Origin of the sequence: Breznakiella homolactica, assembly GCF_016616095.2 — a bacterium.
GTDB classification, from domain to species: Bacteria; Spirochaetota; Spirochaetia; order Treponematales; family Breznakiellaceae; genus Breznakiella; species Breznakiella homolactica.
Window position 1 is genome coordinate 57,672 of record NZ_CP067089.2, and the last position, 57,671, is coordinate 115,342.

General features: G+C 53.3%; 50 protein-coding genes and 2 tRNA genes (2 of these 52 cut by a window edge). 39 read left to right on the top strand and 13 right to left on the bottom strand.

Annotation, left to right across the window (positions count from 1 at the left end; genetic code table 11):
• From topA to fliJ, 12 genes are all read left to right on the top strand, one after another.
• Positions 1-1,409, top strand: partial view of a type I DNA topoisomerase gene (gene topA / locus JFL75_RS00290; protein WP_215624712.1) — the 3' portion only. It extends 709 nt beyond the left edge of the window; the window shows 1,409 of its 2,118 coding nt (coding positions 710-2,118); its start codon lies off the left edge, out of view; its stop codon occupies positions 1,407-1,409.
• A 1-nt stretch (position 1,410) separates the two neighbouring features.
• Positions 1,411-2,313, top strand: coding sequence for a tyrosine recombinase XerC (locus JFL75_RS00295; protein ID WP_215624713.1), 903 nt, complete (start codon positions 1,411-1,413; stop codon positions 2,311-2,313).
• A 19-nt stretch (positions 2,314-2,332) separates the two neighbouring features.
• Positions 2,333-2,884, top strand: a complete 552-nt coding sequence (hslV, locus tag JFL75_RS00300) for an ATP-dependent protease subunit HslV (protein ID WP_215624714.1) — start codon at positions 2,333-2,335, stop codon at positions 2,882-2,884.
• Positions 2,885-2,886: 2 nt separating this feature from the next.
• Entirely contained in the window at positions 2,887-4,416 is a 1,530-nt protein-coding gene (gene hslU / locus JFL75_RS00305; RefSeq protein WP_215624715.1) for an ATP-dependent protease ATPase subunit HslU, read from the top strand.
• Positions 4,417-4,493: 77 nt separating this feature from the next.
• The gene (gene flgB / locus JFL75_RS00310; protein WP_215624716.1) at positions 4,494-4,913 is read left to right on the top strand and encodes a flagellar basal body rod protein FlgB; all 420 of its coding nucleotides are present in this window, start codon (positions 4,494-4,496) and stop codon (positions 4,911-4,913) included.
• Between the two features lie 11 nt (positions 4,914-4,924).
• The gene (gene flgC / locus JFL75_RS00315) at positions 4,925-5,386 is read left to right on the top strand and encodes a flagellar basal body rod protein FlgC (RefSeq protein WP_215624717.1); all 462 of its coding nucleotides are present in this window, start codon (positions 4,925-4,927) and stop codon (positions 5,384-5,386) included.
• A gap of 3 nt (positions 5,387-5,389) precedes the next feature.
• Positions 5,390-5,767, top strand: coding sequence for a flagellar hook-basal body complex protein FliE (gene fliE / locus JFL75_RS00320; protein WP_215624718.1), 378 nt, complete (start codon positions 5,390-5,392; stop codon positions 5,765-5,767).
• A 65-nt stretch (positions 5,768-5,832) separates the two neighbouring features.
• The gene (gene fliF, locus JFL75_RS00325; protein WP_215624719.1) at positions 5,833-7,539 is read left to right on the top strand and encodes a flagellar basal-body MS-ring/collar protein FliF; all 1,707 of its coding nucleotides are present in this window, start codon (positions 5,833-5,835) and stop codon (positions 7,537-7,539) included.
• 3 nt (positions 7,540-7,542) lie between these two features.
• Positions 7,543-8,616 (top strand): flagellar motor switch protein FliG, encoded by a 1,074-nt coding sequence (gene fliG, locus JFL75_RS00330; protein ID WP_215624720.1) that lies wholly within the window; start codon positions 7,543-7,545, stop codon positions 8,614-8,616.
• Positions 8,617-8,712: 96 nt separating this feature from the next.
• Positions 8,713-9,666, top strand: a complete 954-nt coding sequence (fliH, locus tag JFL75_RS00335) for a flagellar assembly protein FliH (protein ID WP_215624721.1) — start codon at positions 8,713-8,715, stop codon at positions 9,664-9,666.
• A gap of 27 nt (positions 9,667-9,693) precedes the next feature.
• Positions 9,694-11,169, top strand: coding sequence for a FliI/YscN family ATPase (locus JFL75_RS00340; RefSeq protein ID WP_215624722.1), 1,476 nt, complete (start codon positions 9,694-9,696; stop codon positions 11,167-11,169).
• An 11-nt stretch (positions 11,170-11,180) separates the two neighbouring features.
• On the top strand, positions 11,181-11,630 hold the full coding sequence (gene fliJ / locus JFL75_RS00345; protein ID WP_215624723.1) for a flagellar export protein FliJ: 450 nt from the start codon (positions 11,181-11,183) through the stop codon (positions 11,628-11,630).
• Here fliJ and JFL75_RS00350 read toward each other — a convergent pair.
• Positions 11,627-15,316 (bottom strand): EAL domain-containing protein, encoded by a 3,690-nt coding sequence (locus JFL75_RS00350; RefSeq protein WP_215624724.1) that lies wholly within the window; start codon positions 15,314-15,316, stop codon positions 11,627-11,629. The genes fliJ and JFL75_RS00350 overlap by 4 nt on opposite strands.
• Before the next feature lie 428 nt (positions 15,317-15,744).
• Between JFL75_RS00350 and JFL75_RS00355 the strand changes: the two genes are divergently transcribed.
• Genes JFL75_RS00355 through thpR form a run of 3 tightly spaced genes read left to right on the top strand, consistent with a single transcriptional unit; the run spans position 15,745 to position 18,531 of the window.
• A complete protein-coding gene (locus JFL75_RS00355) occupies positions 15,745-16,488 on the top strand; it encodes a nicotinamidase (protein WP_215624725.1) in 744 nt (247 codons plus the stop codon).
• On the top strand, positions 16,485-17,930 hold the full coding sequence (locus JFL75_RS00360; RefSeq protein WP_215624726.1) for a nicotinate phosphoribosyltransferase: 1,446 nt from the start codon (positions 16,485-16,487) through the stop codon (positions 17,928-17,930). Before JFL75_RS00355 ends, JFL75_RS00360 begins: the two co-directional genes overlap by 4 nt.
• Positions 17,931-17,943: 13 nt before the next feature.
• Entirely contained in the window at positions 17,944-18,531 is a 588-nt protein-coding gene (gene thpR, locus JFL75_RS00365) for an RNA 2',3'-cyclic phosphodiesterase (protein WP_215624727.1), read from the top strand.
• On the opposite strand, the gene JFL75_RS00370 is transcribed toward thpR, so the two are convergent.
• Positions 18,503-19,231 (bottom strand): tRNA 2-thiocytidine biosynthesis TtcA family protein, encoded by a 729-nt coding sequence (locus JFL75_RS00370; protein ID WP_215624728.1) that lies wholly within the window; start codon positions 19,229-19,231, stop codon positions 18,503-18,505. The two genes, thpR and JFL75_RS00370, sit on opposite strands and share 29 nt — an antisense overlap.
• A gap of 529 nt (positions 19,232-19,760) precedes the next feature.
• On the opposite strand from JFL75_RS00370, the gene JFL75_RS00375 reads away from it, so the two are divergent.
• The 4 genes from JFL75_RS00375 to JFL75_RS00390 all read left to right on the top strand — a co-directional run bounded on the left by JFL75_RS00375 (position 19,761) and on the right by JFL75_RS00390 (position 25,068).
• Positions 19,761-20,615 (top strand): hypothetical protein, encoded by an 855-nt coding sequence (locus tag JFL75_RS00375; RefSeq protein ID WP_215624729.1) that lies wholly within the window; start codon positions 19,761-19,763, stop codon positions 20,613-20,615.
• Positions 20,616-20,624: 9 nt separating this feature from the next.
• Positions 20,625-20,843 carry a hypothetical protein gene (locus JFL75_RS00380; protein ID WP_215624730.1) on the top strand — a complete coding sequence of 73 codons (219 nt, stop codon included), beginning with the start codon at positions 20,625-20,627 and terminating at the stop codon, positions 20,841-20,843.
• Positions 20,844-20,962: 119 nt separating this feature from the next.
• On the top strand, positions 20,963-22,618 hold the full coding sequence (locus JFL75_RS00385; protein ID WP_215624731.1) for a nucleoside kinase: 1,656 nt from the start codon (positions 20,963-20,965) through the stop codon (positions 22,616-22,618).
• Between the two features lie 356 nt (positions 22,619-22,974).
• Positions 22,975-25,068, top strand: a complete 2,094-nt coding sequence (locus tag JFL75_RS00390) for a methyl-accepting chemotaxis protein (RefSeq protein ID WP_215624732.1) — start codon at positions 22,975-22,977, stop codon at positions 25,066-25,068.
• Positions 25,069-25,071: 3 nt separating this feature from the next.
• Here the strand turns inward: JFL75_RS00390 and JFL75_RS00395 are convergent, their stop codons facing one another.
• The 3 genes from JFL75_RS00395 to JFL75_RS00405 all read right to left on the bottom strand — a co-directional run bounded on the left by JFL75_RS00395 (position 25,072) and on the right by JFL75_RS00405 (position 29,579).
• A complete protein-coding gene (locus tag JFL75_RS00395) occupies positions 25,072-28,176 on the bottom strand; it encodes an AAA family ATPase (protein WP_215624733.1) in 3,105 nt (1,034 codons plus the stop codon).
• Positions 28,163-29,461 carry a metallophosphoesterase family protein gene (locus JFL75_RS00400; RefSeq protein WP_223292733.1) on the bottom strand — a complete coding sequence of 433 codons (1,299 nt, stop codon included), beginning with the start codon at positions 29,459-29,461 and terminating at the stop codon, positions 28,163-28,165. The genes JFL75_RS00395 and JFL75_RS00400 overlap by 14 nt, the downstream gene beginning before the upstream one ends.
• 44 nt (positions 29,462-29,505) lie before the next feature.
• Positions 29,506-29,579 (bottom strand) — tRNA-Arg (locus JFL75_RS00405).
• Positions 29,580-29,704: 125 nt separating this feature from the next.
• Here JFL75_RS00405 and JFL75_RS00410 point away from each other — a divergent pair.
• The 5 genes from JFL75_RS00410 (at position 29,705) to JFL75_RS00430 (ending at position 35,891) form a co-directional block, all read left to right on the top strand.
• Positions 29,705-31,303, top strand: coding sequence for a sigma-54 interaction domain-containing protein (locus tag JFL75_RS00410; RefSeq protein WP_215624734.1), 1,599 nt, complete (start codon positions 29,705-29,707; stop codon positions 31,301-31,303).
• Between the two features lie 211 nt (positions 31,304-31,514).
• A complete protein-coding gene (locus tag JFL75_RS00415; RefSeq protein WP_215624735.1) occupies positions 31,515-32,834 on the top strand; it encodes an ammonium transporter in 1,320 nt (439 codons plus the stop codon).
• Positions 32,835-32,848: 14 nt separating this feature from the next.
• Complete coding sequence (locus JFL75_RS00420) at positions 32,849-33,190, top strand: P-II family nitrogen regulator (RefSeq protein WP_215624736.1); 342 nt, start codon at positions 32,849-32,851, stop codon at positions 33,188-33,190.
• A gap of 249 nt (positions 33,191-33,439) precedes the next feature.
• Positions 33,440-35,563, top strand: a complete 2,124-nt coding sequence (locus tag JFL75_RS00425) for a glutamine synthetase III family protein (RefSeq protein ID WP_215624737.1) — start codon at positions 33,440-33,442, stop codon at positions 35,561-35,563.
• A 130-nt stretch (positions 35,564-35,693) separates the two neighbouring features.
• Positions 35,694-35,891, top strand: a complete 198-nt coding sequence (locus tag JFL75_RS00430) for a ferredoxin (protein ID WP_215624738.1) — start codon at positions 35,694-35,696, stop codon at positions 35,889-35,891.
• A gap of 12 nt (positions 35,892-35,903) precedes the next feature.
• Here JFL75_RS00430 and JFL75_RS00435 read toward each other — a convergent pair whose 3' ends face one another.
• On the bottom strand, positions 35,904-36,701 hold the full coding sequence (locus tag JFL75_RS00435; protein ID WP_215624739.1) for a TatD family hydrolase: 798 nt from the start codon (positions 36,699-36,701) through the stop codon (positions 35,904-35,906).
• A gap of 70 nt (positions 36,702-36,771) precedes the next feature.
• On the opposite strand from JFL75_RS00435, the gene JFL75_RS00440 reads away from it, so the two are divergent.
• A tRNA-Leu gene (locus JFL75_RS00440) sits at positions 36,772-36,854 on the top strand.
• Between the two features lie 74 nt (positions 36,855-36,928).
• Here JFL75_RS00440 and JFL75_RS00445 read toward each other — a convergent pair.
• Together JFL75_RS00445 and JFL75_RS00450 are read right to left on the bottom strand one after the other, a co-directional pair.
• Positions 36,929-37,213, bottom strand: a complete 285-nt coding sequence (locus tag JFL75_RS00445) for a rhodanese-like domain-containing protein (RefSeq protein WP_215624740.1) — start codon at positions 37,211-37,213, stop codon at positions 36,929-36,931.
• Complete coding sequence (locus JFL75_RS00450) at positions 37,194-38,018, bottom strand: acyl-[acyl-carrier-protein] thioesterase (protein ID WP_215624741.1); 825 nt, start codon at positions 38,016-38,018, stop codon at positions 37,194-37,196. The genes JFL75_RS00445 and JFL75_RS00450 overlap by 20 nt, the downstream gene beginning before the upstream one ends.
• 159 nt (positions 38,019-38,177) lie before the next feature.
• Here JFL75_RS00450 and JFL75_RS00455 point away from each other — a divergent pair, with 159 nt between their 5' ends.
• The 6 genes from JFL75_RS00455 to JFL75_RS00480 all read left to right on the top strand — a co-directional run bounded on the left by JFL75_RS00455 (position 38,178) and on the right by JFL75_RS00480 (position 45,514).
• Positions 38,178-39,170 (top strand): ABC transporter substrate-binding protein, encoded by a 993-nt coding sequence (locus tag JFL75_RS00455; protein WP_215624742.1) that lies wholly within the window; start codon positions 38,178-38,180, stop codon positions 39,168-39,170.
• 63 nt (positions 39,171-39,233) lie between these two features.
• The gene (locus JFL75_RS00460; RefSeq protein ID WP_215624743.1) at positions 39,234-40,151 is read left to right on the top strand and encodes an ABC transporter permease; all 918 of its coding nucleotides are present in this window, start codon (positions 39,234-39,236) and stop codon (positions 40,149-40,151) included.
• Complete coding sequence (locus JFL75_RS00465; RefSeq protein WP_215624744.1) at positions 40,148-40,957, top strand: ABC transporter ATP-binding protein; 810 nt, start codon at positions 40,148-40,150, stop codon at positions 40,955-40,957. The genes JFL75_RS00460 and JFL75_RS00465 overlap by 4 nt, the downstream gene beginning before the upstream one ends.
• Positions 40,958-41,097: 140 nt before the next feature.
• The gene (locus tag JFL75_RS00470) at positions 41,098-42,837 is read left to right on the top strand and encodes an ABC transporter ATP-binding protein (RefSeq protein ID WP_215624745.1); all 1,740 of its coding nucleotides are present in this window, start codon (positions 41,098-41,100) and stop codon (positions 42,835-42,837) included.
• A 10-nt stretch (positions 42,838-42,847) separates the two neighbouring features.
• Entirely contained in the window at positions 42,848-44,740 is a 1,893-nt protein-coding gene (locus JFL75_RS00475) for an ABC transporter ATP-binding protein (RefSeq protein WP_432756662.1), read from the top strand.
• A gap of 108 nt (positions 44,741-44,848) precedes the next feature.
• Complete coding sequence (locus JFL75_RS00480; protein WP_215624747.1) at positions 44,849-45,514, top strand: TVP38/TMEM64 family protein; 666 nt, start codon at positions 44,849-44,851, stop codon at positions 45,512-45,514.
• Here the strand turns inward: JFL75_RS00480 and JFL75_RS00485 are convergent.
• Positions 45,495-45,881, bottom strand: coding sequence for a YkvA family protein (locus tag JFL75_RS00485; protein ID WP_215624748.1), 387 nt, complete (start codon positions 45,879-45,881; stop codon positions 45,495-45,497). The genes JFL75_RS00480 and JFL75_RS00485 overlap by 20 nt on opposite strands.
• A 108-nt stretch (positions 45,882-45,989) precedes the next feature.
• Here JFL75_RS00485 and JFL75_RS00490 point away from each other — a divergent pair, with 108 nt between their 5' ends.
• On the top strand, positions 45,990-46,502 hold the full coding sequence (locus JFL75_RS00490) for a DUF6125 family protein (protein WP_215624749.1): 513 nt from the start codon (positions 45,990-45,992) through the stop codon (positions 46,500-46,502).
• 43 nt (positions 46,503-46,545) lie between these two features.
• On the opposite strand, the gene JFL75_RS00495 is transcribed toward JFL75_RS00490, so the two are convergent.
• Positions 46,546-46,728: a hypothetical protein gene (locus JFL75_RS00495; protein WP_215624750.1), complete on the bottom strand. Its 183-nt coding sequence runs from the start codon at positions 46,726-46,728 to the stop codon at positions 46,546-46,548.
• Positions 46,729-46,764: 36 nt separating this feature from the next.
• Positions 46,765-48,507 carry an ABC transporter ATP-binding protein gene (locus JFL75_RS00500; RefSeq protein WP_215624751.1) on the bottom strand — a complete coding sequence of 581 codons (1,743 nt, stop codon included), beginning with the start codon at positions 48,505-48,507 and terminating at the stop codon, positions 46,765-46,767.
• Positions 48,508-48,930: 423 nt separating this feature from the next.
• Between JFL75_RS00500 and JFL75_RS00505 the strand changes: the two genes are divergently transcribed.
• From JFL75_RS00505 to JFL75_RS00535, 7 genes are all read left to right on the top strand, one after another.
• Entirely contained in the window at positions 48,931-49,317 is a 387-nt protein-coding gene (locus JFL75_RS00505) for a GntR family transcriptional regulator (RefSeq protein WP_215624752.1), read from the top strand.
• Positions 49,318-50,418, top strand: coding sequence for an SPFH domain-containing protein (locus tag JFL75_RS00510; RefSeq protein WP_215624753.1), 1,101 nt, complete (start codon positions 49,318-49,320; stop codon positions 50,416-50,418). It abuts the gene before it with no gap.
• Between the two features lie 83 nt (positions 50,419-50,501).
• Positions 50,502-51,185, top strand: a complete 684-nt coding sequence (locus JFL75_RS00515; RefSeq protein WP_215624754.1) for an ABC transporter ATP-binding protein — start codon at positions 50,502-50,504, stop codon at positions 51,183-51,185.
• Positions 51,185-52,930, top strand: a complete 1,746-nt coding sequence (locus JFL75_RS00520; protein ID WP_215624755.1) for an ABC transporter permease — start codon at positions 51,185-51,187, stop codon at positions 52,928-52,930. Before JFL75_RS00515 ends, JFL75_RS00520 begins: the two co-directional genes overlap by 1 nt.
• Before the next feature lie 9 nt (positions 52,931-52,939).
• Entirely contained in the window at positions 52,940-54,214 is a 1,275-nt protein-coding gene (locus JFL75_RS00525) for an ABC transporter permease (RefSeq protein ID WP_223292734.1), read from the top strand.
• Positions 54,215-54,225: 11 nt separating this feature from the next.
• The gene (locus tag JFL75_RS00530) at positions 54,226-54,975 is read left to right on the top strand and encodes an outer membrane lipoprotein-sorting protein (protein WP_215624756.1); all 750 of its coding nucleotides are present in this window, start codon (positions 54,226-54,228) and stop codon (positions 54,973-54,975) included.
• On the top strand, positions 54,972-56,144 hold the full coding sequence (locus tag JFL75_RS00535; RefSeq protein ID WP_215624757.1) for a hypothetical protein: 1,173 nt from the start codon (positions 54,972-54,974) through the stop codon (positions 56,142-56,144). The genes JFL75_RS00530 and JFL75_RS00535 overlap by 4 nt, the downstream gene beginning before the upstream one ends.
• A gap of 71 nt (positions 56,145-56,215) precedes the next feature.
• On the opposite strand, the gene JFL75_RS00540 is transcribed toward JFL75_RS00535, so the two are convergent.
• Both JFL75_RS00540 and JFL75_RS00545 read right to left on the bottom strand, forming a co-directional pair.
• Positions 56,216-56,500 (bottom strand): PG0541 family transporter-associated protein, encoded by a 285-nt coding sequence (locus JFL75_RS00540; RefSeq protein ID WP_215624758.1) that lies wholly within the window; start codon positions 56,498-56,500, stop codon positions 56,216-56,218.
• Position 56,501: 1 nt separating this feature from the next.
• A protein-coding gene (locus tag JFL75_RS00545; protein ID WP_215624759.1) for an efflux RND transporter permease subunit crosses the window boundary here: on the bottom strand, positions 56,502-57,671 show its final stretch. Its footprint extends 1,992 nt past the window's final position; only the last 1,170 of its 3,162 coding nucleotides appear in the window; its start codon lies beyond the right edge, outside the window — the gene reads right to left on this strand; it ends in the stop codon at positions 56,502-56,504.

Here is a 57,671-nt window from a genome sequence, read left to right on the forward strand (position 1 = left end):
AGGCCATCATTGATCAGCTCACGGGACTGGAAGCCGCAGTAACGGATATCCGGGAAACTGAAAAAACCGTCCGGCCGAAACCGCCCTTTACCACAAGCCAGCTTCAGCAGACCGCCGCAAACCGTCTGGGCTTTACCAGCAAAAAAACCATGCAGATTGCCCAGCAGCTGTATGAAGGTGTCAATATCGGAAGTTCCCGGATCGGTCTCATTACCTATATGCGTACCGATTCGGTTCGTATTTCCCAGGCCGCCCTGGAAGAGGTCCGTACCTGGCTCGGAGAAAAGTATCCCAAGGAACTGCCGGAAAAAGCGGTGGAATATTCCGTGGGGAAAAAAGCCCAGGATGCCCACGAGGCCATCAGGCCGACCTATACAGCGTACATGCCGGATGACGTAAAGGAACATCTTACCAAAGATCAGTTCAAGCTGTATTCAATCATCTGGGAGCGGTTCGTATCGAGCCAGATGAACGCAGCAAAAACAAAAACCATCAGCATCGATATCACCGCCGGGGACGCTGTCTTCAGAATTTCCGGCTCGAAGATAATTGAGAAAGGTTTTTATAAGGTAATCAAACTGCTCAACACAAAAGAGGAAAAAGGCACGGTTCTCCCCAACCTCTCCAAGGGTGATTCCGTTACGGTGGACAAACTTCACCCGGAGCAGCATTTTACCCAGGGCCCGGCGCGGTACACCGACGCTTCCATCGTCAAGACGCTTGAGGAAAAAGGTATCGGCCGTCCGTCAACCTACGCGCCGATTATTTCCGTACTCCTCGACCGGTATTACGTAACCCGTTCCAACAAACAGCTTGTGCCTACCATGCTGGGGCGGATGATCTGCGATATGCTGGTGGAATATTTCCCCCATGTGGTGGATGCCGGTTTTACCGCTTCCATGGAAAACCAGCTCGATGAGGTTGAAGAAAACCGCATCGCCTGGCCGGAGATGATCCGTGATTTTTACTTTCCCTTCAAGGAACGGGTCGATGAAGTCACGAAAACCCTGGAATCCTTTAAAGGATCCCTGGATGAAGAAACTGATTATGTATGCGAGAAATGCGGCCGCAAGATGATTAAAAAACTCGGCCGTTTCGGGTTTTTTCTGGCCTGTTCGGGATTCCCGGAATGCCGGAACACCCGGTCCATTCCCCTGGCAAAATGCCCGAGGCCGGGATGCGGCGGGGACATTGTCGCCCGGAAAACAAAAGGCAGGGGCAAGGAATTCTACGGCTGCACCAATTATCCCGACTGTGATTTCATAAGTCATTTTAAACCCATTGCCCAGGACTGCCCGAAATGCGGCCAGTTTATGGTTGAAAAATACGACAAGAAAAACGGCTCCCATAAGGCCTGTATCAACCCCGACTGTGACTACCTGCACAGCCCGGACGAAGAGGAAACGTAATATGCCGGACAGGATCACCGATTACCTGGAGTATCTCCGGTCTGTCCGGGGCGTTTCCGAACGGACCCTTCAGGCATACGGAAAGGATTTAGCCCATTTTTCCTCCTACTGTGAAAACCGCGGAATTTACCCGGAAACCGCCACCCCCCACGAAGTGCGGGGATTTATCGCGGACCTGAGTTCCGAAGGCGCCGCCGCGGTCAGCGTCAACAGGGCTCTGTCATCCATCCGGGGATTCTACCGCTGGCTCGTCCGGTTCGGCGTCCGCGAGGATGATCCCACGGGGGCTCTTAAAAACCTTAAGACCCCCAAGACCCTGCCGGCCTTCCTCTGGGAAGGGGAAATGGCCCAGTTTTCTGAACTCCCCGATACGGCGGGTATCCTGTGGCCGCTCCGGGATAAGGCGCTGATACTGGCGATGTATTCCGCGGGGCTCCGTATATCGGAGCTCGCCTCCCTTAAACTGCCGGACCTTTCACCGGATCTGAGCGGGGGCCGGGTTATAGGAAAAGGTGACAAGGAACGGTACGTGTTTTTCTCCGACGAAGGCCGGGAAGCTTTAGCCGCGTACCTTCCCGCCCGGTCCGCCACGATCAAGGCGGAACAGCCTACGGACGCGCTGTTTATCAACCGCAAGGGCGGGGCGCTTTCGATTCCCGGTATACGGTGGATCATCGGCAAATACGCCGAACGGTCGGGGCTCCAGAAAAATGTGCATCCCCACGCGCTCCGGCACAGCTTCGCCACCCATCTCGTTAATTCCGGCTGTGATGTCCGGGTGGTGCAGGAACTTCTGGGGCACGCGAGCCTGTCCACAACCCAGCGCTACGCACATGTCGATATGGAACACCTTAAGCAGGTGTATGCAAAAGCCCATCCGCATGCCCTGCGGAAGAAAAACTGAGATAAAGGAATGGTAGAATATGGCTGCTGAAAAAAGCAATAAAATACGGAGCACCACGGTTATTGTGGTCAGAAAGGACGGAAAAGTCGCCATGGCCGGGGACGGACAGGTGACCATGGGCGAAACGGTGATGAAGAACAACGCCAGGAAAGTACGGCGGCTTCTGGACGGCAAAGTCCTCTGCGGATTTGCCGGGGCGACCGCCGACGCGTTTACCCTCTTTGACCGGTTCGAGGAAAAGCTCAAGGAATATTCCGGTGATCTGGCGCGGTCCGCCGTTGAGCTTGCCAAGGAATGGCGCACCGAACGCGCCCTCAGGCGGCTCGAAGCCCTCCTGCTGGTGGCGGACATACACAAAACGTTCCTTATTTCAGGAACCGGCGATGTGATAGAACCCGCTGAGGACGCTCTTGCCATCGGCTCCGGAGGCAACTACGCCTATTCCGCCGCACTGGCGTACCTTGACGGAAGCAGCCTTTCCGCGGCGGAAATAGCGGAACGGAGCCTCAAAATCGCCGGAAATATCTGTATCTATACAAACGGAGAAATAACTCTGGAGGAATTGCAATAACCATGGACAAGAAAAATCTGGACCGGCTTACCCCGAGAGAAATCGTCACGGAGCTGGACAAATATATTGTGGGCCAGAAAAAGGCAAAGCGGGCTGTCGCGGTGGCCCTCAGAAACCGCATCCGCAGGCTTAAACTCGATCCCGAAACCCGGGAAGATATCGCGCCGAAAAATATTCTCATGATCGGTCCCACGGGGGTCGGAAAAACCGAAATAGCCCGGCGGCTCGCGAAGCTGGCGGGATCGCCTTTTATCAAGGTTGAGGCTACCAAATATACCGAAGTAGGGTATGTGGGCCGGGATGTTGAATCCATGATCCGGGACCTCATGGCCGCGGGTGTCCAGATGGTTAAGCAGGAAATGCAGGAATCGGTTACAGCGGAAGCGGAGAAACAGGTGGAGGAAGCCCTCCTGGACCTGCTGCTTCCCGGAACCGGGAAAAAGCAGAAGGAAAACCGGCAGCCCTCCCAGCCTACCATACGCCCGGTGGGAACTTTTTCAATTAACCCCAATAACAACGGCGGCACCGGTCCGGCGTTTATGGGAGCGGCCATTCAGGTGGGTGTTCCCGCGGGCAGCCAGGGAGCACAGCAGGATACACCGGAAGAGCCCCCGCAGCTGACCCAGGACGGGCCATCCGAAAAACAGGAAGATACATCCACCAGGGAAAAATTCCGGACCATGCTCAGGGAAGGAAAACTTGAAGACCGGACCGTGGAAGTAACGGTCACCCAGAGCCCCCAGATTCCCGCCATGGATATGATGGGCGGCAATATGGAAGATCTGGAGTCCAGCCTTTCGGGTATTGCGGGCTTTTTCGGCGGCGGCAAAAAGAAGAAGGTCGTCACCGTCAAGCGCGCCCGGGAAATTCTGCTTAATGAAGAATCGGAAAAACTCATCGACCGGGACCGGGTCAGCGACGAAGCCCGCCAAAGGGTCGAGGAAACCGGTATTGTTTTCATTGATGAAATCGACAAAATCGCTGTCCGGGGGGAACGGGGCGGCGGCCACGACGTATCCCGGGAAGGGGTACAGCGTGATATTCTTCCTATTATAGAAGGCGCCACCGTAACTACCAAATGGGGGCCCGTGGATACGAGCCACATCCTTTTTATCGGGGCGGGAGCGTTTAATGTAAGCAAACCGTCGGACCTGATTCCCGAACTCCAGGGGCGGTTTCCCCTCAGGGTGGAACTGGAATCCCTGGGCAGGGAGGAATTTCTCCGCATCCTTACGGAACCGAAGAATGCCCTCACCAAACAGTACAAGGATCTTCTGGCTACGGAAAATGTGGAGATTGAATTTACCCAGGAGGCAATTGAACGCCTGGCAATACTGGCGGCGGATGTCAATTCCCGGCTGGAAAATATCGGCGCCCGGCGGCTCCATACCATAATGGAGGCGCTTCTGGAGGAACTTTCCTTTGAAGCGCCGGATATCGCTCCGACAAAGGTGCCGATTACCGAAGACTACGTTAACGAACGGCTCAATGATCTCGTGGTGGATCAGGATTTAGGCAGATATATTCTCTAAACCGGAGAAGATAATCTGCCGATTATTGAAAGGTAGGAAGGAGTTCCTTTCAATAAACAGCAATAGGAGGATGGGATTTGAACATTCAGAATAACTTCAGCAAAACCATAGACATTACACACCGCGCTATGGATGCGAGCCTCATCCGCCGAGATGTAATCGCCAATAACATGGCCAATGCGCAGGTCCCCAACTTCAAGCGGTCGGACCTCAATTTTGAAAGTGAACTCAAACGCGCTCTGGATTCGGAAAAACAGAAACCGGCTTTGGAGCTGACTCTGACGGATTCAAAGCATATCCCCAACTGGAGGGCCAGGAATTACCAGGATGTCCAACCCCGGCGGGTCCTGGATTATACGTCCACCTATAATAACAACGGCAACAATGTCGATCCGGAACAGGAAGTCATGCTGGCCCTGGAAAACCAGCTTATGTATACACTGCTGGCCCAGGCCCAGAGTTTTGAATTTAACCAGATCAGCATGGTCCTGCGGTAAGGGAATAAGGTATGGGTATTTTTAGTTCTATCAGCATAGCAGGATCGGGAATGAGCGCCGAACGGTTCCGTTCGGATGTGATTGCCGACAATATAGCCAATGCCAATACAACCAGGACCACCGAAGGCGGCCCTTTCCGGCGGAGCCGGGTTATCATGCGGCCCCGGGTGGAAGAACCCTACTGGCGGAGTCCCTTTCTTCCGGATGTGCTGGACAACGGAGTCGGCCAGGGCGTACGCGCCGTGGGGGTAGAGAAGGATAATACGCCGCCCCGGCTCATATACGATCCCACCCATCCGGATGCCATACAGAGCGGCCCCCGTGAGGGATACGTCGAAATGCCCAATGTGGATATCGTAACGGAAATGGTGGACCTCATCGCCGCATCCCGGGCGTATGAGGCAAACGCTTCCATCGTAGACGGGTCAAAGGCCATGTTCCAGCGGGCGCTGGAAATCGGTGCGGGGAGGTAATAGGTGACCATCTACAAGCCCGAACTGGTAAGTGGCGATAAGGTTCCCATGGCGGTCACCCATCCTAAGCATTTTGTTCCCGGCGACCGGCATTTTATTTCTACCGGCGCGGCGATATCCGAACTGGGAAACAAAATCGGGGCCGAATCGGTTGTCCGGGCGGGGTCCTTTGAGGATACCATGCTGAAGGCTTTGGATAAGGTGAGCGCCTACCAGCAGGCGCCGAGCAATATGATGCAGATGGCCATCACCGACCCCGGTTCGGTGGATGTTCATGATATAACAATCGCGCAGGCGAAGGCTAATCTTTCGCTTAATATAACCAGAACCGTTCTTGACAGAATAGTACGGGGATGGAAAGACCTGATAAATACCCGGTGACCGAGTAGGTCCGGGTAAGTCCGGACCTTTCCGATACCGTTGAACGTTCTTCTGGGGAGGGGAATATGAACGAGTGGATTAAAAAGTTTTTAGCTCAGATCAAAGCACTGTGGGGAAAATGGTCCCTGGCGCAGCGGCTGATTCTTATCGGCATTGCCCTGGCCGCCGTGGTCGGTGTGGCTGCGCTTGTCATGGTTTCTTCTGCTCCGAGCATGGTTCCCGTTATTGACGCTCCCATCCGGGACGAAGACGCCCGGGACCGCATCATCACCCGCATCAACCAGGAAGGGATAAAAACTTCCGTGTCATCCACCGGGACCATAATGGTTCCGGATGAAAAAACCGCCCGGCGTATGCGTTCCATCCTTATCCGCGAAGATCTTATTCCCACAGGCACGGACCCCTGGGCTATCTTTGACCGGGAACGCTGGAGCATCACCGACTTTGAGCGGAACGTTAACCTCCAGCGGGCCATTACCCAGATGGTTACCGACCACATCAAAGCCCTGGACGATGTGGATGACGCCAATGTTACCATTGTTATGCCCGAGCGGGAACTCTTTACCGCGGACCAGAATCCCGTGACCGCCAGCGTCATCATAATTCCCCGGCCGGGAAGTGATATAACCGAAAACCGCAAGAAAGTTGAGGGCATCCAGAAGATACTCAAATTCGCGGTGGAAGGCCTCCGGGATGATAATATCGTTATTACCGACCAGCGCGGTATGGTGCTCAATGACTTTACCGGTATGGCGGCCATGGACCGCCTCAACCTCATTGAGCGGGAACAGAAAATAACCCAGCAGCTCGAGGCCAAGTACCGGGCGATCATTCTTTCCTCCCTCCAGGGAACCTACACCAACGACCGCGTGCGGGACCTCAATATCAAGATCGATATGGATATGTCCAAAAAAGCGATCAGCACCAGTGAGTTCTACCCCATAACCATCAAGGAACGGACTCCCGGGCTGCCCTATGACGATTCGGAGCTGGTCCAATCCATCACCCGGTCCCGGTCGACATCCAGTACCGCCTGGGAAGGGACAGGCTTTATGCCCGAAGGCCCCGCCGGGGTGGAAGGCCAGACCCCGCCGGCTTTTAAGGATATGCAGAACCTCTTCGGCAGTGTTTCCCAGGAGACACTTACCCACAATGAGGAAATAAACAGCCGGTCCATCGAAGAAGAAAAGAGCCCCAGCATTGACCGGGTAACCATATCGGTAAACGTTGACGGCCAGTGGAAGTGGAAATACAACGAAAAGGGAGATCCCGTGGTTCTTCCCGACGGTTCCATTGAGCGGGAATACATACCGGTTCCCAATGACGACCTCCGGAAAATACAGGGACTCATCCAGGATGCCATCGGGTATGATCAGGCCCGGGGAGATTCGGTGACGGTCCACAATATCGCCTTTGACCGGACGGGCCAGTTCGCCGCGGAAGACGCCGCGTTCTTCAGGCAGAAGCAGGTACAGACCACGGTCATGTTCTTCCTGTCCGGTCTCGCCATACTTCTGGTAAGCTTCATCATTTTCAGGCTTATCTCCAGAGAACTGGAACGGCGGCGGCGGCTGAGGGAAGAAGAACTGTCCCGGCAGCACCAGATGATGCGGGAAAGCGCCCTCCGGCAGGCGGAAGAAGAAGGGGTGGAAGTTTCCATGTCCGTGGAAGAGCGGAAGCGTATGGAACTCCAGGAAAACGCGATCAACCTGGCCAAGGAACATCCCGAGGATGTGGCCCAGCTGATCCGAACCTGGCTTTTGGAGGAATAGGGTATGGCAAAAACTGCAAGCCCTGCCGCCTCATCTCCGGGTGCAGCTGCCGGGGGCGGCAAAAAAGTAAAAGGCTCAAAAGATTTTACCGGACGGCAGAAAGCCGCCATTTTCCTGGTCAGCATCGGTTCGGAAATTTCCGCGGAAATTTTCAAGTACCTCAGGGAAGATGAAATCGAGACCCTGACCTTTGAAATAGCCCGGCTCGAAACCATTGAGCCGGCTCAGAAGGATGCGGTCCTCATGGAGTTCCAGGAACTCATGATGGCCAACGAGTTCATCTCCACCGGCGGTATCGACTATGCCCGGGAACTGCTGGAAAAATCCCTGGGAAGCCAGAAAGCTATCGACATAATCAACCGCCTGACCTCCAGCCTCCAGGTCAGACCCTTTGATTTTATCCGGCGGACCGACCCGGCCCACCTGCTCAACTTTATTCAGCAGGAACATCCCCAGACCATTGCGCTTATTCTGGCTTACCTTGAGCCTAATAAGTCTTCGATCATTCTGCAGAGCCTTCCCCACGAAGTGCAGAGTGACGTCGCGCGGCGGATAGCCACCATGGACCGGACCAGTCCGGAAGTTCTCCGCGAGGTGGAACGGGTTCTGGAAAAGAAACTTTCCACCCTGTCCAGTGAGGACTATACCGCGGCCGGCGGCGTTGAGAGCATCGTTGAAATTCTCAACCTCGTTGACCGTTCTTCGGAGAAACAGATTATCGAAGCCCTGGAAGATGAGGACCCGGAACTTGCCGAGGAAATCAAGAAACGGATGTTCGTGTTCGAGGATATCGTTATGCTCGACGACCGGGCGATCCAGAAGGTCATGCGGGAAGTCGATTCCCAGGAACTGGCCAAGGCCCTCAAATCGGTGGATACCGAAGTTCAGGATAAAATCTTCCGGAATATGTCCAAACGCGCAGCGGGCATGCTCAAGGAAGATATGGAATACATGGGACCGATCCGGCTTAAGGACGTTGAGGAAGCTCAGCAGAAGATCGTATCCATCATCCGGCATCTTGAGGATACCGGTGAAATCGTTGTGGCCCGGTCCGGTGAGGATGAATTGGTCGTTTGATATAAAACCCGAAGGGTTTATGTCCCAGAGTTTATATTGCAAGGCAATATAAACTCCGCTGTTTTGAGATGAAGTGATGTTTAAAATGAGGTAGAGATGGCAAAGGCGGTATTCAGACCCGGCGAAGTCGTTATCAGCGACAAAAAAGTTTTCCTCGATCCCCCCCAGGCCTATCCCGACGCGGTTAATCTCGTTCATGTCCCTCAGGAAATTGAAGAACTGGAGGACGCCGAAGAGTATACGGGGCCTACGGCGGATGACCTCCGCCGCGAAGCTGAAGCTTTTAAGACCCAGTGGGACCAGGAACGGGAAGGGATGATCAGCGCCGCCAAAGCCGAAGCGGAGGCCATCAAGAAAGAAGCTGAGGAAGCCGCCTTCCAGGAGGTAAAACGCCGTACCGATCAGGCTCAGTCCATGCGCCGCGAAGCCGAGGATGAGGCGGAACGCATTATTGCCGAAGCAAAACAGAAAGCACAGGACATCGAAGCGGATGCCCGTTCCGCCTTTGACGAGGATAAACGGCTTGCCGAAAACGAAGGCCGTTCCGCGGGCCGGGAAGAAGGGTTTAACGAAGGCAAAGCCGAAGCGGAGCGCCTCATTGAACGGACCCAGACTATCCTCGAACGCGCCCAGGATAAGCGGGCGGAAATTCTCGCCGAGACGGAACAGCAGATTATCGATCTTGTACTTCTCATTTCACGGAAGGTCATTAAAGTAATTTCGGAGAACCAGCGGAATGTGGTAATTTCCAATGTCGTCCAGGCGCTCCGGAAGGTAAAGGGCCGGGGCAACATCATCATCCGGGTCAATATGACGGATGTAAAACTGACCACGGAACACATGAAGGATTTCGTAAAACTGGTGGAAGGCGCAAAGTCTATTCAAATAATAGAAGATTCCAAGGTTGACCGGGGCGGATGTATCATCGAAACCGAATTCGGGGAAATTGATGCCCGCATTGCCAGCCAGCTTTCCGAGCTGGAAACCAAAATTCTCGAACTGTCTCCCATAAAGGCAAAGGCAAGAACGGCCCCCATTGACGAAGGATGATTTCATTGCCGGGAGGGGCGGTGAACCATGGAAAACAAAACCATACTTGATAAGTATCTCGAAACTGCCGAACAGGTAGATCCGATCAAATGCACCGGAAGGATTATTAAAGTCCAGGGGCTGCTTATTGAAAGCCGCGGACCCCAGGCCATAATCGGGGAAGTCTGCCGCATCGATATTCCGAAGGAAAAAACAATTATCCAGGCCGAGGTAGTCGGCCTCCGGGACGATATTGTCCAGCTCATGGCCTTTGAGGACACCGCGGGCATCGAGGTGGGAAACCTGGTGGTCGCGTCCGGTGAACGGCTGTCGGTTCCTGTTTCAGGAAAACTGCTCGGCCGGGTTCTGGATTCCCTGGGACGGCCGACGGACGGGAAAGGCGATATTGAATCCTCCGTGTCCTATCCCGCGGTCGCCGACGCTCCGAACCCGCTGACCCGGAGAAGAATAACCCAGTGGATTTCCACGGGCGTCCGGGCAATCGACGGCCTTCTGTCCGCCGGACGCGGCCAGCGTCTCGGTATTTTCTCCGGGTCCGGGGTCGGCAAGTCAACTCTTCTGGGTATGATCGCCCGGAATACCAACGCCGATGTTAACGTGGTTGCCCTGATCGGCGAACGGGGCCGGGAAGTCAACGACTTTATCGAAAACGACCTCGGCCCGGAAGGTCTCGCCCGTTCGGTTCTTATTGTATCGCCCTCCAACGCGCCGCCTCTGGCGCGCCTGAGAGGCGCGTACGTCGCTACGGCGGTGGCGGAATATTTCCGTGACCAGGGACTCGATGTAATGCTGCTGTTTGATTCCGTCACCCGCTTCGCCAGAGCGCAGCGGGAGATAGGGCTTGCCACCGGTGAACCGCCGGCAACCCGCGGGTATACCCCCAGCGTTTTTGATTCCATGCCGAAACTGCTGGAACGCTGCGGTACTTCGGATAAGGGAACAATCACCGGCTTCTACACAATCCTTGTTGACGGCGATGATATGGATGAACCCATAGCCGATACTGTCCGGGGAATCCTCGACGGCCATATAATCCTTTCCCGCCGTATTGCCCAGCGCTACCATTATCCGGCCATAGATGTATTAGCCAGTATATCCCGGCTGGCATCGGTAATAACCGGTCCGGTAACGAAAAAAGTTGCGGGTTATATCCGGAGACTCATGGCGGTTTACGCCGAATCCGAAGACATGATAGATGTGGGTGCGTACCATCCCGGAAGCAACCCGGCTATTGACGAAGCCATAGCTAAGAAAAAACCCATCGATGATTTTCTTATCCAGGGAATTGATGAAAAATCGAGTATCCCGGAAACACTTGCCGCCATGGCGGCTATTGCGGAAATGGAAATTCCCCCTGAGGAACTGGGGATTTACCAGCCCTCAGAAAGCGCGGCGGAAAAGGGAAATCCGGAAGTAGAAAACGGTTCCTCCGGGGAACAGGATTTCCCGGGGCAAAACACAAGTACCGGCGGTTCCGGTATACCGGAATCCCATAGGGAATAGGAGAAACCACCGTGAAGAAATTCAGTTTCAGCCTGGAAAAGGTTCTGGAACTCAAAGCTTACCGGGAGCGGGAATCGGAAATCGAACTGGGCCGGGCCATTGGCGCCCTTACTGCGGTAGAGCAGGAGATTCAGGATGTCGCGAAAAAACGGGTGGAAGCGGCATCCCTGCGGTTCCTTCCCGGCCGGAAATCGGCGGAAATCTACAATACGGATCTCTATATAATAAGGCTCGACAAACTCAAGGATAAACTCTTCGAGGATGCCGCCAAGGCGGAACTGGTGGTGGCTGCGGCCCGGGAGAAATACATCGAAGCATCCCGGGAGCGCAAGGTCCTCGACAAGCTCAGGGAAAAACGGCTGCAGGAATACAAAAAGAACCTTATGAATGAGGAAATAAAGGAACTTGACGATATCTCCAACGGCCGCCAGGCACGGCAGAGTATCCTCGGCGGCTCCTAGGATAAAACATTTTTCCGGTTGTTTTTCTTTTCCCGTATTTTATTCAGCGCCAGTTCAATTATTTTTTCCGAGTAGGATCCATCCTGATCAGAGTAGGGCAGTTCCGTATTCATCGCTATTCCATAGCTGAACGCCGGATCAAAGGGCCACTCCTCTTTTTTCCCTTTTGCCTTTAAATTGTTCAGGGCCTGCTGAATTTTGTATTCCGACTGTATGTTAGTGCAGGAGGGCAGGGCGATCACAAAATCACGTTCTCCGTACCGTCCGATAATATCATAGGATCTGAAGGTATTCATCAAAGTACTTACGGTTCCGCTCAGATAATCATCTCCTATAGGATTACCGCGGTCTTTCCTTATCTGGTCCAGCTTGTCGAGTTCAACGTAGCAGATACTGACGATAATGTTTGACTTCTCAGCTTTGTAGCACAGGGAATTGATCATCTCGGAGAGGGTGCTTTTGTTCAGTGCCGACGCGAACATATCCATCGAAGCAAACAGGTTTAGTTTGTCCTGATACTGCCGCATTTGGGTAATATCCATGGAATACCGGAGATGGGCTTTTTTTCCCTGCCATGGTATTATGCTGTCATATACCCGGAAGTACCGTCCCGTATTCTCATCAAAGGATTCGTTAACCACAACTTTATCGGAACCGCCGTCAACCAATTCATCCTCATGACAGCTGGCGCACTTTTCTTTTCTGCCATGGAAAACCGAATGGCATGGTTCGTTGGCGGGATTTTCCGCATGGTAGTATTCCTTCATCATATCATTCATAAAAAGAATCCGGTGATCCTCAATATCCGAAACATACACCAGGGTGTCCAGCTGGTTCAGAATGATTTCGAGAATTTCGTTGGTCCGGACAATCTCCTTCCGCAGGGAAGAACGTTTGATAGTGCCGGCAATCAGAACCGCGATGTGGTAGAGAAGCTGCACCTCTTCCGGTTTCCATTCGCGGTATTTTCTTATCCGCTCACTGATGAGGAAAAAGCCCGATATCCGGTTGTTCTCCCAGAAAGGCAGCGCAATTAGGGCGTTGACATCAAAAAACTTGAGGCTTTCCTGTATCTCCGGATCCAGGAGGGACATATCGGAAGCCAGGATGATACCGTTTGAAATCAGCAGTTCCATGAAAATAAAATTGAGTTTTTCATCCAGAACGCTTTCGGTCTTCAGCGGTATGCCCTCCGCATACCATTCATATACGTCGTTCTCTTCACCTTCCTGGTTAAAGCGGAAAACCATGGCGTGGCTGATACGCAGTTTCTCCCCGATGAGTCCGAGTACCTGGCTGATCGCATCGGGCACATCCTCGGCGCTGTTCAGGACTGACATCGCGTGGTTAATGAGTTTGTAAAAATTTGAAGGCAGCGCGTAACCGCCCCCGGGTTTATTAAGATTGTCGAGATTTATGGGATCGTATGTTTTGACGGGAAAAACATTGACCGAGTTCGAGAAGTTGCCCAGGAGCGCCTGCAGCTCCACGGCCGGCAGCGGTTTGGAGAACAGGAAACCCTGGAAGAAGTCAACTTCGTTCTCGAGCAGGATCTGCATCTGGTTCGTGTTCTCAATGCCCTCCGCGATCACTTTGAAACCGGCCCCGTGGGCAAAATCAACCATCACCCGGATTACGTGGCGAAGATACTCGTCATTCTCAACGTTTTTCACAAATGATTGGTCGAGTTTGATGGTGTTCACCGGAAGGGTGTTGAGTTTTGAGAATGAAGCGTACCCTGTTCCGAAGTCGTCCAGCGAAAGGCTTATCCCCGCCTGTCTGAAACTGTCGAGTATGGCAATCGTTCTCTCATTAAAGTTTACCTCCGCGCTTTCGGTTATTTCGAGGCTCAGTTTTTCCGGGGGATAGTTGTATTTCCGCAGCAGCGCCACAACTTTGTCGCAGAGATCGTAATCATTCAGCTGGATCGGTGAAAGGTTGACATCAAGGATAAACCGGTCCAGCGTGTCCAGTCCCCAGTTCTTGGTGTTTTTTATCGCTTCCTCAAGCACCCATTGGTCAATCATCCCGACCAGTCCCAGCTTTTCCGCTTCGGGGATAAAAACCGCCGGAGATACGGGGCCGAATTCCGGGCTGACCCACCGGCACAGGGATTCCATGCTTGTCCATGTTCCGGTCACCGGATCCGCAATGGGCTGGTAATACACCGAAAAACCCTGCATGTTGTCGAGGACGGAATTTTTAAGACTCAGCTCGAGACGCAGATGTTCGTTGAACGCCGCGTTTGCTTCGTCGTTGTAAATCAGGATGCCGTCTTTTTTCCGGGCCATGTCGATAACCCGTTCAACCGTTGTCAGCAGTTCATCAAAATCCTTGAATTCCTGGCGGCAGGGGATTATCCCCATGGTTATGCCGATAAAAACCGTATGGGTCGTACTCCCCATCCATATTTCCCATGGGTTATTAAACCGCTCCCAGATTATCCGCGCTATTTTTATAATTTCGGGTTCCGAATAATCCTGCAGGAACACGGCGAAGCCGTCACTCTCAATCCGGTACAGGTTGATGCCGTAGTAGGGGAGCCTGAATATCCAGTTCTTTATTTCGTCCAGCAGGATGTCGCCCGCTTCCCGGTTGTATGCCTCGTTTATCTTCCGCAGTTCATTGAGATCAAAGCAGATCAGAAATGAGTTCTTCGAAATGTAATTTTTTATATCCCGGGCCAGAAAGAAACCATTGGGAATTTTCATCCGCTGGTCGTAATAGGCGGTATAGGATAATTTGTCCTGGAGCTGTTTCCGTTCGGTTATGTCATAGAAACTAACAATATGGCACAGCCGGCCGTCGACCCAGTGGAGAACCCGGCTGTTAACCTGCAGCCATTTGTCGGAATTGCTGAGCTTGAGTTCCCAGTCAAGGTTTTTTGTCATTTCCGAAGTGTCCATGAGCAGCTTTTCCTTAGGACAGAACGGACAGGGTTCATTGAAGCCGAGCAGTTTATAGCAGGTGGCGCCTTTTAAATCATCCACGGTGCTGTCCACCGATTCGGCGAAATACTTGTTGCACAGCAGCATTTCGTAGGTGTTAAAATCGACTAAGTAAATTCCGACGCCCGATATATCAATGAAGTTGTTCATCGTCTCAATGGTTGACTTGAGATGAGTTGAGAGCATATTGAGGCTTCGGTTTTTATGTTCAAGATCCTTGGATTTGTTCCGGGCCCGGATAAGGACATTGGAGATGATATTCAGGGAATTATAAATTGTCTGTATTTCCGATTCCGTTACCGTCGGGGCTGTTTTTATTTCTTCCCATATGTCGGTATACGCTGTACCCAGTACGTCTTTGTGCTCCAGGATCGCGTCGGTATTGGTGGTTTCCGTTTTTACCTGGCTGATATACCAGCATCCCGTGTAAACATTCTTGTTGATAATAGGGATGCAGATATCCGCAAGATCCGTAACGGCGTGTTTTTTTATGCAGGAGCCAAGGGATGTACGGACAACCTGCATGGTGTTCTGCTTAAAATCTATATACAGTTTCTGAAAATCCTGGTTTTCAAGAACATCATGCATCCTGGAAGGTACGGCGCCTTTGGTAACTTCGTGGTCGTCTGCGTCCAAAACAAAAACAGGAGCTTTAATAAGGGCAGAAAAAATATCCTGTACAGTCTGCAGGAGTGTCAGGTCAATAACATCGTTAAAATCAACCAAGGCTTTACTCATTTTAAGTCCCCTCTGCTCAATTATGCACAACTCTGATCTTCAGCCTTACTATAAGGGACGGGGTAAATCCTCCGTCCTGTTTTTTTGTATCTCGGTTTTTTTTAAAGTCCCGTTTTGTTCCGCCGCCGGATGTTTATTGAAAGCTTTCAATAAGCATCCGGGGTAACTGATTCCGGGTGATTACTCCTATGCTGGTTTTCTTTTCTGTTTACGATCAGTCATTTTGCCGTAAACAGCCGCAGTTTCATTTTATCAATGTTTTTATATATTCAATTTTTTAATTAGATCCTATTGTCTTATATATTTAGTAATATTTCAAATGTTTTTTTTCTTTTTTTATCTTGTAGACCTCCCTGATCTACTATAAGATATGTCTATAGCCGAAAAAACTCTCTTTAGTTGTCAAAGAGTGAAAAAGGGAACCGAAAATGGTCATTGATTTTTTCAGGTCAGCCTTGCTGGAAATTGATGTACAGAATGATTTTTGCCCTGCCTATACAAATGCCGGAGGAGTCCGTTTCCCCGAAGGAACCCTTGCCGTAAAAGACGGCGGGGCAGTGGTAGCGCCGCTTAATAGGTTTGCGGAAAAGCTGAATTACGCCGGCGGAAAAGTCGTCGCCACCCAGGATTGGCATCCGCTGGGCCATGTTTCCTTTGCTTCTTCCCATCCCGGAATGAAAATTCATGATGTAATTACCGTTCCCATAGATATATCCGGAGATTCCGGGAAAAAAACGGAAGCGTCCCTTACGGGGATTCCGCTGCCGTCTGCGGTGGAGCAGGTGCTGTGGCCCGATCACTGCGTTCAGGGGAGCGCCGGCGCGCAGCTCCACGGCGGGCTGAATTTAAATTTTGTTAACTGTATAATCCGTAAAGGATCTTCCAAAGAGATCGATTCCTATTCCGCTTTTTTCGAGAATGACCGCCGGACCTCCACAGGGCTGGAAGGGTACCTGCGGGATCTCGATATCGGAACGGTTTTTCTCGGCGGACTGGCAACGGATTACTGTGTTTTTTACAGCGCCATGGACGCGGTGCGGCTCGGTTTCGTGACGGTGGTCCTCACGGACGCTGTCCGGGGTGTGGGTAGTCCCGAGGGTTCCGTGGAAAAGGCCTTTGACGTTATGCGGTCCGCGGGGATCAGTTTTATGGATTCCAAGGAGATACGGTGAAACAGTCCGCTTTATTGAGCGATTTTTACGCGCTTACAATGGCCCAGGGATACTGGCTTAGGGATTACAGGCAGGAAGCGGTCTTCGAAATGTTTTTCCGCCGCCAGCCTTTCGGCGGCGGCTTTTCGGTTTTTGCCGGCCTGGAAACGCTGCTGGAAAAAATACGCGCCACCGGGTTTTACCCGGAAGACATAGCGTACCTGGATAATCTCGGAATCTTTGATAAACGGTTCCTGGACTATTTAAGCGCTTTCAAATTCACCGGTAAGATCTGGTCCATGGATGAAGGTACGGTTATCTTTCCCCAGGAACCGATTATCCGGGTACAGGGAACGCTTATCGAATGCCAGATTATCGAGAGCCTGCTCCTCAACACGGTTAACTTCCAGAGTCTGATCGCGACAAAAGCGGCCAGGGTCTGGCTTGCTTCGGGCAAAGGCCGGGTTATGGAGTTCGGTCTCCGCCGGGCGCAGGGACCGGACGGCGCGCTTTCTGCATCCCGGGCCGCTTTTATCGGCGGGGCGGAAAGCACCTCCAATGTTCTCGCGGGCAAAACATTCGGCATACCGGTAATGGGGACCATGGCGCATTCCTGGGTAATGTCCTATCCCGGGGAAGAAGAGGCGTTCCAGGCGTACGCCGATATTTATCCCAATCATCCTGTCTTCTTAATCGACACCTACGATACCCTGAGAAGCGGTATCCAGAATGCCGCCGCGGTGGGGCGGCGTCTTGCCGCTCAGGGCCGCACCTTTGGGGTGCGGCTCGATTCCGGGGACATTCACTATTTGTCTATGGAAGTACGGAAATTTCTGGATGCCCAGGGGCTTACGGACGCGACGATTACCGTTTCCAATGACCTGGATGAATCCATAATTCAGACTCTGACAAACGCCGGAGCCCCGATAAATACCTGGGGGGTGGGAACACAGCTGGTTACCGGCGGTTCCGATGCCGCCTTTACCGGGGTTTACAAGCTGGCGGCGAAACAGGATGCCGGCGGATCCTTCCAGCCGGTGATGAAGTTTTCCGACCATCCCGAAAAAACTACGAACCCCGGGATCAAGCAGGTATGGCGCCTGGTGGACGCAAACGGTAACGCCGTGGCGGACATATTGTCCCTGGATGATCCCGCGGACCCCGGTGACGCGGTTGTTCCCGGAAACCGGTACGCATTCTGGCATCCCTCCGCGGATTACCGCCATTTTTACCACGATGTCACGGCGGCGGAGCCCATGCTTAAACTCCGCATGGACCGCGGGGAACTGTTGTGCTCCGAAACTCCTCTGGCGGAGATACAGAAAAAAGTAAAAGCGGGACTGGAAATCTTTGACAGCAGCTACAAGCGTATGCTCAATCCCCATATCTATAAAGTTTCCGTCACGGCTAGGCTGAGAGACCTTAAGCTGGACCTGATAAAGAACCACCTCGGGGATCTGTAGAAAGCAGGCCCGCATGCGTGTTTTTGCGGCACTGCCCATTCCCGATGACACCCGCCGCGGTCTTACGGATTTTCTCTCAAGTCTCAGACGGAACCATCCGGATTTCCGGTGGGTTTCTCCGGAAAACCTGCATATTACCCTCGCTTTTTTAGGTGAACTGGATACGTTCGGGCTGTCCCTGGTTGAAGCCGCCGTATCCGCCCTGGCCGCGGACGCATCGCCGCCGGCAATTCAATTCCTGGGGCTGAAAACCTTTCCCGCAAAACGGGAGCCTTCCGTTCTGGCGGTGGAAATCGGAAAGGGGGCAGATGAACTGGCGGATTTGGCGGCGGATCTTGAATCGCGTCTCGCCCGGGCGGGAGCCGCCGCGGGATATTCCTTCCGGGCCGCGCCGGAAAGACGCTTTACACCCCATGTCACCGTAGCCCGCCGGGGCCGGTCCCGGCTGCTGCTTTCTCCTGATGATACGGATCGTATCTTTTCAGGCGAAGCGCTGCTGGGGCGTGTCTGCGTGTTCAGCTCCGAACTCCGCCGGCGCGGCGCGGTATACACCGAGCTGACCGGCTGCGTCTTTACGGGAACGGGAGATACTCTTCCCTGATGTTGGTCATTGCCCTGAAAAGATTCCGTTTCCCTTCCTCGGTATTGCCGCAGAGGCAGTGCATGCGCCGCTGAAATTCCTTCCGTTCGCGGTCGGCTCCGTAGTCACAGGTGCATGTGTGGGCGGTCCATCCCATGGACCCGGCGAAGGAACGGATTGATTCCTCCTGCACCAGCGCAAGGGGGCGGATAATTTCAACGGGATATTTCCGGTATTTCATCCGCGGCACCATGGTGGCGGTTTCCCCTTTTTTGACCATGTTCATAAGCAGGGTGGTGAGGATATCATCGAGGTGGTGTCCCAGGGCTATTTTATTAAACCCCTTTGAAAGGGTGTAACTGATCAGTTCCCCTCTCCGCTGGGTAGCGCACCAATAGCAGTTCATGCTTTTTCCCGGTTTGAGGCGGCCGATAATCGGTATGCTTACGATTTCCAGGGGGATGTCCAGTGTTTTGTAGAGAGAAACCAGCGCTTCCAGCGCCGGTCCGTGCACACCTCCGCCGGGAACATCACCGGAGATATGGACTCCCCGCAGTTCGAAATTTCCGGCATTCCATTTGCGCCTCCGGGAAAGCGCCCATGCGAGAACCGCCGAATCCTTGCCCCCGGAAGCGCCGATCAGGATGCGGTCACTTTCATTGATGAGTGAATAATCGTGAATCGCTTTGGCTATGAGTTTTTCAACGCCGCTTAATGCCATATAGTGTGATTGTACCTTCCGGAAGCCGGCCTGTACAAGGCGCTGTCCCGGGGTCCCCGCAGTATATCGTATCCGGCACAGAAGCATGGGGATACCCGGTCCGAGGGTCCCGCCGGGGTGCTATGGCAACCGGGACCAGGCAGTTCCGGCAGCAATTCGTCCGGACCAGGAGTGGGGGTAGCGTAAGACTTGCCACCTGTGGCGTCAAGTCTTTCAGGAGTTTTGCTCCGAAAAACTCCACACTTACTGCGGCAAGGCTGAAGCCAGGGGGAGCAGCCCTCCTGATCGGGCAGCACCGAGCCGGTTGAGCCTGGAATCATCCGGGCTGCAATAGTAACAACGGGTGGCGTACAAAAATGGGGAATGGGCGACTTTCGAGGCCGCAGGCCGCTGAGGAGCCATTCCCCATTTTTGTACGACAGGCCCCGAAGCACTGGTTAAACACGGATGATTCCAGGCTTGTCAGACTCGGTGCTCCCCCATTTTCATTGACCACAATCCCCGAATTGCGGTATTCTATAGCCACAGCATGAATGATAAAATCCCCGATTTGTACAGCCTTATTGAACAGATGCCCCCTGAATCAGCGGCGTGGGGGCTGCTGGATGCCTTTGACGCCGTAAGCAACGGCCTCGAAAATCCCGAAGCCCTGGCCGCCATGGACCATGTGCGGGATCCCCGCCTGGAATCCTGGAAACATCTGGTTCGCGCCATACAGGCGATGTACCGGGATGATCCCGCAGGATGCCGGGACACCCTGGATGCTCTTGCGGATGACGCTCCGCCGGGGGTTCTTAAACCCCTTTTCCGGTCATGGATGGCAGCCCGGGGCGGCGGCGGCGGAACCTCCCGGGAACTTGCCTCGGCGCCCGTGCCGGTCCGGAACCTATACCGGAAACTGCTCATCACGCCCCATCCGGTTACGGTTCTGGCGGAGCAGGCGGAAGAGGCCTTCCGCCATAACATGACCGATTACTTTGAGCGGCTTGTCTGTGAAGTTTTCCGGAAACTCCGGGAACAGCACCGCTGCGACGGCCCGCTTCTGGCGGTCCGGTACGCCCAATACTGCCTTTCCCTTCTGAATGACCAGGGGTACAGCGGAACAGATTTTTTCCCGCTGCTGCTCCGGGCTTTGGGGGAAGCCGACGGCCTCTGTGTCTTCGGTTTTGCCCTCATCGGCCGGGACAATGAAGCGGCGGTCCGGGCGCTCCGGGGCGCGCTGGACGCGGGGGATGGAGAATTCCTTGACAGCGCAATGGCCGCCGTTATTGCCGATGCGGTTTCCGCTCTCGGCGGCCGGACCGATTCCCCCGGCGGATACCGGGCCGCAGTTATGCCGAGACAGCGGGAAACGGTGTATTCCGGCCAGCTCGAACTTTTTTAAGGAATCCTCATGGTTGATAAAGAAACCTTGCTTGAAAATCTGAATAACAATTCCGTGGGGAAGAGTGACAGTTACCGGGAAGCCCTTTCCCGGCTGGCTTCGGCCTTGGCCGTTCCTGTCTCCCTTTCCGGGCTGGAAGATGAACTTCCGCCGACCCTCCGGTACGTCGGTCCCGGCGCGTGGATGGAAACAATTATTGATTCCCATGATTCCCGGCCGCAGAAGTAACCACCGGGCTGACCGTTTTGTTTTGGCTATTTTAGGAAAATAGGATATATTTGTAGAAGGCCGGATTGTATGGCTGCGCCTGCCGTCCGCCGCGATTCACCGCAGAAAGCGAGGTATTCATGAATGAGATACAGATATCTTTTCCCAATGGCACCAGTGTTCACTGCCCAATCGGGACACGGGCTGATGAGCTTGTAGATAATTTATCCCCCCTGCATGAGGAACTCGCGGCGGTCAAGGTAAACAATGAAATTGTTCCGCTTTCCAGCCGGATCGAAATCAACGCCGCCATGGAACCGGTGCTTATGGACATGCCCGACGGTGTTATGATTTACCGCCGTTCCCTGGCGTTTCTCCTTGCGGTTGCCGCCCGGGACCTTTTTCCCGACCGGAGTATCTATGTGGGACATTCCCTGGGGAACAGCTATTATTATACCTTTGCCAATGACAGAAAACCCAGTCCGGAGGAGATAAAAGCCCTGGAGAGCCAGATGAAAAAACTTGTGGAAGAAGACCTTCCTATCGAGTTTTCATACATGGCCTACAGCGAAGCCCTGGAGCTTTTCAAAAAAAACAACCAGACCGATACCGCCTTTCTGCTTGAACAGCGGAGCGATTCAAAAATTCCCGTAAACCGGTGCCGGGATTTCGTTGACCTGTATATTGAACCTCTGGTTCCCCGGACCGGAATCCTCCGGGCCTTTGAGCTGATGGATTACAAAGACGGATTCCTTCTCCGGTTTCCGGGGTTCGGCCAGGGAACGGTCGGACCCTTTGAAGACAGCGAAAAGATTTTCTCCGTCTACAATGAGTATAAGAAGTGGGGAAGGATTATCGGCGTTCATGCCGTGGGTCACCTCAACAAACTGGTGTCCGACCGCACTATCCGGGACTATATCCGCATAGCCGAAGCGTTCCAGTCCAAGAAGATGGCGGAAATCGCCGACCGGATTTACGAGCGCCGGGATTCGGTCAGGGTGGTGCTCATTGCCGGCCCGTCAAGTTCCGGAAAAACCACCAGCGCTAAACGGCTCGCGATCCAGCTCAAGGTTATGGGAATTGAACCTATCATGGTGGGGCTGGATGATTACTACCTTGGACCCGAAGACGCGCCCAAGGATGAAAACGGTGAACCTGACCTGGAATGCCTGGAAGCGCTGGATGTTCCCTATCTGAACGAGCAGCTCCTTGCCCTGTTCCGGGGAGATGAGGTGGAAATTCCCAGCTTTGATTTTAAAATCGGAAAGCGCAGGGAGTCCGGCGGAAAGAAGATACGTCTTGAACGGCGGAGTATGCTTATCCTCGAGGGGATCCACGGTCTCAATGATGCCCTGACGCCCGAGATAGACCGGGATAAAAAATTCACACTGTATGTTTCCGCCCTTACCCAGCTCAATCTTGATGACCATAACCGTATCCCCACCAGTGACAACCGGCTCCTCCGCCGGATGGTCCGGGATTACCAGTTCCGGGGAAACAACGCCGCCCAAACCATACGTATGTGGCCCAGTGTTCAGCGGGGAGAGCGGCGCCACATTTTTCCGTTCCAGAACGGCGCCGATGTGGCTTTCAACTCCGCCCTGGATTACGAGCTGGCGGTTCTGAAATTTTACGCTGAACCGCTGCTGCGGTCGGTAAAACCCAATATGGCGGAATATTCCGAAGCGGTCCGGCTTCTGTCGTTCCTTGAGAACTTCGCGCCCATACCGCCGCAGTACGTTCCGGGAAACAGTATCCTCCGGGAATTTATCGGCGAAAGCGAATTCAAATACTAAGCCGCTGATAATGGCGCCGGTTCCCGCGGCCGGCGCCGAAACCGCAGTCTTTGTTTCGATGTATTAATTAATTCTTAATAAAACTCATCTAAAAATAACGGACTACCAAAAAGCAGCGGCCGTTATAAAAAAATAATTTGACAGACCTTTCTCCTGTCGTGTAAAAATTCTGGTAACGAAAAAAAATCTTAATCAAAGGTTTGGAACATTATTATGCGGATCAGATATTACACTATGGTATATTATTCATTGGACTATATATTAAAAATAATAAAAAAAGCTTGCCAATTTAATTTATCCGACACATAATAATTCACGATCAGACATTCGGGAATTGATTATCATGGGAGTACATCATGAAGTTGCGTATGCCGATTGGCGTTAAAGTCGCCACCTATGTAGGTTCCATTGTCGTATTGATACTTCTTGCCATTTTTATTGTGGTGGTAAAAGAAGTTGATATGTACCTGACCGCTTCCGTTAATTCCAACAGTATTCAAATCGCCAACGCCCGTTCGGATGAAATTGAAATGTTCATCCAGCAGCACCGTCAGATGGTCAAGGCGCTGGCGGATCAGGATTATATCAGAGCCTGTTCCGAGACTGAACTTGAATACTACGCACAGGAAATGATCGGCAAAATGGGGCCCGCCGTTTCCCATGCCTATGTCGTATGGCCTGACGGCCGTGCTACGACGCAGCCGCAGCAGTACGTAATGGTTCCCGACAGGCCTTATTATATCGCGATCTTCCGGGAGGGCAGGGATAATTACATGAGCAATCCGCAGATTTCCCGCAACAGCGGGAATGCGGTAATAACCATGGTGCAGTCCGTGGATGATCCCGCGGGAAATGCCAAAGCCGCTCTGGCCTTTGAAATTACCCTTGAACAGCTTTCAAAAACCGTTTCCGGCATTGATATCGGCAAAACGAGTTACGGCTGGGTTGTTGACAGCACCGGCCTCGTGATGGCGTCAAAAATTGAAGATGCCATCATGAAAGTAAATATAACCGAAGGGGATGAAATGCACGGGTACCGGGGTATGACCGTCCTGTCACGCACAATCCTGAGCAGTGAAAACACTATCGGTGAATACAAGGGATTTGACGGAACCGATTATACGCTTTTTTCCTCCGAAATATCCCCGGAGTACAAATGGCGTCTCGGTCTCGTCATTGCCACGGAAGAACTCCGGGCTCCCCAGAACAGGCTGAATTTAATTCTCGGCATCATTATGGGCGTATCCATACTGATTTCCATAGGGTTGTCGGTCCTTCTGGGGATGTGGATTTCCCGGCCTATAAAAAATCTTGCCGCGGAGTTCGCGCACCTTGCCCAGGGTGAGGCGGATCTGACCCACCGTCTCGAAATAAAAAGAACCGATGAAATCGGTGAACTGGGAGCCAATTTCAATAATTTTATCGGGAAACTCTCGGCTATTATTATGGACATCAAGCTGGTGCAGGACCGGATAAAAATCAGCAGCCAGAAACTCGGAGCCGATTCCCAGCAAACCACGGTGGAAATGAAACAGATATCGGATCTCGTTGACTCAATTCAGAACCGTTTGGGGCAGCAGGATTCCAATATCCATGATTCTTCCGCCGCGGTAAATCAATCGAGTCAGGGCGTATACAAGCTTGATGAGCTTATCGCCGATCAGGCGGCGAGTATTTCGGAAGCTTCCGCGTCGATTGAGGAAATGGTGAGCAGTATCAGTTCCGTTACCGCCTCGGCGGAACATATTGCCGATGAATTCCAGCACCTGCTGGTTTCTTCGGACAAAGGTTTGGCTATTCAGAATGCGTCGAAGGAAAAAATAAACAATATTGCCTCCCAGTCGGAAGGCCTCATGGAGGCGAATGCCGCCATAGGAGCCATAGCCGCCCAGACAAATCTGCTGGCCATGAACGCGGCCATCGAGGCCGCCCACGCGGGCGAGGCCGGAAAAGGTTTCGCGGTGGTGGCGGATGAAATCCGGCGTCTGGCGGAAACCTCCAGTGAACAGTCCAAGACCATCGGGGCTAAGCTGAAATCCGTACAGGAAAGTATCGATGAAGTTGTCCGTGCCACCGATGAATCCGAAAAAGCTTTTGAGTCTTTGAGCCGAAAGGTAGGCGCCACCGATTCTTTGGTATCCGAAGTAAAGTCGGCCATGATTGAACAGCGGGAAGGGTCCCGGAATATTCTTGACGCAATTAAACACATGAATGAGATAACATCCAAAGTAAAAGCCAGTTCTTCCGAAATGAACGAGGGAAACAGGATTATTGTGGAATCAATGGAAAAGCTTACCCTGGCTTCCAAGGAAATTTTCTCTAATTCCAGGGAAATCGTAAGCGAAGTCGACAGTGTGGAAGCCATGGTGAAGGAGATATCCGATATTGCCGTGGAAAACGATTCCCTCGTAAACCGGATGGAGGACGGTATCGGCCGCTTTACTGTCTGAGTGTTACTGGCTCCGGTCGATTAAAACCGCGGAGCCGGTTCCCGATTTTATTATCTCTATCCGGCTGGGTATTCTGTTGCGCATTTCCGCCACATGGGAAATGAGGCCGACCATCCGGTGTTCCCGGAGTTCATCCAGTATAACCAGGGCTTTATCGAGGCTTGCCTCGTCGAGACTGCCGAATCCTTCGTCAATAAACACCGCATCCAGCCGTACTCCGCCGGATCGCGCCTGAATCGAGTCGGCAAGGCCCAGGGCGAGGCTTATAGAGGCCATAAAACTTTCGCCCCCCGAAAGGGTGGCGCAGGGGCGGGTCTTGCCGGTATACGCGTCAAAGACCGCCAGATCGAGTCCCGCCCTGCCGCGGGATTCACCCTCGCTGTCAAGAAGCAGTGAATACCGTGATTCGCTCATCCGTTCCAGTCTGCGGGTCGCGTACGCGGCGACCTCACTGAGGTACCGGCCAAGGAGCCAGGAATCGAAGGCCTTTCTTTTTGGGTTTTTCCCGTACAGATCGTCCGCAAGACTGTTTACGCGGCCCGCTTTTTCGGACAGCTCCCTATGGCGCTGTTCCGCTTCCCGGAGCTGGGCTTCATCCCGCTCAAGGGCGCTGAGCTCCAGCGCCGCCTGGGTTCTCAGCCGGGCCGCTTCTTCCTGTGCCGTTTTTGCTGAACCGAGCTTCTCCGCCAGTTCCGCGGCGGATCCTTGGGTACCGTATTCTTTTTTTTCTTCGTTTAAAACGCCGATACTGAGCTCAAGTTCCTGTATAAGCGATCCGATGCGGGACCGCCGCTCCTTCCAGTCCGCCACCGCGGCTTCCATGGCTGTTTCCTCTTCCTGCCCAAGGAGCGCCTGCTGCAGTTCTCCGGTATCCGCGAAGGGTGACGCCGCTACCGCTTTTTCCAGTTCTTTTTTCGCTGCGTTGTACTGGTTTTCCGACGCTTCGTTTTTTTTCCGGAGGGATTCCTCTTTTGCCCCGGCTGCGGCCAGCCGCTGTCCTGCCTGCTCCCGGATCAAACGGAGTTCTCTCAGCTGTTTTTCCTGCCGTTCAGCCGATTCAGTGACCAGGGCAAGGGCTTCCCGGATATCCGAGGCGGCCCATTGGGCGGCAATGGCACTGTGTTTGGATTGCTTTTCCTGGACCGACGCTTCCAGGGTCCGGCTTCTTTCGCGGTATTCCGCAAGGCTGGTATCCGTATTCCCCTGTTCAAGGAGAAGGCTGTTCCGGTCCTTCAGCAGAGCCGTTATGCGGCCGCCGGCTTTCCGGGATTCCTCCCGGAGCCCCACAATGGCGTTGAGTTCCCGTATCTGTATTTCAAGGAGCCGGGAAAGTTCCTCCATCGGGGGAATGGTATCAAAGAAATCAGCAGCGTGGGGAACTGCCTTCATCTCCGCAAGCAGGGCGTCCCTGCGGGATTCTGTACGGCGGAGTTCCTGATGTTTTGATTTTAGTTCCGCACGGAACGCCGCCAGATCCTGCTCCGCCTTCTGGTATGTGCGTCCTAAGGCCTCAATGCGCTCGGCAATCCCAAAATCCTGTGCCGCGGCGGCGGCGGGGTTCGGGTGATCCAGGGCGCCGCATACCGGACATGGTGTCCCCGGCTTCAGTTCCGCCGCCAGTACAGCCGCCAGTCCGGCCTTTTCGGTATTTTCTTTTTGGGCTTTTAAATTTTCGTGTTCTTTTTTCAGAACCGGAATATCCCGATCCAGATTTTCTATTTCCTTTTCGAGTCCGGAGATCCGTTCCGTTATTGACTGCTCTTCCCGGCGGATGTTTTCATACTCACCGCTGAACCGTTTTATATTCAGGAATGTGTCTTTTTTGTTTCTTGCGGTCTCCCACTGCGATTCAATGCTGTCGGCCTGGGCGGCGCTTTTTTCGAGTTCTTCAATTTCAGTATTAATTGCGTTCCAGCTGTTCTGCAGTGTTTCTTTTTTCTGTTCCAGTTCAATAAGCAATCCGTCATACCGCTGTTTTTCACGGATAGTCTTTTCAAGTTCCGCTTCTTCGGCGCAGAGCGCAGCCAGGTTCGTCTGTCTCTCCCGCAGGGTGAACAGTTCCGCTTCGGCGGATTCTTCTTCTTTTACACGGGACAGCATCCGGCGGTGCTCTTCTTCCGCTGCGTTTTTTTCTTCCACCGCCAGCTTGAGATCATTCCCGGATTCTGTGAGAGCTTTCCGCAGTTCCGCTTCCATTACGAGGAAATGTTTCAGCGGGTGGGCACGCCGGGACTTCGCCAGAAGTGTTTCCTGTTCCTCAGCGGCGGGCCCCTCATTTTCAATTTTTCGCTGATCCTCCAGGGCCGTCCCGAGACGCTGGAGCAGATTTTCTTCACGCTCCGCGATATCCACGGAACGCTGCAGGCGGGTTATTTCCTCTCCCAATGTCTGGTGCCTCTGCACCGCTTCGTCAAGGGTACGGGTTTTTTCCATGCGCGCGGTTTCACAGAATTCAAAGGAGACCCGCTTAGAAATTTCCTGGAGATTGTATTCAGCCTCGGTGAGCTGGGCTTTTGAATCCTTCGCTTTTGCCTGCACCTGGTCACGGATTTTCAGAGCCGATTCCACGGGAAAGAGTTTTCCCAGGACTTCCCGGCGTTTATTGGTATTCTGCCTGAGAAATTCGGCGAACTCTCCCTGGGGAAGAAGTACAATTCGGAAGAATTCATCCGCCGATAAACCGATAAGCTCCTTTATTTTATAATCCGCTTCGGATTTTTTCGAGTTGAGGCTTATCAGGTTTCCGTTCCGTACTTCATAGAGAACAGCGGTCTCATCGATCACCGTCATGCCGGTTCCGCGTTTTTTAAGTTTTTCCTGTTTCGGGCTCCGGTCCACACGGTACCGGCTGTTACCGATGGAGAATTCCAGTGAAACTGAACAGGTGTCACCTTCGGCGGTGTAGTCACTCCGTATCCGGTGTACGTGATCCCGCCTGCTGCCGGGCAGTACTCCGTACAAGGCAAAACAGATGGCATCAAATACGGTGGTTTTTCCCGATCCTGTTCTTCCGGTTATCAGAAAAATATCATCCAGGGAATCGAAGTCTATCTCTGTTCTGCCGGTGAAGGGGCCGATATTTTCCAGGACCAGTTTATGAGGTCTCATCGTTCAGCTCCTCGGCAAAGTCCCTGAAGAGGCTTTCCTTTTCCGGATCGCCCTGTCCGTAGATATCTTCGAGAAATGCCCTGAAGTCGTCGAGGATATCCGTTTTTTCACCGCCGGACGCGGAAACGGTACTGTTCACCGCTTCGGGTTTCGAGTAATACGCGGTGAAGGCCTCTCCCTGCTTAACCGACATGATATAGGGAAACCGGGGCCGCAGGAGCGCCAGTGGATTTTCCACCAGGCGCCGGTCCGTAAGGGATATTTCCAGATAATCGTTTTTGTATTGTTCAAAGGCGCCGCCGGTATCTTTGTAAAAATAATCAAAAGTTCCCGATAGAGAAGTGAGTTTCCGCAGGGGGCTCACCGGGATCGGGGTTACGGTCACCTGACTTTTTCGGGGCGGGCCTTCGCTGCCCTGGTCTTTACCGTCACGGCCGAAAAGTTCCCCTGTTTCAGGTTTGCCGGTCTTCTGGGTGTTTTTGAGTTCCGCCGAAAGGAACACCTTGTCCCGGTTTGTTTCGCCGAAGGAATACACCAGGGGACTCCCGGAATACCAGGTATTGGGAGCGGCCTGCTGGCTGCGGTGGAGATGGCCCAGGGCAACGTAGTCGAAGGTTTTAAACAGGTTGACGTCAACCTGCTCGGCGGTACCGAGAAAGATTCGTTCGGAATCCGATTCAACCCCTCCCAGGGTAAAGAGATGGCCCGCGAGAACTGCCCATTGGACCCCCGAATCCCGGACTTTTCGGACCGCTTCTTCCAGCCTGAGGGAAGCTTCCTCCGCTAATTTTGCCTGGGAGCGGATCGGAACCGGAGCGGAAACATCTTCAGCTCCTTCCTGGCCTTCCTGCCGGGCACGTTCGGGGCTGAGGCTTCCCGGGGTGAGGAAGGGGAGCAGAAAAACGGCGCACCGTTCGCCGCCGGCATCGATAATAACCGGTTCAGCGGAAGCTTCGGGGTCGGCGTTAATGTGCACCCCCAGCTTGCTGAAAAGTTCCGTTCCAAACCCAAGTCTCGCCGCGGAGTCGTGGTTTCCCGGAATGATAAAAACCGGGAGCAGGGGAAACCTCCGGCGGATATTGCCGAGAAATTCCCCGAAAAGAGTCACCGCCTCCGGAGACGGAATAGAACGGTCATAGATATCCCCGGCTATGATAAGCCCGTCGTGGGGATCTTCTGCAAGGATATCGGTAAGCTGGTTAAGGATATACCGCTGATCTTCAATGAGGGATCGTTCATGGAATAATCTTCCCAGATGCAGATCCGCGGTATGGAGCAGTTTCATTATTCTATGCTAGGCGACTCTGGATCGAGGGTCAAGGCCCAAAACGCGACACGAGGGACTCGAACCCCCTACCTACTGCTTAGAAGGCAGTTGCTCTATCCAGGTGAGCTAGTGTCGCAGTCTGTCTATTTGAACCCGGGACCGTGTTTCTTGTCAAGTAGTGTTTTGTAATTAGGCTGTTTTTACCGTTTTTTTGCGGAAAAAGCTCTGGAAAAACCTACATTTTTGTAGTAAATTCACGGTATGACCAATACCATCGGACCGGAAGATCCCGGTCAAACCAGGAGCCTTGATGAACTGGAACTTCTCCTCGACATAGCCAGAACCCTGGATAAACACGTGGAACTGCGTTCTTCCCTGGGGCCGCTCCTGAGTCTAATCGAGCTGAGGGCCGGGCTGCACTGGGGCATGGTCACGCTTCTGAACCGGAAAACGGGATTGCTGAAAATTGAGGAAGCCTACGGCCTGACCGCCGAGGAAAAAGACCGGGGTGTGTACCGGCTGGGGGAAGGCCTGGTAGGCCGGGTTTTTGAAAGCGGGAATTCGGTAATTGTTCCAGACCTGTCCAAGGATTCGCGGTTTCTCAACCGGGCCAAAAGCCGGTCCGCGAAGGATCTCGCGGGGCTTACCTATTACTGTGTCCCCATCCGTTCGGGCGGCGGTGTAATCGGAACCCTCAGCGCGGAACGGCGTGTGGAATCCGATGATCCCGAAGGCCGGCGGGAACGGGATATCCGTCTGCTTGAACAAATTTCCACGATAATCGCCGATTCCGCAAAGCTCCGGGAACGGATACTGGAAGAACAGTTCCTTCTGCGGCAGAGCGGGATTATACCAAGGGATGATAACCGGAATATAAACCGGGGCGGGGTGATCGCCGAGGGTAGTTCCATTATCGGAACAAGCAAAGCAATGCGGAGCGCCTATGAAATGCTTGTCCAGGTCGCGCCCAGCGATGCGACGGTCCTTATTTCAGGGGAAAGCGGAACGGGAAAAGAATTGTTTGCGGCGGAAATCCACCGGCTATCCCGCCGTTCCGGGAACGTTTTCGTCAGAATAAACTGCGCGGCCCTGCCGGAATCGGTTATAGAGAGCGAGCTTTTCGGGCATGAAAAAGGAGCATTCACCGGAGCGGTGGCCCAGCGCAAGGGCCGGTTTGAACTTGCCCACGGCGGAACTCTGTTCCTGGATGAAATCGGAGATCTGAGTCCTCAGGTGCAGGTCAAACTGCTCCGGGTGCTGCAGGAACGGGAAATCGAGCGGGTAGGGGGAACCGGTCCCGTAAAGGTTGATGTCCGCCTGATTGCGGCAAGCAACAGGAACCTTGAGGAGGACGCCGCTTCGGGAAAATTCCGGGAGGACCTCTTCTACCGGCTGAATGTTTTTCCGATTCACGCGCCGCCGCTTCGGGAACGCAGGAGCGATATTATCCTGCTGGCGGATCACTTCGCCGAGAAATACGCTGAGAAAAACGGCAAAGCGATAAAACGTATTTCCACGCCGGCGATCGATCTGCTTACCAGTTATTCCTGGCCGGGCAATGTCCGGGAGCTCGAAAACTGCATCGAACGGGCCGTGATCCTGTCGGCCGACATGGTGATCCATTCCCATAATCTGCCGCCGAGCCTGCAGTCGGCTGAGTCGACCAATACCGAACCGACCACTACTCTGGACGCCGCTCTTTCCCGCCTGGAAAAAGAACTTATAGTGGAAGCCCTCAAGATGAGCGGGGGGAATATGGCCGCCGCCGCCCGGCATCTGGGTATTACCGAACGGCAGATGGGGCTTCGGGTACACCACTACGGTATCAACTGGCGTCTGTACCGTATTACCAAAATGTAGTTATTGCATTAAAAAGTTACATTTTCGTATGATTTTAATTATCCAACCGTTTTAAATTTTAACCAATTATCCGCATTTATTTCCGGTATTCTATGGATACACGTATTCGTCCGCCGCTATTTTGTAAAAAAATACAGAAAAATTGTATAAAAATGCATAATTGGCATGAAAATTGCATAATCACAGATAACCAACGTAGGAGGACAGAAATATGCGGAAAAAAATCTTTGCGGTACTGATACTCATTCTGGGCTGCGGTGCTGCCGCGGGAGCTCAGGAAAGTATCGAATCCCTGGCCGGAGCCATGGATCTGATGTGGCTTTTTATTGGCGCCATCCTGGTGTTTATAATGCAGGCCGGATTCGCGCTGGTGGAAACGGGACTCACCAGAGCCAAAAACGCAACCAACATCATCATGAAAAACCTGATGGATTTTGCCTTCGGTTCGATTGTCTACTGGATGGTGGGATGGGGGCTGATGTACGGATCCGATAAATTCGGTCTTATCGGTACTTCGGAATTCTTTAAAGGCCCCATGGGTGATCCGGCGTTCTACCGGGACTGGTTTTTCCAGGTTGTGTTCGCCGCCACCGCCGCCACCATTGTTTCGGGAGCCATGGCGGAACGGACCCAGTTTAAATCGTACCTGATTTACACGGTGTTTATCTCAGCCGTTATTTATCCGATTTCCGGCCACTGGATCTGGGGAGGCGGCTGGCTCGCGGATCTCGGGTTCCATGATTTCGCGGGCTCCACGGTGGTACATTCCGTAGGCGGATGGGCCGCCCTGGCGGGCGCGGCTATTCTCGGTCCCCGGCAGGGGAAATACGTGAAAGGCGCTGACGGCAAAGTAAGTGTCCGGGCATTCCCGGGACATAACATTCCCTTTGCCTGCCTTGGCGTTTTGCTGCTCTGGTTCGGCTGGTACGGTTTTAACTCCGCGTCCACCCTGTCGGCTCTGAGTCCCGATATTGCCCGGATTGCCGCCGTAACAACCCTCGGAGCCGCCGGCGGTACTGCGGCGGCCATGGCCGTATCATGGATCTGGTTCAAAAAACCCGACGCGTCCATGACCATGAACGGCGCGCTGGCCGGCCTGGTGGCTATTACAGCCCCCTGCAGTATCGTGTCGCCGGGAGCGGCCCTGGTTATCGGGCTCATTGCCGGAATTCTCGTGGTGCTGTCGGTTGAATTCATAGATAAGGTGCTCAAGGTGGATGATCCCGTGGGCGCGTCGTCGGTTCACCTGGTCTGCGGGATTTTCGGAACCCTGGCGGTGGGGATCTGGGGAAACGCGGAAGGCACCGCCCTGGGGCTGCTTCACGGCGGCGGATTTACACAGCTGGGAATACAGGCTGCCGGCATACTGGCTGTGGGCGGGTGGGCTGTTATAACCAGCGGACTCCTCTTCCTGGCAATCAAGGCCGTATTCGGGCTGCGGGTAAGTCCTAAGGAAGAGCTTATGGGGCTCGACATTACAGAGCACGGCAATGAAGCCTATAACGGCTTCCAGATCTTCTCCAATATGTAGGAAGGTACACAAATATGAAACTAATAGTTGCGTACATTCAGCCCCATATGCTGAATGAAGTCAAACGGGAACTGTACAAGGCTGAGGTCTACAAGATCTCAGTGACCAATTCCATGGGCTGCGGCCAGCAGAAGGGGTATACCGAACAGTACCGGGGTGTGGAAATTGAGGTTAATCTCCTTAAGAAAGTCCGGATTGAAATTGTCGTGAATGAGGAATTTGTCAGTCCCACGGTGAACGCCATTATTCAGGGGGCACGGACCGGCGAAATCGGTGACGGAAAAATATTTATCCTGCCTATAGAGGACTGTATCCGTATCCGGACCGGAGAGACCGGCAGTTCCGCGGTTGGATAATATTCTTACGGAGGATATGACATTCATGTAGGAAATATTTATAAAGTTACATAAATGTAGGAAAAAATAACAATTAACGACTAAGGAATAACCCGGCAAAGAACGGATACGGTTTAGATTTTCCATAAGTTTAATTATTATCAGCAATTAAACTGCATCTGTTTTTTTTGCCGGATTTTAATGCATCCGGGTATATTTGGCATGAAAATTGCATAGATAAAATATATGCCTGGATTTTCGGAGGACACCATGAACAATGCCATTGATTTTACCAAAACACCGGTTACCGAAGTATACGGAAGCAACTGCTTTTCCAACGCTGTGATGCGGGAACGGCTGCCTAAAAACATTTTTAAGGAAATCCTGGCGGTCCAGGCCGGCGAAAAAGAACTGACCCTGGAAGTCGCCGAATTCGCTGCCGCGGCCATGCGGGACTGGGCGCTTTCAAAAGGCGCCACCCATTATACCCATTGGTTCCATCCTCTGACCGGTCTGACGGCGGAGAAGCATGATTCGTTTATTTCGCCCACCGCCGACGGCAGGGTGATAATGGAATTCTCCGGGAAGGAACTGATCAAAGGGGAACCGGATGCCTCCAGCTTCCCCTCGGGCGGACTCAGGGCAACCTTTGAAGCCCGGGGGTATACGGCCTGGGATGTTACGAGCCCGGCGTTTCTCAAGCAGGATCTTACGGGAACCACCTTATGCATTCCCACCGCGTTTATCAGTTACTACGGCCATGCCCTGGACAAGAAGGTGCCCCTCCTTAAGTCCCTGGACGCGCTGAGCACCGAGGCCATCCGGGTTTTAAAGGCCCTGGGCAATGAAACCTCGAAACGGGTAATAACCACGGTTGGTCCGGAACAGGAATACTTTCTGGTGGACAAGCAGTTTTACGATCAGCGCCCGGATCTGATACTTACGGGCCGGACGGTTTTCGGTTCAATGCCCGCCAAGGGACAGGAAATGGAAGACCATTATTTCGGCGCTCTCAAGGAGCGGGTTTCCATTTTTATGCGGGAACTCAACACCGAACTCTGGAAGGTCGGCGTATCCGCGAAGACCCAGCACAATGAGGTCGCCCCGAACCAGTTTGAAATAGCCCCGATTTTCACTACCGCCACGGTCGCGGTGGACGCCAACCAGATGGTGATGGAAACCATCAGGAATACCGCCCGCCGGCACGGTATGGAAGCGCTTCTCCATGAAAAACCCTTTGACGGCGTAAACGGATCGGGAAAACACAACAACTGGTCCATGGCAACCGATGATGGTGTTAACCTGCTTGAACCCGGTGAAAACCCCGAGTCCAACGCCCGGTTCCTGCTGTTTACCGCTGCTGTGGTAGAAGCCGTTGACCGGTACGCGCTGCTGCTCAGGGCTTCCGCCGCATCGGCGGGAAACGATCACCGGCTGGGAGCGAACGAGGCGCCGCCGGCTATCATTTCGATTTTTTTCGGCGGTCCGCTGACCGAGATATTCGATAATATTGCCGACAGAAAAACAGGAACAAAGACAGGGGGTGCCCACCGGATTAAATTAGGGGTCACGAGCCTTCCGACACTTCCCGTGGATGTCTCCGACCGGAACAGGACGAGTCCCTTCGCCTTTACGGGAAACAAGTTTGAATTCCGGATGGTCGGTTCCTCCCAGTCCATCGCAACACCCAACACGTATCTTAATACCGCAGTTGCCCAGGTCCTTTCGGAATTTGCTGATACACTTGAAAAGGCCAAGGACAAAAATACCGCCATCCAGGATATTATCAGGGAAAGCTACTCAAAGCACCGCCGGGTGGTCTTTAACGGGAACGGGTACTCCGAAGAATGGGTGCTGGAAGCGGAACGGCGGGGCCTTCCCAATGTCCGCAACACCGTCGATGTTCTTCCGGTGATGACCCAGAAGGATACGGTAGCTCTTTTTGAAAGCCATAAGGTTCTTACCAAGGATGAACTGGAAAGCCGGTACCATATTTATCTGGAGAAATATTCCAAGCAGATAAATATTGAAGCCGGGGTTATGATCGACATGGCCCGGCGTTCCATATTCCCCGCGGTAAGTTCTTATGCGGGGGACCTCGCCAAGGATGCCGCGGCCCTTGCTTCCATCGGCGCGGTAAGCGCTCCCCAGGAAAAGCGGGCCAAGCGGATAGCCGAGCTTTCAGCGGAGCTCTACGATGAAACGGCAAAACTGGAAAAAGTGCTTGAAGAAGCCCAGGTCGTGGAAGATGCTTTTGCCCAGGCTAAGGTATACCAGGAGAAGGTTATCCCCGTGATGGACGGAGTCCGGTCCCGGGCTGACGCGCTCGAAAAAATTGTTTCAAAATGCGCCTGGCCGTATCCGACCTATGAGGAACTGCTCTTTAAACTGTAACGGATTTCCGTTCCAAGGAATCCCGGACTGTTTTTCGGCCGTTTCGTTTTATACGATACGGCCGTTTTTTGCTTTGAAAAGTAAGGTAATTTTACTAAATTATATATAGATATGTAAAAAAGGAGTTCTTATGGCAATTACCAGAGTTTGGCTCGACGAGAGTGAAGGGGACTGCATTTCCTGCGGAACCTGTGAGGCTGTTTGTCCGGAGGTTTTTTCGATTCCCGATAAAATGGTAGTAAACGACGGAGTTGACTTCTCGCAGTACGAAGACGGTATCCGGGAGGCCATTGAAGCCTGTCCCACATCGGTAATAAAAGCCGAATAATACCCCGGGAATTTACCAGTCTATCCTGAAAAGCGAAACAACGTTTTTTCCGATTTCTTCCGCCAGGTAATCGTGGTCTGCTGATTTGAGACCGGATGCCAGGCGGTAGGTTTCGGATACCATCCCCGGCTCGGCGGCTTTTCCACGGTGGGGGACCGGAGCGAGATAGGGGCAGTCGGTTTCCAGCAGAAGCCGGTCCAGCGGAACGGCCGCCAGCGCCTCACGGATTGAGCCGGCGCTTTTGTATGTGGCATTCCCCGCAAATGAAATAAAACATCCCAGATCAAGGAATGTCTTTGCTTCTTCATATCCGTAGGAAAAGCAATGGATTACCGCTGTCACATCCCGGTGCCGGGCGAGTACCTCCGCGGTTTCTTTAGCGGAATCCCGGGAATGAATAATCACCGGGAGGCTGAGTCTGCGGGCCAGATCAAGCTGCAGTTCAAGCAGTTCTCTTTCTCCGGCGAGATCCGCACCGTTTTCCGCGGTATTCCAGTGCCGGTCGAGACCGCATTCCCCGACGGCGACTACATAGCCTTCCGGGGCTTCCCGGATATGTCCCTCCAGTTCCGCCGCGCGGCTGGCCCGTTCTTCTATTGCCTCTCCGGACGGCCAGATTCCCGCGGTAAACCGTATTTTTCCGAATTGTTTAAACGCGGCTATCCGTCCGGAAAGGTCCCCGGCTTCGGTTCCTATATCAATAATCCCCCTAAAACCTCCGGCAAAGAGCTCGGAAAGCCGCTGTTCCGCCGGAATCCCCCGGCGGGAAAGCATGGACAGGTGGGCATGGGTGTCTATTAGTCCCTTCATACTTCTTGACCTTAGCAAACTCAGTTGGTACTATGCAATGGCATATCCATCCTGCGGCAGGCTTCTTTTCGCCGGGATGGTGGAATGGTAGACACCGGGGACTTAAAATCCCCTCCCCGAAAGGGGGTACGGGTTCAAATCCCGTTCCCGGCAAGATATGCGGAAGAGGCGGATCACCGCCTCTTTTTTTATACAATAAACTTGGGTCGCATCCCGCAGACGGTATCCTAAGGCTGCGGCATGTTTCTCAGAGCCCCGGCGCACCAGACATCGGTCCAGCCGAAGGATTCGAGCATGGTCACCGCCCGGTTCCCCCGCATTCCCGATGCGCAGTATGTCAGGATCAGCCGGTCCTTGGGTTCCAGTTTTTCCAGATTTGCGGGTATCGATTCTACCGGAATATTAACCGCTCCCGGGTACGCCCCGGTTTGGTATTCCAGATCACTGCGGACATCCACGATCATGGCGCCGTCCTGTATTTTTTTTACGATTTCAGATTGACTTAACTGCATTTTTTTCCTTCCTGCTATTAAGTCTAGTACCGCTTGTCCTAACTGTCCATGTTGATTCGGCGCAGGCCGCTATCCGGTATTCACCGGTTTTGGGGTCCCCTGAATACACCCCCAGGCGGCAGCTGAGTGCCGGATAGATTGTGCTGCCGTACTCCGCCACGGACCGTACCTGCTGGCCTTTACGGACCTCATGGATAAACCGTCCTTCAACCGATGACAGGACATAGGTGTTTCTTATTTCTTCCTGAACCGATTCGATGGCCCACTCGAGATACCGTACATTGTTGACATGGCCGTTGGTATCCAGATCAAGGGAGCGGACGGTATACGGCGCGGCGTACGGATGGAGTTCCGGCGGATCTCCTCCGGGTCTTCTCCGTTTCAGATCCTTCTGTTCCTTGGGTTTCCAGATATCCAGAAATTCCTGTTTGATCGGCGCCGGCCGTTTTTCATCAACATTAAAAAAAGACCACAGAGAATGGGCCTTTCCGATGATACGCCCCTGTTCATCCTTGACCGCGAAATTCCTCCGGCCGTAAAAAAGATGGGCCGCGTCGGCCCATGTTTCCACGGTAAAATACTCCCCGTTCCGGGGATACCGGAACATCCGGAATCCTCCTTCCAGGAGAACCCAGCCGTATCCGTCCTCTTTTAAGGAAAACATATCCCATCCCGCTGCCTGGCAGTGGGCAGCGGCGGTTTCCTCAAACAGGGCCATCATGGTTGTGGGTTTTACTTCACCGTTGGTATCCATTTCGTAATACCGGGGCGAAAAGGATTTTTTGATCCTTGGTATTTTTTCCATATCAGTTTAGACACCCGGAGACGGTCCCGGTTGCAGAAAAAATTTATAAAAAAAATGAATAAATATGCAAAATTGTATTGACAGCGATTTCAATAAAATATAAAATGTTTCTATCAATAGAAACATTCAGGGAATGTTCCTATTACAAGGAGTAGGGAAATGAAGAAGAATAGTGTTATCGGTGTAATCATGTTCTGCTGTGCAGCGGCACTGTTTGGCGGCGGAAACAAGGACAATTCCGGGACAATCCGGATAGGGATTTCAAAAATAGTCCAGCACGAAGCCCTGGACGCGATAGAACAGGGGATTCAGGATGAAATCAACGCAGCACTCCCGAATGTGGTATACGATCTGCAGAATGCCAACGGGGATATGAGCACCGCCACACAGATCGCCAATAAATTCAAAAGTGAACGGGTTTCCGTCGCCGTGGGTATCGCGACTCCCGTGGCAATCGCCCTGGCAAATACCATCAAGGATGTTCCGGTGGTATTCTCCTGTGTCACCGATCCGGTCCAGGCGGGCCTCGTTTCGAGTGTTGACCGGGGGGAGGGGAATGTTACCGGGCTCTCCGACGCTATTCCCACGGCCGAGCATATCGCCATGTTCAAGGAAATCGCGGGCATAAAAACCCTGGGGTATATCTATACCAGTTCCGAGGATAATTCCATCGCGGCCCGTACCCTGGTGGAGGAGGCCTGCGCCGCGAACGGTATTGCCTTTGTGAGCCAGTCTATTTCCAATTCCGCGGAACTCCGCCAGGCTGCGGAGGCCATTGTAAACCGGGTTGACGGAATCTACCTGACCACGGACAATACGGTATTCTCGGCGCTTCCCGCGCTGATCAAGGTTTTCCATGACAATAAAAAGCCGATCTTTTCCGGGGATGTCACCGGAGCGCTGAATGGCGGATGTATGATCGCTTCGGGATTTAACTATTACAAAGCCGGCCGCGCCACGGGCCAGATGATCCTGGAGATTCTTGATGGCAGGAAGCCGGCGGATATGCCGGTTAAGTTCATCACCGATCCCGCGGAAACGGACCTGCTCTTTGACCTGGATGAGGCGGCAAACTGCGGAATCACGATTCCCCCATCGTACCTGAACGCGGCCAACCTGATTTTCAGGAACGGAAAACTGGAACGGAAATAGTTTTACAGCAGCGCACATTTCGGGCTGCCCTGCCGGAGCGGGGCAGCCTTTTTGAGGTACCCGATGATAACTGGAATTTTAACCGAGGGATTTATTTACGGGATCATGGTCCTGGCGGTGCTGATAACCTTCAGGATTCTCAACTTTGCGGACATGACCGTTGATGGTTCCTTTCCCATGGGCGCGGCGATTACGGCGGTGCTGCTGACCGGCGGCCACCATCCTCTGCTGGCCGTGGGGGCCGCTTTTTTCGGCGGAGCCCTGGCGGGGCTGGTCACCGCCCTGATCCACACAAAGCTGAAAATTCCCGACCTTCTGTCGGGGATCCTCACCATGACCATGCTGTATTCGGTAAATCTCCGTATCATGAACAACCGCGCAAACGTATCCCTCCTGAGGGTGTCCACGGTATTTTCCGGCATTGGTGAATGGGCGGGGCGTTTTATGAACCCCGAACTCGCGGTGGTATTGTACTGCCTCCTGGTTGTGGGGGTTATAAAAATCGCCATCGATCTTTTTTTCCATACCGATTTCGGACTTACCCTCGGCGCTCTGGGATCCAATCCCCAGCTGGTGATTTCCCAGGGTATGAATCCCGATCTCATAAAAACTGCGGGTATCTGTCTGGCCAACGGCCTGGTGGGAATTTCCGGTTCCATGGCAGCCATGTACCAGGGTTTCGCGGATGTGAATTTCGGGGCCGGTATGGTGGTCTCCGGCCTCGCCTCCCTGATGATCGGTGAATTCGTTATCCGGTCAAATAAAATCGCCCTGCTGACCTTCCGGGTTATCATCGGTTCAATTATTTACCGGGGACTTATGTATCTTGCCAGAACCTACGGATACATCATCAACATGGGCGCCAATGACCTGAAACTTATCACCGGGCTTCTTATTATTGTCTGCATTCTGATTTCACGGACCGGATTCAGGAGCGGCCAGAAACGGAAGCGGTCCGGCTCCCGGGAGGCAGTGAAATGATTCGAATAACCGACCTCGGCATGGTCTTTGCCCAGGGAACCCCGGATGAAAATACCGCTCTTGAGAGCATCAATCTCGAAATAAACCGGGGGGATTTTATCACCGTCATTGGTTCCAACGGCGCCGGAAAATCGACCCTGTTCAACGCCCTTTCGGGAACCTATACGCCGACCCGGGGGACCATCCTCCTGAAAAACGAAGAGGCCGGGCCCGAACGGGATATTACCCGGGAACCAGAGTTTATCCGGGCCCGGTATATCGGGCGGATTTTTCAGAATCCCCTTCTGGGAACAGCGGGTAAGATGACCTTGGCGGACAATATGATGATCTGCCATAAAAAGGGGTATAAGGGCCTCCGGATCAGTCTCAACACCGCCATGCGGGAGTATTTCAGGGAGCAGCTCCGTATTCTCGGTATGGGGCTCGAGGACCGCCTCAACGACAACGTGGAACTTTTTTCCGGGGGACAGCGCCAGGCCCTGACCCTGCTTATGACGGTTATGTCCCGGCCGGCGCTGCTTCTTCTGGATGAACATACCGCGGCGCTGGACCCGCGGAACGCAGAAATCGTTATGGACCTGACCATGCGGTTCGCCGCGGAATACGGTCTGACCGTTATGATGATCACCCACAATATGGGACACGCCATTGCCTACGGCAGCCGCCTTATTATGATGGATGAAGGCCGAATTCTCCTCGATATCGGAGCCGGAGAAAAGTCGCGGCTGACCACGGAAAGCCTCGTTCAGCGGTTCCGGGATATAAAAAAAGTATCCCTGCAGAACGACGAGATGCTGCTGGGATAATAACGCGGGCATTCAAAATAAGGAAAACCTCACGGGTATGCATTATGCTGTAAATAAGAATGTATACCGGAATCCCCGCGGAAACGGAAAAGGTATTTTTTCCGTGCCGGATTCTATTTCAAAACAACCGAGGAGAAAAAATGATACGGAGACTTGCGGCCTGCGTACGGGAATATAAAAAAGATTCCCTCTTAACCCCTTTATTCGTAGGGTTTGAAGTGGTTATGGATGTGGTAATACCTCTTCTCATGTCGTTTATTATTGACTACGGCATTGCCGGGGGCAACCTGGGTATGATCGGCCGGATCGGAATCGCCCTGGTTATCGCTACCTTGGCGGCGCTTTTTTTCGGGGTCATGTCCGGGCGCTACGCCGCGAAGGCTTCCGCCGGATTCGCCAGAAATGTACGGCACGATATGTTCCACAAGATCCAGGAATATTCATTTTCAAACATTGATAAATTCTCCGCGGCCAGTCTCGTAACCCGGGTTACGACGGATGTATCCAATGTGCAGAACGCCTACCAGATGCTGATCCGGGTCTGTGTCCGGAGCCCTCTGATGTTCATCTTTTCCCTTATCATGGCTTTTACAATCAACGCCCATTTATCGCTGATTTTTTTAGGGGTTATCCCCGTGCTTATCCTGGGGCTGTACCTTTTGCTTTCCCGGGCCCATCCGTTATTCCGGCAGGTTTTCAGGATCTACGACCGGATGAACAGGACCGTTCAGGAGAATCTCCGGGGTATCCGGGTGGTAAAGAGTTTTGTCCGGGAAGATTTTGAAATCGGTAAATTCAACAAAGTATCCGGCGATATTTACGATACCCAGGTCAAGGCTGAAAAAATCATGGCCTTTAACAGCCCCCTGATGCAGTTTGCCATGTATACCTGCACGCTTCTTATTTCCTGGCTCGGCGGGCGGATGATTGTTCAGGAGGCAATGACCACCGGACAGCTGGTAAGTCTTTTTTCGTATACCAGCCAGATTCTGATGAGCCTGATGATGATGTCCATGGTACTGGTAATGATTTCAATCGCCCGGTCTTCCGCTGAACGGATCGTTGAAGTCCTTGAGGAAGTACCCAGCCTCGCGGACCCGGAAAACCCGGTATTCGATATCCCCGACGGTTCGGTACGGTTTGAGGATGCGGTTTTCTGCTACGGCAGGGCGGAGCAGAATAAATGCCTGGAGGGGATTATCCTGGAAATTAATTCCGGGGAAACCATTGGCATAATAGGCGGAACCGGCTCGGGGAAGTCAACCTTGGTGCAGCTCATCCCCCGGCTGTATGATACCACCGCGGGCAGGGTCATGGTGGGCGGCCGGGATGTACGGGAATACGATGTAACGAGCCTCAGGGACGCGGTTTCCATGGTGCTCCAGAAAAATGTTCTGTTTGCGGGAACCATCAGGGAAAACCTCCGCTGGGGCAACAATGACGCGGATGACGCGGAGCTTGTCAGGGTCTGTAAAATTGCCCAGGCGGACGACTTTATCCGGGAATTTCCCGACGGCTACGACAGCCGTATTGAACAGGGCGGCAGCAATGTTTCCGGCGGCCAGAAGCAGCGTCTCTGTATTGCCCGGGCGCTCCTCAAAAAACCGAAGATTCTTATTCTCGATGATTCCACCAGCGCGGTGGATACCAGAACCGACGCGCTCATCCGCCAGGGACTCAGCCAGGAACTTCCGGACACAACGAAGATAATCATCGCCCAGCGGATCGCTTCTATCCAGGATGCGGACCGTATTATTGTTATGGACGGCGGCAGGGTGAACGCCGTCGGGACCCATGATGACCTTCTGAAATCCAATAAAATTTACCGGGAAGTTTACAGCTCCCAGAATAAACCGGAGGCCGGCCATGGCGCAGCGTAGTTTCGGGCCTATGGGAAGGAATGTACCTCTGACCGGCGGCAAAAGCAGGACCCCGGGGAAAACCATCGCGCGGCTCCTTTCGTACCTGGGCGGTGCGTATACGGCTTGGTTTGTGTTTGTGATTGTCTGCATCCTCGTAAGTTCCGTCGCCGGTGTGGCGGGCTCGCTTTTCCTCCAGATACTTATTGATGATTTTATAACCCCGCTGCTGGGGCAGGGGAATCCCGATTTTTCAAATCTTTTCAGAGCTATCATTATTATGGCGGGAATATACGTTCTGGGGATCGCGGCGAACTTTCTGTATAACCGGACCATGGCAATAATCACCCAGGGAGTGCAGAAAAAAATACGGAACGATATGTTCGCCGCTATGCAGCGCCTGCCGGTCCGGTATTTTGATACCCACAGTTTCGGCGATACCATGAGCCACTATACCAATGATATTGATACCCTCAGGCAGATGCTGTCCCAAAGTATTCCGACCCTGTTCTCGTCGGGCATTACCATTGTTTTTGTGTTTTCGGCAATGCTCTACATCAGTCCGATCCTGACGGTACTCATTGTGGTTATGATCGCGGCTATGGTACTCGTTTCCCGCTCGGTGGGATCCCGAAGCGGGAAATATTTTGTTGAACAGCAGTCATCTATTGCCGCGGTAAACGGATACGTTGAGGAAATAATGAACGGACAGAAGGTGGTCAAGGTCTTCAACCATGAAGCCGCCGCGGGGAGAGAATTTGACGGGCTCAACGACACCCTGGCAGAAAGCGCGTATAAGGCGAATAAGTACGCGAATATTCTCATGCCCGTTACCAATCAGATCGGCAACCTCAATTACGTTCTGATCGCCATAATCGGCGGCGTCCTTGCGGTGGCCGGCATCGGCGGGCTTACCCTTGGAGCCATTGCCTCATTTCTCCAGCTGAGCCGTTCGGTGACTATGCCGATCAGCCAGGTTTCCCAGCAGATCAATTCCGTGGTCATGGCCCTGGCAGGGGCGGAACGGATTTTCGGCCTTATGGATGAAGAGCCGGAACAGGACAGCGGATACGTAACCCTGGTGAATGCTGAATATGATAGCGAAGGGGGGCTCCGGGAATCGAAGACCCGGACCGATATCTGGGCGTGGAAACATCCCCACGGCGACGGAAGTCTTACCTACACCAAACTTGCGGGGGGTGTTGAATTTTTCGATGTTGATTTTGCCTATAATCCCGGTAAAACCGTACTCCACGATGTCAGTATCAACGTAAAACCCGGGCAGAAGATGGCCTTTGTGGGCGCCACCGGAGCCGGAAAGACAACCATCACTAACCTTATCAACCGGTTCTACGATCTGGAGGACGGAAAAATCCGTTACGACGGAATCAATATCAACAAGATAAAAAAGCCCGATCTCCGCCGTTCCCTGGGCATGATACTCCAGGATACGAGCCTGTTTACCGGCACTGTCAGGGAAAATATCCGGTACGGCAGACTGGATGCCTCCGACGGGGATGTTGCCGCCGCCGCAAAACTCGCCGGGGCCGATGATTTTATTATCCGGCTTCCGGAGGGCTATGATACGGAACTTTCCGGCGACGGCAGCGGCCTTTCCCAGGGACAGCGGCAGCTTATTTCCATCGCCCGCGCCGCCGTCGCGGATCCGCCGGTAATGATCATGGATGAAGCCACTAGTTCCATCGACACCAGGACCGAAGCCATTGTGGGCAGAGGCATGGATTCCCTTATGAAGGGCCGTACGGTTTTTGTCATTGCCCACCGGCTCTCCACGGTCCAGAATTCCGATGTAATTATTGTCCTTGACCATGGACGCATCATAGAACAGGGCACCCATGAGGAACTGATAAAAAAGCGGGGCCGGTATTACCAGCTGTACACCGGCGCGTTTGAACTGGAATAGCGTATTGATACCGCGGCAATTCTCCTGATATCCTAGGCAATGCTTCCCCCGGAAGGGGCAGACCCTACTATTACATCAGGCCGTGAAGCCCGAATCCGGAGGAATCCTGTGCGCATACCGCGAAAATACGTCATAACGATTGCTCTGGCTCTGGCCGTCATTGCGGGATTGTTTTTCTTCTTTATGTTCTCAGGAATAGAGGCCGAGGATATCCTCAGCTACACGCCCCAATCACTGCCCCTGGCGGCGCTGTTTTTTATCGCCATATACTGTCTCCGTTCCGTGGTAATGGTCATTCCCATGCTGCTCCTGTACGTCAGCGCCGGTATCTTCTTCCCGGTGCCCTGGGCCATTGCCGTTACCTATACGGGACTTTTCTGTGAAATGACCATCGGGTACTGTATCGGCCGGAAAATGGGCAAGGACAGGGTTGAGGCTTTGATCCGGGACCAGAAAAAGCTTAAAAAGTTTTTTAATACCATGAAGGACAACGGTCCCGTACCCTGTTTCGTGTCCCGTATACTTCCTCTGGCCTTCGATATCATCAGTATGTTCTTCGGCGCGTCGGGTATGCCCTATGTCCAGTTCGTATTGTTTTCGCTTCTCGGCGTTACCCCGGGGATGATCCCCTTTGTCATCACCGGGAGTTCCATAACCGACCCGCTGTCAAAGGAATTTCTCATTCCCCTGGCTGTTTCCGTCGCCGTCGCCGGAGGGTCATTCCTTGTTCTCAGACTGCTGCAGCGGGATAAAACTAAAACCAGATCGCCTTGACAATCAAAACCGCGGCCAACAGCCAGACGGCGATTATAGGAATCGCGTAATACCATTTTTTCGGTTTTCCGTCCCGCCAGAGATCTTTTGCCTGTTCCCGGCATTCTTCCATGATTGGTTTCGGAATGAGTTTAAGGGCAAAATAAATCAGAATCGGCAGTATGATCAGGTCATCCAGGTACCCCAGAATGGGAATGAAATCGGGGATTAAATCAATAGGAGACAGGGCATACACCACCGCGGTGATTGCCACTGCCTTGGCAAAGAAGGGTGTTTCCTTCCGTTTGTAGGCAAGGTATAATGCGGAAATTTCCATCTTGAGCTGGGATGCCTTATTCCGCAGCCATACAAGTATTTTCGATGCCACTACTGAAATATACTGAGTCTGATAGAAAAGAAATACCCTTTGCGGTACCTTGTACAGTAAACGCACAATGCGGCGGTATTTCCGCTGCAAGTACCAGGAGGATACGCGGTGGATTTTGATACAATTGAAAATCTCCCCAGGGAGAAGCTCCTCGAACTGCTTTCAATTTACGCAAAGAACTGGCTCGCCACCGACGGGCTGTGGTTCCAGGGAGTTGAAACCCATTACGGATTTACTACCGCCCTGGACATTGACCGGGAGATGTGGGAACAGTTCACGGTTATTGAGGCCAGAAGAATCAAGGCTTTTCTTGAACTGCCGGAGCATTCCGGCTTGGCAGGGCTGAAGCGGGCGCTTCAGTTCAGGCTGTACGCGCCCCTCAACAAGACCGAAACATATATGGAAGGGCAGAGTCTTATCTACCGGGTTGTAACCTGCAGGGTCCAGGATGCCCGGCAGCGCAAAGGCCTGGAGTACCATACCTGCAAACCCGTGGGTACCGTGGAATATTCCCTGTTCGCGGCGGCTATTGATCCGAGAATCACCACCGAGGTATTGAGCTGCCACCCCGACGTAACCGATCCGGGATGCAACTGCAAATGGAAGTTTTCTATTCCGTAAACGGGCTTAGCGCCGTTCTTCTTCCGCGAGGATGAGGTCTATATTATACCGCTCCGTTGATCCATGATCTGAAATTATAGGGCCCGCCGCCGTCTCCGAGGGAATTGATATTCGCCTCGGAAAGAAAGGGAAATCCCACTAGGAGCGTCTCCGTCCCGCCATGGTTATAAGCGGAAAGCGGTATTGACCATACCGCCAGGAGCACCGCCAGCATCGTCTTTCCCATGTTTTCTCCTTATAAAAAAACGGATGCGGCGGAGGGTCAGCTTTTTATGGGATTTCCCGGGGTAAACTGGAAACGGTACAGCCTGGCGTATATTCCTTCCTGTTTTATCAGTTCCTCGTGGGTTCCCTGCTGCCGTATGCCGTTGTCATCAATGGCGATAATGGTATCCGCGTTTCTGATGGTTGAAAGCCGGTGGGCGATAACCATGGTGGTTCTTCCCCGGGATAATTCCTCCAGGGCGGACTGAATTTTCATTTCCGTCACCGTGTCCAGCGCGGAGGTGGCTTCGTCCAGGATAAGTATCGGCGGGTTTTTGAGGAATATCCGGGCGATGCTTACCCGCTGTTTCTGTCCGCCGGAAAGTTTGATTCCCCGTTCACCTACCACCGTATCGTACCGGTCCGGCATCTTCATAATATCGTCGTGGATATCGGCCCGGCGGGCGGCTTCGATGATTTCTTCCTCCGGGGCGTCAATGCGGCCGTACCCGATATTCTCCCGGATAGTGCCGGCAAAAAGAAACACATCCTGCTGTACGATTCCGATGTTTTTCCGCAGGGATTCCAGGGTAACGTCCCGGATATCGATTCCGTCGATGGTAATACTGCCTTCTTTTATTTCGTAAAACCGGGGAAGCAGGTGGCAGAGCGTTGTTTTTCCCCCGCCGGACGGCCCCACCAGGGCAACGGTGCTCCCCGCGGCGATGGAAAGATCGATATGTTCCAATACGGTGAGGTTGCGGTTGTAGGAAAAACTCACATCCCGGAATTCAATATTTCCCCGGACTTTTTCCAGAACGGATGCGTCGGGTTTATCAATAATATCCGGCTGTATCCGCATGATGTCAACGAACCGGGTAAACCCCGCCATCCCCGTGGTGTACTGTTCAACAAAATTTCCCAGCCTGCGGATAGGCTGCAGGAATGCTGCCACAAAGAGATTGCAGGTAATCAGCTCCGTCAGGGTCATGGTCCCCTGCATAATAAAGAATCCACCCGCGGCAATGGTCACAATGGTAAGGCTGTTCATCATGAATTCCAGCTTGCTGTGGAAGCCTGCCATGGACTTATAGTACTTCTTTTTCGCCCCGGTGATGTGTTCGTTGCCCCCATGGAACTTGTGATTCTCATAGGATTCGTTGGTAAATGCCTTCGCGGTGCGGGCTCCGGAAATACTGGATTCCAGGGACGCGTTTATTTCGGCGATTTTCTCCTTAACCTGCCTCGAAGCCCAGGTAAGTTTTTTGCGGGAAAGAATGGCGTGCACCACAATAAGGATTACCACCAGGAGCAGTATCACGGCCATCTCCCACCGGATCGTAAGAATAAGGAAGAACGAACCCAGGATGGTCGCTATGGAAATAAAAATATCCTCGGGACCGTGGTGGGCAAGTTCGGTAACATCGAAAAGATCGTTGGTCACCCGGGACATGATGTGTCCGGTGCGGTGGTTGTCGTAAAAGGAGTAGGGCAGTTTCTGGAGATGCGAAAAAAGATCCCGCCGCATATCCGCTTCTATATACGCGCCCACGGTATGGCCCCAATAGGTAACAAAATAGGAAAAGGCGGTGCGGAGAAGGTACACACCCACCATGAGGGCAACCATTATAAAGAAAAAGCGGTACAGCTGGTCCGGGAGCAGCCGTTCAATGGTGAATTTGGTCATCATGGGAAAGAGCAGATCCACCCCGGCAATGAGGGACGCGCAGACCATGTCCGCGGCGAACAGCTTCCAGTGGGGCCGGTAGTATCCGGCGAAAATTCTCAGAGGGGTCCGCATAAATGATTCTTTTGTCTTTTGGGGCATAGATAACTATACCATCAATAATTTTTTTATTCACCAGCCGCCGCTGCATACTAAGAGCCCCGGCTAAGGCAGGTCCGCCGCATTATCCAGAACCTGATACGGCGGTTCACAGGGACCAGAAGAGGGGGTGACGGAAGCCCCCGGAGCGGTAAACTTGAAAGGTTTACCGCGAGGAGGCTGGAGTCAGGGGGAGCAGCCCGCGCGACGGGGCAGCCCCGAGCCGGTTGAGCCGGAAAGCGTCCGGGGAATGGTTCCCCGGGCGCTTCCGGATTGAAAAACTTGGTGCTCCCCCGCATCCGTGCTTTTGTGCTGACCGTAAAATAATACGGCAATCCGTAAAATAATCATTGACACATTGTACTAGTTCAATTAGTATTGTACTAGGTGAATAGTACAATGGAAGAACAGCGAATACGGTTTTCCCTGGATCCGTCCAATGGGATTCCGATTTACAGACAGATTATACAGCAGATTGAACACGCGATCCTGTCTGAGCGGATCACACCCGGGGACAGGCTTCCGACGATCCGGTCTCTGGCGGTGGAATTGAAGATCAATCCCAATACGATTGCCAAGGCCTACGGAGAGCTGGAAATCCGGGGCATCCTGGCTACCCAGGTGGGAAGCGGTACGTATGTTTCGGATAAAAAGCCAATCGCCGAAGAAGACGGGCGGAACCGGAGAATCCGGGAGCTGGCGGGACGGTTCATTCAGGATATGAAGGAGCTCGGAGTGAGTCCCGGGGAAGTAATTAATTTGATAAAAGAATATGAGGAGGGGTAGGTGAAATTTTTTAACGCCAAACCGGAAAATGATCTGGTGAAGAATAGAAAAAAAGCCCCACGGCAGCGGGATTTCTCACTCAACGCCGTGGGAATAGGCCTCCTGGTCATCTGCGCCGGGTTTATCATCGCGGTCCGAAGTACCCGGGGGGCCCTGCCGTCCGCCGCGGAATTCGGGATCCTCCTTGGAATACCCGCGGCGGTGGTGTTTCTTATGGTGTTTTTTCCCCGGTGGAGCGCGGCCATAAAGATATTCATCATTCTCGCCTGTATAGCCGGATTTTTCCGGTTTGCCGGATTCGGGCTGGCCCTGATCCTGTCCGCCGCGGCGGTGCTCATCGCGCCGTCAATACAGAAAATGGAAGAATGGGAGCGGGCAATCGTACTCCGGTTCGGCCGCTTCCGCAAAGTAAAGGGTCCCGGTCTTTTTGTCCTGATCCCTCTGGCGGACCGTGTCGCCTCGGTGGTGGATCTCCGGATCCGGGTAACCGATTTTGCGGCCCAGGAAACGCTTACCATGGATTCGGTTACCGTTACGGTGGATGCCATCTGTTTCTGGCTTGTATGGGACCCGGAAAAAGCCGTACTCGAGGTTCAGAATTATGAGGACGCGGTCATCCTTTCCTCCCAGACGGCCCTGCGGAACGCCGTCAGCAGCCACGACCTGACGACCTTTCTTGAACACGGCGATGTTATCGAGAAACAGATCCAGCACGACGTGGATAATAAAACCACCGAATGGGGAATCACGGTTCAGCATATCGAAATTACGGATATCCAGATTCCGGAACATCTCCAGGATTCCCTCAGCCGCCTGGCGCAGGCGGAACGGGAGAAGAAGGGACGGATCCTTCTGGCGGAAGCTGAGATTGAAATCGCCCGCAAGCTTGAAGAAGCGGTGCAGGTATACGCCAAGAATCAGCCGGCGATGAAACTCAAGGTTCTTTCGATTCTTAATGAGGGCCTTAAGGCCGGCAACTCCATGATGCTGGTTCCCAACTCAATTACCGAGGAATTAAAGGGCCGGGATATCTTTGGGCTCCAGGCTTTATCGGAGCTGCACCAGGAAAAAAATAAAAAGGAGAAGGAAGAACAGGAGTAACCCCTTTATTTGTTAAACCGGGAATCCGGGTTTACGTCCATGCGAGTAAACCCGGATGTCCTTTAAATATACAGGAGGCTATTGTGAAAGTCGTCAAAGCCGTGGATGTCGTAAAGGACTATTCATTGAACGGGATGACGGTACCCGCCCTGCGGGGGGTAAGTCTTGAATTTGAAGGCGGTGAATTTACCGCCGTCGCCGGTCCGTCGGGGAGCGGCAAATCCACTTTTCTTCATCTGATCGGCTGTCTGGACACCCTGACATCGGGAACCATCAGTATGGGCGGATCCGATCTGGCATCCCTTTCGAAAAAACAGCTCGCCCTGATCCGGCGGCACAACATCGGTTTTATTTTTCAGGCATACAATCTCATTCCGGTGCTCACGGTGATGGAGAATGTTTCCTTCCCGCTGACCCTTCTTGGGGTCGATAAGAATGAAGCCCGGGACCGGGCCCGGCTGGCCCTGCACGATGTGGGGCTGGACAGCATGGAGAACCGCCGTCCCAAGGAAATGTCCGGGGGGCAGCAGCAGCGGGTCGCCATTGCCCGGGCTCTGGTGAAGCATCCCGCCATCATTCTCGCGGACGAACCCACGGCGAACCTTGACTCAAAAACCGGCCGGGAGATCCTTGAGCTTATGGTACAGCTCAACCAAAGCGAAAAGACAACCTTTATCTTCTCAACCCATGACCAGATGGTGATGGACTACGCCCGCAGGGTCATAATGCTTCGGGACGGGCAGGTTGAATCGGAGACAAAGCGGTGATGAACAATACTTTTTCTGCCTTGGCGGGTATGGCTTACCGCAATCTTGCCCGGCACCGGGTAAAAACGGTCATCACCACCATTGCCGTGGCCGTGAGTGTCTGTCTGTATATCTTTGTTGACGCCTGGCTTCTGGGAATTAACCTCGATTCCGAACGGAATATTGTTATTTATGAAATCGGCGCGGCAAAACTCCAGACCCGTCTTTACTTTGAAAAAAAAGACGATTACCCGATGTATGAGAATTTCGCTTCCTGGGAACCCTATGCGGTAGCGCTCGGCGAAGCGGGATACGATACGGCGCCGCGGTTCGTTTTTACCGGAACCGTGTTTTCCGCTGCCGGATCGGCGCCCATGGAATTCAACGCGGTGGATCCCGGGGCCGAGGGCCGGCTGCTCAGGTACAGCGGCTATATGGAGTCGGGCCGCTATATTAACCCCGGGGCTTTTGAAATCGCCCTGGGCAGCATGGCGGCGGAAAAACTAAAAGTCGGAATACCCCAGCGGCCGACACAATTTGAACTTGAAGGAGACATCCTCGGATACGCGCGGAACAACGGTGAGGAGGAATTTATCCGGAACCTCTATGAACCGGCGTCATCCCGGAAATCAGGCGGGGTCTCCCTGTTTTCGGCACCGGATGATTACGCCGGCCGGAACGGCAACCAGCGGCTGGTGCTTAAGGAAGATATTTCCCGGGCCGATCTCGAACGGTTCTGGGAGATCCTCGATGCCGGCGGCCGGATGGACATCAAGATCTCAACGGTCATAGATTTGAAGGCCGCCCCCGATACCATCCGGAAAGAACGGTTCGACGAGGATCTCTGCCCGAAGCTGTCTGAGGCCGAACAGACTCTGGTTCTTTCGGCGTACGGCATCGATCCCATCACGGGAGATTATTATCTTGTCACCGATGATGAGGTTCTTCTCGGGGATATACTCAACGCCATGGTACGGGTCGATTACTCCGGCGCCCTGCGGCACGTAAACCAGCTTATAGACATTAAGGTCGTGGGGATCATAAATTCCCCGAACCCCAAAACAAATGCCAATGTCGGATACCTCCCGCTGGATGTACTCCAGGATGAAGCCGGCCTGATGCTGGACGGCCATATCACGGAGCTGCTCATCCGGTCTAAAAAAGCCAGGGATACGGCGCTTCCGGGTAAGTCCGAGTCTCCCGGGGTAATTCTCGCGTCATTGGAATCGGGGCTGGCCGCCCGAAATTTATCGCTGCCGCGGGACCTTGGTGTTTTCGGGTGGCGGGAATACGCCGCTGATTATCTCGCGGTTTCATCCGCGGACAGTGTATCAACGAAAATAATTATTGCCATGCTCTTTGTCCTTTCCTTCATAGGCATCGCCAACACAATGCTCATGGCTATCCTGGAACGGACGAAGGAAATCGGCATGATGCGCGCCCTGGGTATGACCGACGGTGATCTCGTTATCGCGTACATGCTCGAAGCGGGCATGATCGGCTTTATCGGTTCAGTCCTGGGGGTTACCGCGGGCTGCCTCATCAACATTCCCATGGTTGCGTACGGCATTGATTTTTCATCCATGGCCCAGGCTATCGGCGGCGATTTCGGATACCGGATCACATCGTACTTCCGGTCCGCCTGGAATATCAGGACCATCATTGGAACGGGCATCATCGCTACGGTACTGTCCGCCGCTATGGCTTATTTCCCGACCCGGCGCGCGATACGGATGCCGGTTTCCGAAAGCCTGCGCTTTGAATAGGACTTTCTTATGGAACAGACAATGAAAAAACAGGGCGGTTTTTTTACCCTGGTGACCATAGCGTACCGGAATATCTGGCGGAACATGCGGCGGACCATACTCTGTATTGTGGCGGTGGCCATCGCGGTTTTCTTCAACATATATATGCAGTCATGGATACTCGGCATGAGTGACAATATAGAGGATGTGGTCAGGGTTTTCGATACCGGTCATGTCAATGTAGTGTCCGCGGCGTTTGAGGATGAACGGGAATATTACCCGGTCCAGTATCCGGCGGCGGAGGGCTGGAACCTTGAAGATCTCATTAGCACCATCGAAGCCATGCCCGGGGTATCCGCAGTGCTTCCGCGGATTACGGCCTATGCGACCCTGTCCGACAGTGTGGTTAAACACGCCCTCCTATGGGGGCTCGATATCGGGCGGGAAATGGCCCTTAACGATTTTAACCTCTCGGAACGGAGCGACGGCCTCATCGAAGGCCGGTATCCCCAGGCCGGCAGCAATGAATGCGCTATCGGAACCTATATGGCGAAAAAAGCCGGGCTCCGTATCGGCGACCGGATTCCCCTTAAGGTTGTATCGGCGCAGTTCTCCGATAAGTACTGGAGTCCCGTGATCACCGGTATTTTCGAATTTGAATACCGGAAATACGACGAGGAGGCGATCCTTGTATCCTTCGACAGGCTCCAGCGTCTTCTGGTTCTGAACGATCAGGCTCAGCAGCTTTTTATCTACGCGGACAGTGAAAAAGAAACCCGGGCTGTCGCGGATGACGTCCGGAGCCTCCTGGGTGACGGGAATATTGTCAGGGAATGGGAGGACAATTACTGGGTTGTGATGATGCGCCAGAGTATGGTCATCTTCTCGGTGATTTACCTTGTTTTCCAGATCGTGGCCAGCTTTCTGATCGTAAATACCGTGGTCATGATTATCCATGAGCGTATAAAGGAAATAGGCATGATGGGATCCCTGGGCATGGTCAGACGGGAAATCGTGATGGTCTTTTTCTTTGAGGCTGTATTCCTCAGCGTGATCGGATCGCTGGCGGGCTGTGTGATCGGCGGCGCCGCATCATGGTTGGGGTCGCTCTTTCCCATTGATATGAATATGTTTACCGGCGGCGGTCTTAAGGAGTTTCCCATGTCCGGCACACTGTTCCTTCGGTTCTCTCCGGCGGTACTGCTGGAAGGATTTATTTTCGGTGTCGTAATAGCTTCAATCTGTACGCTCCTTCCGTCGCTGAAGAGCGCGTTCATCGAGCCGGTTGAGGCCTTGCGGAGATGAGGATAATAAAAATGAAAAAATTAACGTTCCTGGCAATCCTGCTGGCGGTATCCGTAATAATGGTGCTGCCGGTAAAAGCCCAGAACCAGTCGGCTCTGGATATATTGAAAAAAGTGGATGACAACGAAGTGTACGATACCATCCGCTACGAAGGGGAAATGATCATCGACTACCAGAATCGGCGGTATGTAAAGACCATGACCGCTTCGGCCAAGGGCAATTCCGACAGCTTTGTGGAATTTACCAACCCAGAGGACCGGGGAACCAAGTACCTCAAGAAGGGCAGCCGGCTGTACGTGTATTCCCCGGACAACGAAGAGGTAATGCTCATTTCCGGCCACATGCTCAAAGAGTCCATGATGGGATCGGATCTTTCCTATGAGGATACCATCGACAACGAGAAGCTGTCCGTGCGCTACGATCCGGTGATCGCCGGCAGCGAAACCTACGGCGGCCGGGAAGCCTGGATTCTCGACCTGACCGCGAAGAAGCGGACCGAAAGCTACCCGAAACAACGGCTCTGGGTCGATAAGGAAAATTACGATCTTCTGCATTACGAACTGTTCGCATTATCCGGGGCCAAGCTCAAGGAATACACCCTGATCCGGGCGGAAACCTTCGGAACACGGCGGTTCCCGGTGGAATCGGAGATGCGGGATCTGCTCCGCAAGGGAAGCAAAACGACATTCGTCCTGCATACCATTGTACTGGACGAACCCATTTCCGATTCCGTATTCAGCATGAGGAATTTGGAACGATGAAACAGAAGTGTTCCGCCGCGGTTTTTTTCCTCGCCGCGGTGATGGGTGTGATTTTTCCGGCATCCCTGCCGGCTGAAGGGCCGGTTATTTCCGGAATCCTGGATACCAAAGTCAGTTTTTCCGCCGGGGCGGGGGAGATGCCGGATTTTTCCTACGGAATCGAGGAGTACGCCAATCTCAGAATGCGGAGTACCGTAGGTGACCGGGGAACGATTTACGCCGCCTTCAACCTTATCGCGGCTGCCGGGGCAGGGGCCTTTACCGCTTCGCTGACTCCGGAGGGGAGTGCCGGCTCCGGCGCTTCCGCGCTCGTTACGGGGGATAATTACTCCGCGGCCCTGGATCTGGAACGGCTGTATTTCCGGGTGAACAGCGATTTTCTTGATGTTGAAGCGGGGCTGATGCGTCTCGCCTTCGGGTACGGTCAGGTCTGGAGGCCTTCGGATTTTCTCAACCCCCGCAATCCTTTGTTTCCCGATCTGCGCCCCCGGGCGGTGCTGGGCGGTACCGTGGCGGTATACCCGTCGGAAACCATGAAAATCCAGGGATTCGGCGCCGCTCCCAGGAATTCGCTCAATCTCCACGGCAGCGGAGCTGTGGCCGGCGCCGCGGGGGATATGCACTGGGAACGGCTCAGTATGCAGGCCCTGTACGCCTATGAGTCTCCCCGGGAGGAAACTCCCCTGGGACTGCACCGGGGCGGGCTGTCCCTCAAGGCCGAGCTGGAACTTGGTTTTATCCTTGACCTTATGTACCTGTACAACCACGATACAGAACCGGGAATCCGGGGCCTTTCGGCCAGCGCGGGGTTCGACTATTCATTTTATGACGGACGTTTCTATGTTCTGGCGGAATATTTGTACAGTGGTGCGGAATCGGTCACATCCGGTGAGTTTTCCAACCGGAATTATATTTACGGGATGGTCCTCTACCGGTTTACCGATTACACCAATCTCAGTCTTGCCTGTATGGCCAGTATTGACGATGTCTCGTTTTCCCCGGTGGTGACCCTGGAACACGATCTGTTCCAGGGAATGACCCTGAGCCTTACCGGCAGGGTTCCCCTGGACCGTGATCTTTTTTCCGGTGACGGCAATCACGGTGAACTGGGGCCGGACAATTCCGGTACCCGGCTGCTGGTCAGCGCTGCGGTACGGTTCCGCTTTTAAACCGCGGCATTGGCCAGCAGTGCCGTCTCCCAAAAACAAAGGGCGCCCCGGGGGCGCCCTTTGCCGCTGACTTATCCTTCAGCGGGTACAAAAAACAGTTTTATTCCTTCATCGGGGAACTGCTGCTTTACCTGGGCTATGGCTTCTGCCGCCTTCGCCTCATCCTGGTCCTGGATGTAGCTGATGATCATAAAGTTTTCTTCCGGCCAGGTGGCGCTTCCGAGACGATAGTCTCTTTTTCCCCGTCCGTGGACCACCGGGAGCAGGGTGTAGTAAAAATCCGTAATGCTTTCCTCAAGCCCGGTGATAATTTCGTCCTGCACCGAACGGTTGGCGAACAATTCAAGCCGTTTCATATTATACCTCCTCCACAGTCTCAGGTGATGCCGCAATTGCCGCGGGAGCCCGTTTCTTCTCTTCTTTCCTCTTCTTTCCCCGGTGCTCATTGATATAGGAATACATAACGGGAATGAAGAAGAGCGTGATAAAGGTCGATGACGTCAGTCCGCCGATTACCGTAAGACCGATAGGCTGTATCATCATGGATGATTCACCGGGGAAGAATGCCATGGGAACCATACCGAGAATGGTCGTCAGCGTAGTCATAAGTACCGGGCGGAGCCGGGATTCACCGGCATCGAGGCACGCCTGTTTGACCGGAACGCCGCGGCCTACCAGAAGGTTTGTATAGTCCACAAGAACGATACCATTGTTTACTACTATACCAACCAGCATGACGAGGCCGACCATGGTAAAGGTGTTCAGGGTCTGTCCGGTGATCAGATAGATTCCGATAACACCGATCAGCATAAGCGGAATGGTACAGAGGTTGATGATCGGGTCCTTGAACGACTCGTACTGTCCTGCCATGACCCCGAATACCAGCAGTATGGCGAGGGTTATAATCAGGATGAAGGTTTCAATCATATCCGTGATTTCACTCTGCTGTCCTTCATAGCTGACGGTAACGCCCGTGGGGGCCACAAAGTTTTCCGCCAGAACATCCTTTACTTTATTTTCGGTTGTATCCGTACGGTAGCCTTCAAGCACGTTTCCGGTGATATGGATAACCCGTGATTGGTTTTCCCGGTTAATCGTGACAGGCCCAAGACCCCGTTCCAGGGTGGCGAAATTCGCCAGGGGAACAAGCTGTCCCGAGTTGGATGATACGAAAATCCTGTCCAGATCGGGAAGTTTTTTCCGGTCCTCTTCCTGGAGCATAAGCATTACCGAATACTCATCCCCGCTGGAGCGGAAAGTCGTAGCTTCAATGCCGTTCATGGATGCGTAGATTTCGGTGGCGATGCTGCTGATGTTGAGGCCCATGTTGTACGCCCGGTTCCGGTCAATCACCACTTCTACCTGGGGAAGCCCCTCGGTGGTATCAATGGTTACCTCACCCAGTTCCGGGACATTGTCTCCGATTAATTCCGAAATTTCCTTGGCCGCTGCGAGGCCGACATCGATATCATCTACCCTGAGGGCAATATCGATATCCGATCCCCCCGCCATCTGCCGGGCCATACC

Bases quoted from the DNA above. Each gene is read 5' to 3' on its own strand.
- JFL75_RS00295 (WP_215624713.1), top strand. From the start codon at position 1,411: ATGCCGGACAGGATCACCGATTACCTGGAGTATCTCCGGTCTGTCCGG.
- hslV (WP_215624714.1), top strand. From the start codon at position 2,333: ATGGCTGCTGAAAAAAGCAATAAAATACGGAGCACCACGGTTATTGTG.
- hslU (WP_215624715.1), top strand. From the start codon at position 2,887: ATGGACAAGAAAAATCTGGACCGGCTTACCCCGAGAGAAATCGTCACG.
- flgC (WP_215624717.1), top strand. From the start codon at position 4,925: ATGGGTATTTTTAGTTCTATCAGCATAGCAGGATCGGGAATGAGCGCC.
- fliF (WP_215624719.1), top strand. From the start codon at position 5,833: ATGAACGAGTGGATTAAAAAGTTTTTAGCTCAGATCAAAGCACTGTGG.
- fliG (WP_215624720.1), top strand. From the start codon at position 7,543: ATGGCAAAAACTGCAAGCCCTGCCGCCTCATCTCCGGGTGCAGCTGCC.
- fliH (WP_215624721.1), top strand. From the start codon at position 8,713: ATGGCAAAGGCGGTATTCAGACCCGGCGAAGTCGTTATCAGCGACAAA.
- JFL75_RS00340 (WP_215624722.1), top strand. From the start codon at position 9,694: ATGGAAAACAAAACCATACTTGATAAGTATCTCGAAACTGCCGAACAG.
- JFL75_RS00350 (WP_215624724.1), bottom strand. From the start codon at position 15,316: ATGAGTAAAGCCTTGGTTGATTTTAACGATGTTATTGACCTGACACTC.
- JFL75_RS00355 (WP_215624725.1), top strand. From the start codon at position 15,745: ATGGTCATTGATTTTTTCAGGTCAGCCTTGCTGGAAATTGATGTACAG.
- thpR (WP_215624727.1), top strand. From the start codon at position 17,944: ATGCGTGTTTTTGCGGCACTGCCCATTCCCGATGACACCCGCCGCGGT.
- JFL75_RS00370 (WP_215624728.1), bottom strand. From the start codon at position 19,231: ATGGCATTAAGCGGCGTTGAAAAACTCATAGCCAAAGCGATTCACGAT.
- JFL75_RS00375 (WP_215624729.1), top strand. From the start codon at position 19,761: ATGAATGATAAAATCCCCGATTTGTACAGCCTTATTGAACAGATGCCC.
- JFL75_RS00380 (WP_215624730.1), top strand. From the start codon at position 20,625: ATGGTTGATAAAGAAACCTTGCTTGAAAATCTGAATAACAATTCCGTG.
- JFL75_RS00385 (WP_215624731.1), top strand. From the start codon at position 20,963: ATGAATGAGATACAGATATCTTTTCCCAATGGCACCAGTGTTCACTGC.
- JFL75_RS00390 (WP_215624732.1), top strand. From the start codon at position 22,975: ATGAAGTTGCGTATGCCGATTGGCGTTAAAGTCGCCACCTATGTAGGT.
- JFL75_RS00395 (WP_215624733.1), bottom strand. From the start codon at position 28,176: ATGAGACCTCATAAACTGGTCCTGGAAAATATCGGCCCCTTCACCGGC.
- JFL75_RS00400 (WP_223292733.1), bottom strand. From the start codon at position 29,461: ATGAAACTGCTCCATACCGCGGATCTGCATCTGGGAAGATTATTCCAT.
- JFL75_RS00410 (WP_215624734.1), top strand. From the start codon at position 29,705: ATGACCAATACCATCGGACCGGAAGATCCCGGTCAAACCAGGAGCCTT.
- JFL75_RS00415 (WP_215624735.1), top strand. From the start codon at position 31,515: ATGCGGAAAAAAATCTTTGCGGTACTGATACTCATTCTGGGCTGCGGT.
- JFL75_RS00420 (WP_215624736.1), top strand. From the start codon at position 32,849: ATGAAACTAATAGTTGCGTACATTCAGCCCCATATGCTGAATGAAGTC.
- JFL75_RS00425 (WP_215624737.1), top strand. From the start codon at position 33,440: ATGAACAATGCCATTGATTTTACCAAAACACCGGTTACCGAAGTATAC.
- JFL75_RS00430 (WP_215624738.1), top strand. From the start codon at position 35,694: ATGGCAATTACCAGAGTTTGGCTCGACGAGAGTGAAGGGGACTGCATT.
- JFL75_RS00435 (WP_215624739.1), bottom strand. From the start codon at position 36,701: ATGAAGGGACTAATAGACACCCATGCCCACCTGTCCATGCTTTCCCGC.
- JFL75_RS00445 (WP_215624740.1), bottom strand. From the start codon at position 37,213: ATGCAGTTAAGTCAATCTGAAATCGTAAAAAAAATACAGGACGGCGCC.
- JFL75_RS00450 (WP_215624741.1), bottom strand. From the start codon at position 38,018: ATGGAAAAAATACCAAGGATCAAAAAATCCTTTTCGCCCCGGTATTAC.
- JFL75_RS00455 (WP_215624742.1), top strand. From the start codon at position 38,178: ATGAAGAAGAATAGTGTTATCGGTGTAATCATGTTCTGCTGTGCAGCG.
- JFL75_RS00460 (WP_215624743.1), top strand. From the start codon at position 39,234: ATGATAACTGGAATTTTAACCGAGGGATTTATTTACGGGATCATGGTC.
- JFL75_RS00465 (WP_215624744.1), top strand. From the start codon at position 40,148: ATGATTCGAATAACCGACCTCGGCATGGTCTTTGCCCAGGGAACCCCG.
- JFL75_RS00470 (WP_215624745.1), top strand. From the start codon at position 41,098: ATGATACGGAGACTTGCGGCCTGCGTACGGGAATATAAAAAAGATTCC.
- JFL75_RS00475 (WP_432756662.1), top strand. From the start codon at position 42,848: ATGGGAAGGAATGTACCTCTGACCGGCGGCAAAAGCAGGACCCCGGGG.
- JFL75_RS00495 (WP_215624750.1), bottom strand. From the start codon at position 46,728: ATGGGAAAGACGATGCTGGCGGTGCTCCTGGCGGTATGGTCAATACCG.
- JFL75_RS00500 (WP_215624751.1), bottom strand. From the start codon at position 48,507: ATGCGGACCCCTCTGAGAATTTTCGCCGGATACTACCGGCCCCACTGG.
- JFL75_RS00505 (WP_215624752.1), top strand. From the start codon at position 48,931: ATGGAAGAACAGCGAATACGGTTTTCCCTGGATCCGTCCAATGGGATT.
- JFL75_RS00520 (WP_215624755.1), top strand. From the start codon at position 51,185: ATGAACAATACTTTTTCTGCCTTGGCGGGTATGGCTTACCGCAATCTT.
- JFL75_RS00525 (WP_223292734.1), top strand. From the start codon at position 52,940: ATGGAACAGACAATGAAAAAACAGGGCGGTTTTTTTACCCTGGTGACC.
- JFL75_RS00530 (WP_215624756.1), top strand. From the start codon at position 54,226: ATGAAAAAATTAACGTTCCTGGCAATCCTGCTGGCGGTATCCGTAATA.
- JFL75_RS00535 (WP_215624757.1), top strand. From the start codon at position 54,972: ATGAAACAGAAGTGTTCCGCCGCGGTTTTTTTCCTCGCCGCGGTGATG.
- JFL75_RS00540 (WP_215624758.1), bottom strand. From the start codon at position 56,500: ATGAAACGGCTTGAATTGTTCGCCAACCGTTCGGTGCAGGACGAAATT.